The following is a 53,995-nucleotide window of genomic DNA, read 5'->3' as shown; positions in this document are numbered from 1 at the left end:
GGCCGTAGGCCCCGGCAGTGATACCCTCGGCCGATAGCCACGGAAACCGACGAACAAGCGCCTCGGCATCCTCGAGCACGATGTCGGCGCCCTCGGCCATCTGCGCCTCGTGGTTGGCCTGCAGGATCGGCAGCCCGTTTTCGCCGGCAAGGATCAGATAGCCGCCTTCGCGAAAGCCGATATCGGCGTCCGCCCCGAATTCTTCCTTCAACCGCCGGAACAGTTTCAGCGTGAACTGCGACAGCCGGATGTTTTCAGGGATCGAGAACTGCTGGCGGATGGAGGCGCAGGACAGCGTTGTCGCCGCATGGGAAAATTGCGGGTCGCGCTCGACAACCGCGATCGGGCCCGAAAACCCTTCCTCGCGCAGATAATAGGCGACCGAGGAGCCGACGATGGCTCCGCCGATGATGATGATGTCGTAATGCACCTTTTTCGCCCTTCCGGTCTGAACCGCCGAGTCACGCCGCCGGCAGGATGATCTCGAAGCGCGTGCCGCTCGCCGAGTCAACCAGCCGGATCGTGCCATCATGCGCTTTCAGGAGGGCCAGCACGATGCCGAGGCCCATGCCGGTGCCGCCGGAATCGCGGCGCGTGGTGAAGAACGGCTCGAAGATGCGGCCTCGGTTGCTGGGCGAAATGCCGGCGCCGTCATCGTCCACCACAATGGTGGCCTTGCCGTCCGCGCTTGCTGCCGTGACCGAGACCAGCGTCGCGCCGTGTCGCGCCGAATTGTCGATGAGATTGGCCAACACGATCGCGGCGTTTTCGGCCGATATGCGCAGGCCGATATCGGCGCCCGCCTCGAGGCGCACCGCCAGCCTGTGGTCGGCCGGCAGCAGCGCCAGTGCCGGAGCGAGTGATGTGCCTTGGCCGCTGGGCTCGAGATTTTCGGCACGCGCAAGGTCAAGCAGGCGGCGCACCAGCAGATTGAGCCGGCCGGCATCGGTGACGATATTGTCTGAAAAACGCCGCCGCTCGGCCTCGTCCATCGCGCCGCCCGAATCGCGCAGCAGTTCGGCTGCCCCCTGGATCGCCGTCAGCGGCGATTTGAGTTCGTGCGAGACGTGGGTGGCGAAGGTCTGGATGCTGTCGGAGCGCGCATGCAGCTTTTCGGCCATGTCGAGGAAGGCCGCGGAGAGCGCCGCCATTTCGCGCGTGCCGTGGTGATCAAGCGGCCTGATCGCCTCACGGTCGCCGGCGGCGATGCGCTCGGTGCGCTCGATCAGGGCATAGATCGGCCGGCTGACGGTGCGCAGGAAGACCAGCCCGATCAGCAGCGTGCCGCCGAGGATGGCGATTGCCGCCAGCGCCACCTTGCCGCGCTCGCCAAAGAGATGCTTGACGATGTTGTTCGGCGTCCGCGACAGATAGACCACGCCGGCGACCTTGCCGGAGACCGCAACTGGTATGGCGACGAAGACGCGGACTTTGGTGCCGCGGCTGACCGAATAGAGCGGCGGCGATGGCTGGTCGGGAACCCGCAGCCTGAGCGCGCTGGCGTAGCGGCCGGCAAGCGCTGCGCGAACCTCTTCGACCGCGGCGAGCGACAGGCCGGCCTCCTCGCGGCCGGCAATGACCACGCCGCTGGGATCGAGCAGCCGAAAGCCGGCCAGCGTGGTTTTCTGCGTCTCGGCAAGAATGCCCGACAGCCGCGCGCCGATTGCCGCGAAGGCAGGATCGACGCTGGCCGCCGTGGCCGCGGGCCGGGTCGGCAGTATCCTGTCGGACGCAAGATCGAGGCGCGGTTCGATCGGCTGGTAGGCAGAAGCCCGATCCCTTGTACTGGGTGGAGGCATGGGTGTGCCGAGCTTTTCCGGGGCAAGGCCGGCCTCACGGACCTCTAGCGCATAGATCGCGGCAAGGGCGGCACCTTGCGCGATCAGCTCGGCCTCGGTCTGGCGGATCAGCTGGTTCTCGTACAGCCGGAAGAAGAACAGGCCGGCCAGCGGCAGTGCCATCACCATGATCAGGATGGCAATGACGACCGTGGCAAGCCGTGGCCGCCATTTGCTGCCAATCCGTTCTTGGGCGCTCACGCGCCGCATTTGCCGAGCCGGAAGCCGACGCCATGCACGGTCTCGATTGCATCGACGCAGCCGACCGCCGCCAGCTTGGCGCGGATGTTGCGGACATGGCTGTCGACGGTGCGGTCGGCGACGTGGATATTGGCAGCATAGGCATTAGCCATCACCATGTCGCGGCCGAGCACATGCGCGGGACGCGCCAAAAACCCTTTCAGGATCGCGAATTCGATGCCCGTCAGCACCAGCGGCTTGCCGTCGAAGCTGGCTGTATGGCTTGCCGGCACTAAGGCCAGTCTGCCATGCGAGAATTGCCGATCGTCGGCATGTTCGGGCGCAGGCCGGGCGCGGCGCAGGATGACGTTGACGCGGGCGACCAGCTCGCGCGGGCTGAACGGCTTGGTGACATAGTCGTCGCCGCCCATTTCCAGCCCGAGGATGCGGTCGATCTCTTCATCCCGCGCTGACAGGAACAGCACCGGCACGTCGGATGTGTGGCGCAGCCGCCGGCACACTTCCAGCCCGTCCATTTCCGGCATGCCGATGTCGAGCACGACGAGATCGGGCGCGCGGCGTTCGATCGCCTGCAAGGCAGCCGCGCCGTCCGGCACCGCCAGCGTCTTCATGCCGGCCTTTTCGAGCGCGAAGCAGATGATTTCGCGAATGTGCGGATCGTCGTCGGCGACCAGTATGTGGTGCGGCATCAAATCAGCGGCCCGGCATGAAGGGTTCGGACATCGGAGGAACCACGAACGGGATACGTGTGTCGAGAGCACGAAGGCGCCGCCAGTCGCGAAAGCTCCAGGCGCGCCAGTTTTCTAGGCCGGCGCGGTAGCGGGCCTCGTCCTGCCCAAGCAAACGGGCGAGTTCGCGGTACGAGGAAACGCTGGCCGCATTCGTCCTGCCCTGATGCTCGAGGAAACGGTCGAGCGCCGGCCAGGCGCTGGGACCGAGCGTACGCAGATACCAGAAATCGAGTTCGGTGCCTTGGCCGGTCATTTCGAATGAGTGCTCGACATTGTAGTTGGCGATCAGCGCCGCGAAGTTCACGAAGCAGCAGGCATAGAGCGTCATTGAAAGCGTCAGAAGATTGGCGGAAAGCAGCCATTCATTGGATTTTTCGAACGCGATGCGGGCGATGATCAGGGCAAGGCCCGCCGCCACCAGTCCCATCCAGACGAAGGCGGCGATGCGCCAGTAGGTCAGCGCGTAGATGCCGATATAGAGGTCGAGCCGCAGGATCGACGAGATGACCAGCACGATGTTCTGCGCCACCCAGACGTAGACCAGCCGGCGGATGAGCGGATCGCTGGAGGTCGTGCTGCCCGGCCGCAGCGCCGCCAGGACGAAGCCAGCTGCGAGCAGCGCTGTGATGATCAAGGGATAGGCGCCGCGATGCGCATAGGCGGCGTAGGTCAGCCCGTCGGGAAGCGCGATGCCGCCCCACAGATAGGTGGCGTCGAGCGCGGTCTGCATCGCGAAAAGGATGTTGAAGACGACCAGCGCACGAAGAATCGCGGCCTTGCCGAAGATGATGTCCTCGATCGCCTTGGCGGGTTTTGTCGTCGCCCGGCCGACAGGCACAGGCGACAGCACACGCGGAATGGAGCGGAGAAAGCGCGGTAGGCGCGGGCGCAGAAAGGCCCAGACGCCGACCAGCACGAACAGCCAGAAGGCGAGACGCGGCAGCTGGATGAGCTCGAGCAGTGCCATTAGGTCGATCAGCGACAGCCAGTATTCGACGACCGGATTGGCGGCGCCGAACAGCGCGAGAAACACCGCGCCGAGGCTTAGCGGCATGACCCAGACGGCAATCGTCGCAAGGCGCACGCGCCGTCGGCCAAGCTGCCGGGCCGCCTTACGCCAGCGAAAGAAATCCAGGACGAACCGAAAGGGCGTTGCAAGCAGGAATAGCGAGAGTTGGCCGGCAATGCGGGCAACCCCGTGGTTCAACCGCCCGGCCAGCGAAAGCGCGAAGACGGCCAGCGCCGCCAGCCCGATCGAGACGGACAGCGCACTGACATTTTCCGCGAGCGGCAGCAGCGCCACAAGCAGCGCAACTGGCTTGAACCAGGGCCTGCCATCGTTGAAGGAGCCGAGAGGATGGACAGCCATGCTCGTGGTGGCAATCGCAACGCCGAACAGGAAAAGCGTGATGCCGGCCGGTTGGCTATAGAAGAAAAAATCGGCCAGCGCGACGAGCAGGACGCCAACGCCGAAGCGGCTGCAATAGCTCGGCGCCGGCGTGAGGAACGCTGTCATGATCGGGCTTTCTCGGCCGCTTTGATGCGGCCGGAATATCTGGGCGGGGATTTGCGGACGAAAGGGAGGAGGTTTGCCGGGGGCGGATCGACAAGCCACCAGCTGTCGCGGCGAAGCCGGTACGGCAGGGACCAACGGCAATTTGTTTGCTCTTGCATGCCGCCCTTGTCGCATTCTGTCGGGTGGCAAGCGGGGCGGAGACGAGGAGATTTTCCGAAATTGCGTGCAGTTTTTATGCACGCTTGCCTCGGCCGTCTGCAGGCGGCATAGATCGGACATGACTGCCGAACCCTCCCGCCCGCGCCGCTCGGTGCTTTACGTCCCGGCTTCGAACGACAAGGCATTGGCCAAGATCCGGTCGCTGGCCTGCGATGCCGTCGTCATCGATCTCGAGGACGCCGTCGCCCCGGCCGACAAGCTTTCCGCGCGCGAAAAACTGGCGGGGATTTTCGCCGGCCGTTCCAACCGGCGCTGCGAGATGGTTGTGCGCATCAATGCGCTGTCGAGCGAATGGGGCGCCGACGATCTGCTGGCTGCGGCAAAATGCGCTCCCGACGCCATCCTGCTGCCCAAGGTCGACACGCCGCGCGACATTCTCGAGGCCGGTGACGTTCTCGACGACAATTTTGGGCCGGACGAGGTCAAGCTATGGGCGATGATCGAGACACCCAAGGCGCTGCTCAACATAGGCCCGATCGCCGAGCTTGGCCGCGACCCAGCCTCTCGACTGGTTTGTTTCGTTGCCGGAACGAATGATCTGATCAAGGACACCGGAATTCTCACCACGCCCGACCGGCGCTATCTCGTGCCGTGGCTGATGCAGATGGTGCTCGCCGCGCGCGCCGGCGGCCTCGACCTGCTCGACGGCGTCTTCAATGATTTTAGCGATATGGACGGGTTTGCGCGCGAGTGCACGGAAGCGGCCGCCATGGGCTTCGACGGCAAATCGCTGATCCATCCGGCCCAGATCGAGGCCGCAAACCGGGCCTTTGCGCCTTCGCCTGAAGCGATGGCCGAGGCGGGCGCGATCAAGGATGCCTTCGCGCTCGCCGAAAATACCGGCAAGGCGGTGATTGCGCTGAACGGAAAGATGGTCGAGCGGCTGCATCTGGCGCAGGCCGAAAAACTGCTGGCGAAGGCCGCCGCTGTTCGCGCATGATTGCAACTCACGACGGGATTGAAAATGAAACTCTACCGCTTTTTGTCCGGCCCGGACGACGCCAGCTTCTGCCACAAGGTGACGGCGGCGCTCAACAAGGGCTGGCACCTGTTCGGCTCGCCGACCTATGCCTATGACAAGAATGCCAAGACCATGCGCTGCGGCCAGGCGGTGGTGAAGGACATCGAAGGCCAGGAATACGGCCCCGACACCAAGCTCAGCGACTGGTAGCGCTGACATCGCTTCGGGTGCCCGCGAATGCGGGACACTTCTGGACGCTGGCGCGAAGGAACGCTGCGCTCTCCAGTCAAAACGACGTCACTCCGCTGCCTCTTCGATCTTCTCCATATCATCGTCCGACAGGCCGAAATGGTGACCGATCTCATGGATCAGCACATGGGTGACGATGTCGCCCAGCGTCTCCTCGTTCTCGGCCCAGTAGTCGAGGATGGCGCGGCGGTAGAGCGTGATCCGGTTCGGGCCTTGGCCGGTCTGCGGATTCCAGCGCTCGGCGATGCCGCGCCCCTCGAACAGGCCGAGCAGGTCGAAGGGCGTTTCCAGCGAAAGGTCGTCCATGATCTCGTCGGTCGGGAATTCGGCGATCTGAATGACGATCTCGCCGGTCAGCTTGCGAAACTCCTCCGGCAGATGGGCATAGGCCTCCAGCGCCAGGAGCTCGATTTCCTCCATCGTTGGCGAAAGCTGGTCGTGCCAGATGCGTGTTTGGTAGATGCGAGCCATGCTTTGTCCTTTGATCCCGGCATATAGGCTTTCGGGCCGGACTCGGCAAATGGTCGGGCTGGAGCGCCCGGACCATGCCATCAAGGCAGGAATAAATTCCCCATGACTCCGCTTGACTCTTTGGCCGCCCTCTGGAATCTATAGGAACATAACAGGAACAATTGTGAGTGGAAGCTGACCGTCATGGCGACAAGCGCCGTGGCGCGGGAGACTGTTTTTGCCCTGCGCCGCCAGATCGCGAAGATCGAAGGGACCTTGTCCGAGCGCCTGGAAGCGCCGGCCGGTTCGTCGTTTGACGCGGATGTGCCTCGCCAGAGTCTGGCATCCTCTCGGAATCCGACACCCGCTCGGAATCTGACGATTGTCCGTCGCGGCCTCGCCGTGGCGCCGCCCGATGCGTTTTTGCGCACCGGTGCCGAGCGCCTCGATGCTGCGCTGAGCGGCGGCCTGCCGAAGGCGGCGCTGAGCGAGTTTCATGGCGCCGCGACCCGCGATGCCGGAGCAGTCGCCGGTTTTGTCCTGTCGCTCATCAGCCTGATCCTCAGCCAGGGGCCGCGACTGCCGGTGCTGTGGATCGGCACATCCGAGGTTTTCCGCGAGGCCGGCTTTCCCTATGCCGGGGGGCTTCACGCCTTCTTCGGCATCGAGCCGGAGCAATTGCTGTTTTCCGAGGCGCCAAGGCTGCTCGATGCGCTGTGGGTCGCCGAGGAGGCCGCCAGGATGACGGCGCTGGCCGCAGTCATCCTCGAAATCCGTGGCAACCCGCAGCGGCTGGATCTCACCGCGACGCGGCGGCTGCACGCCCGGGCGCAGAGTGCCGGCCGGCCGCTGTTCCTGCTGCGCCAGGCCGGCGAGCCCGAGCCGACGGCAGCGCCCGTCCGCCTCATCCTGTCGGCGGCACCGGCGGCAGCGCGCGAGACGATCGCCGGGCCGCTCGCCGGCTCGATCGGCCGGCCCGCCTTCACCATCACCATCGGCAAGAGCCGCACTGCCTTGCCCGGAAAATTCACACTGGAGTGGAACCCCGATGAACGCATATTCGAAGAAAGACGGGGCGAGGAATGGGCAAAGAATCCTGTCCCTGTGGTTTCCACATCTCGCCGCCGAGAGGATCCTGCGGCAGCGCCTGGGGCGGTCCTGGCGTTCCCGGCCGTCGGATCACCTGCCGCTGGTGATCAGTCACCGCGACCGGAACGCCCAGCGCATCGCCGCCCTCGACGAGCGGGCCGAGGCGCTTAACCTGAAACGCGGCATGGGCATAGCCGATGCACGCGCCATGCATCCCTCGATCGACATCGTGGAGGCCGATCCGGAAGCCGACCGGCGCCTGCTCGAAGGCCTCGCCGACTGGTGCGACCGCTATACCCCGCTGGTGGCGCTCGACGGGGCCGATGGCCTCTATCTCGACGTCACCGGCTGCACCCATCTTTTCGGCGGCGAACGCTCGATGCTGGACGACATCCTGTCGCGTTTTTTCCATCAGGGCTTCGATGTCCGCGCCGGGCTTGCCGCCACGCCGGGCTCGGCCTGGGCGGCGGCGCGGTTTGCCGGCGACCGCATCGTTCCCGATGGTGAGGAGGAAGCGCTTCTCGCGCCCTTGCCGTTGGCGGCACTGCGCATCGATCCAGAGGTCCGCGCCAGCCTCGAAAGCGTCGGCCTGCGCACGGCGGGCGCCGTCATGGCGGCACCGCGCGCGCCGCTGGCCCGCCGCTTCGGCGCATCGCTGCTATTGCGCCTCGACCAGGCGCTCGGCCGCCTCGACGAAGCCGTGTCGCCGCGCCTGCCGGTCGCGCCGCTTTCGGTCGAACGCCACCTCGCCGAGCCGATCATGCTGACCGAGGACATCGAGCGGCTGACAGGCATGCTGGCGGCCACATTGAAGAAGGACCTCGAGCGTCGCGGCGAGGGCGCAAGGCGGCTGGCGCTGCTGCTCTTTCGCGTCGATGGCGGCGTCAGCCGCATCGCCGTCGGCACCTCGCGACCTTTGCGCGAGCCGCTGCTGATCCAGAAATTGTTTCACGAAAGGCTTGCCGCGCTCGAACAGGATATCGACGCCGGCTATGGTTTCGATCTCGTGCGCCTCTCGGTGCTGACCGCCGCCGCCTTCGACATGCAGCAGGCAGACCTTGCCGGCGAGACGAACGACGGGGGCGCCGACATCGCGCTTTTTGCCGACCGCATCCGCGCCCGGCTCGGCGAAGGCGCGGTCTTGAAGCCGGTCGCCGTCGAGAGCCATCTGCCGGAGCGCGCCGTCGCCGCCATTCCCTTCGCCGAAGCGCCGCAGAGAAGCTCGCCGCCGAAGCAGCCGGACAAGGTGAAGGATGCTCCCACGACCGTCTTCCAGCCGGAACGGCCGATCCGGCTTTTCCGTTCGCCCGAGCCGATCGAGGTGCCGGCCACCGAAATGCCGGATGGCCCACCTTTGAACTTCCGCTGGCGGCGCGCGCTCTACCGGGTCGCGCGCGCCGAAGGGCCGGAGCGCATTGCGCCTGAATGGTGGCGAGAGGCGGCGGGACGGGAAGATGCGCCGACCCGGGACTATTTCCGCATCGAGGATGCCGACGGCCGCCGTTACTGGCTTTACCGCCAAGGCCTCTACGGCGCCTCGCAGCCCGCTCCGCGCTGGTTCATGCATGGAGTCTTCGCATGAATGCGCTGACAGCCGTTCCCTATGCCGAATTCGGCATCCAGTCGAACTTCTCGTTCCTGCGCGGCGCCTCGAAACCGGAGGAGCTGGTGGTCGCGGCGAAATTCATGGGGTTTTCAGCGATCGGGCTCGCCGACCGCAATACGGTGGCGGGCGTCGTGCGCGCCTGGCAGCAGGCCAAGGTGGAGGGTGTTTCCTATCATCCCGGCTGCCGCCTGGTATTTTGCGACGGCACGCCGGACATTCTCGCTTACCCGCAGAACCGCAAGGGCTGGGGCCATCTCTGCCGCATGCTGACGCAGGCCAATTTGCGCGACGAAAACGAAAAGGGAGCAACGCTTCTCAAACAAAGCGATCTTCTCGAATGGGGCGATCTCTTGTCGCTGGCCATCCTGCCGGATGTGTCGACGGGCGCGGCCGATAGCCTTGCTGTGCTTAGCCGGCTCACGGATCGCTTCGGCGAAAGCCTGCGGTTTGCTGTTTCGCCGGATTACCGCGGCAGCGACCGCTTCCGTATCGAGCAGGCGGCGGCGATGGCCGAACTGGCCGGCATCCCGCTGATGGCGACCAACGATGTGCTCTACCATACGTCGGAACGGCGCCCGCTGCAGGACGTGCTGACGGCGATCCGCCTCAATGTGCCCGTCGCCGAGGTGGGGCTGGAACTGGCGGCCAATGCCGAGCGTCATTTAAAGCTACCGCTGGAGATGGCACGGCTTTTCCGCAGGCATCCGCAAGCGCTGGCGGAAACGCTGCGTTTTGCCGGCGAGCTGAGCTTCTCGCTCAGTGACCTGCAATACAACTACCCCGACGAGCCGACGGAATCGGGCCTCGGGCCACAGGCCGAGCTGGAAAGGCTGGCCAAGGAGGGGGCCGCCATCCGCTACCCCTCGGGCGTGCCCGCTTTTGTGACGCAGCGCATCGAGGAGGAGCTCGCTCTGATCGATCGCCTGAACTACGCGCGCTATTTCCTGACTGTCTACGACATCGTCAAATTCGCCCGCAGCCAGAACATTCTCTGCCAGGGGCGCGGCTCCGCCGCCAACTCGATCGTCTGCTTCTGCATCGGCATCACCGAAGTTGGCCCGGACAAGATCGACACGCTTTTCGAGCGCTTCATTTCCGAAGAAAGAAACGAGCCGCCCGACATCGATGTCGATTTCGAGCATGAAAAGCGCGAGGAGGTCATCCAGTACATCTATTCCAAATACAGCACCAAGCGCACCGCGCTGGCCGCCGCCGTCGTCAGCTACCGCGGCCGCTCTGCGGTGCGCGAAGTGGCCAAGGCGATGGGCCTGTCGGACGACGTCCGGAGCGCGCTGTCCAGTTCGATCTGGGGCTGGTCGACCTCGGAGCTCGGCGAAAAGGAGACAAAAGCCGGCGGCCTCGATCAGACCGATCCCTCGACAAGGCATGTGATCGAATGCGCCAACGAGATCATGGGCTTTCCCCGCCATTTGTCGCAGCATGTCGGCGGTTTCGTCATCACAAGGGACCGGCTCGACGAGATCGTACCCATCGTCAAGACGGCGATGGACGAGCGCAAGATGGTCGAGTGGGACAAGGACGACCTCGACGCGGTGAAAATCCTTAAAGTGGACGTGCTGGCGCTCGGCATGCTGACCTGCCTGCAGCGCGCCTTCACCCTGCTCCAGGATCATTATCCCGAGGCGCGGGACGCATATGGCCAACCCTATGTGTTGGCCACTCTCCCGGCCGAGGACAAACATGTTTACGACATGATCTGCCGCGCCGACACGATCGGCGTCTTCCAGATCGAATCGCGCGCGCAGATGTCGATGCTGCCGCGGCTGCGGCCGAAAAACTTCTACGATCTCGTCATCGAGGTGGCAATCGTGCGGCCCGGCCCGATCCAGGGTGACATGGTCCACCCTTATCTGCGCCGCCGGCAAGGCAAGGAAAAGCCCGAATACCCGAAGCCGGAACTGGAAAAAATACTCGGCAGGACGCTGGGCGTGCCGCTGTTCCAGGAACAGGCAATGAAGATTGCCATCGTTGCCGGCGGCTTCAGGCCGGGCGAGGCCGATGAATTGCGCCGCGCCATGGCCACCTTCAAGCGCACCGGCACGATCGGCAATTACCGCAAGAGGATGGTCGACGGCATGGTTGCCAAGGGCTACGAAAAAGACTTCGCCGAGCGTTGCTTCAAGCAGATCGAGGGCTTTGGCGAATACGGCTTTCCCGAAAGCCATGCCGCCTCCTTCGCCCTGCTGGTCTATGCCTCCTGCTGGTTCAAGACCTTCTATCCCGACGTGTTCTGCGCCGCGATTCTGAATTCCCAGCCGATGGGTTTTTACCAGCCGGCTCAGCTTGTCCGCGACGCGCATGATCATGGCGTCGAGATCCGAGAGGTCGACGTCAACTTTTCCGGCTGGGATTGCGCCTTGGAGCAATCGCCTTTCGATCCGGCCCGCATTCTCGACCGCCATGTTCAAATGCGCGGTGTCATCCGGACCAGCCATGCCGTCCGGCTTGGCTTTCGCCAGGTCAAAGGCCTGTCGAAGGAGCGCATGGAAGCATTTGTGGTGAGGCGCGGCGACGGCTACACATCCGTGCGCGATGTCTGGCTGCGCTCGGGCCTCAACGTCGACGAGATCGAAAAGCTGGCGCAGGCCGACGCCTTCCGCTCGCTTGGATTGAACCGCCGCGACGCTCTATGGGCGGTCCGCGCGCTCGACGGCAAGAGTGCCGCCGAAAAGCTGCCGCTGTTCGATCAGCCGGCGATCCGCTTGCGCGATCTCGAGCCTGAAACCCGGCTCCCGACAATGCCGCTCGGCGAGCACGTCGTCCACGACTACCGCTCGCTCGGCCTGTCGCTGAAGGCGCACCCGGTCGCCTTCCTGCGTCAAAGGCTGGATCGGTCCGGCGTCACGCCCAATGCGCGGCTCGGCCAGGTGCGGGACGGCCGGCGCGTTTCGGTCGCCGGCCTCGTGCTGGTGCGGCAGCGGCCGGGCAATGGCAAGGCGATTTTCCTGACGCTGGAAGACGAGAATGCGGTCGCCAACATCATTTTCTGGGAAAGGACTTTCGACCGCTTCCGCCCCATCGTCATGGGCGCACGTCTCATCCGCGTCACCGGCAAGCTGCAATCGGAATCGGACGTCATCCATATCGTCGCCGAGAAGGTCGAGGATCTGACGCCGTGGCTGTCGGTGCTGCTGGAAGAGGCAGGACCTGAGCCTTCGAGCCGTACAGACGAGGCTCGGCCGGGCAGCATCGCGCAAACGGAATTATTGGGAAAGGCGGAGAAGGTCATGCCCAAGGGACGCAATTTTCAATAGGCCCCCTGTCTTCGTCAGAGCGTTGCTGCGGTGCGGAATTTGATGACGGCAGGACAGAGGGGGGCGCGAAGGATCGCTGCGGAGCGGCCCTTATTCCGAGCCACCCAGGCGCGGCGGTGGCATGGCATCGTCTATGGCGATGACCCGCGCCTCCGATGGCAGCATGATCGGAATGCCGTCCCGCACCGGATAGGCAAGCTTTGCCACCCGCGAGACAAGCTCGCCGCGCTCCGGATCCCAGGCAAGCGGCCCCTTGGTCAGCGGGCAGGCCAGCAGTTCCAGCAGCTTGGGATCGACAGTCCTGTTCCCGTCACGTCCATCCGCCATTCGATCCGTCCTTCCACAAGGCAACCGCTTCGGGGTTTCGCGCGCGGACTTCCCTTCTCCCCTTGAAGGAGAAGGTGGCCGAGCGAATCTCGGTCGGATGAGGGGTGTTCCAGCTTGGCACCGACGGCACTCCGTCCAGTACCCCTCAACCGTCTCGGCGCTACGCGCCGATCCACCTTCTCCCACAAGGGGAGAAGGCAAGAGCCTACTGCAAACTCGAACCGAAATCCTCATTGTCGCGCGCCAGCGCCATTTCGGTGATGGCGATCAGCGTTTCGGCACGTGTCTTTAGATCGGCCGCTTCGAGCAGCGCCTGTTTCTCGGCCGGCCCGTAGGGCGCCATCATCGACAGCGCGTTGACCAGCATGGCGTTTTCGGCGCGGCTGACGCTTTCCCAGTCGGCCTCCAGATCGTTGGCCTGCAGATAGGCGCGAAACGCTTTGAGCAGCGCCGGCCGGTCGATCTCGGCTTCCGCCTGGTCGTCGTCGAGATCGGTGAGAAAGGGTGCCAACCGGCACTGGCGAAACGGCGTCCTGACGGTGAGTTCCTGGACAATGCGGAACCGGCACACGCCCTGCAGCGAAATCAGATAACGACCGTCGCCGCTCTCGGACAGCGCGATGATGCGCCCGGCACAGCCGACATTGCAGAGTTCCGGCTCGCCGTCGGGACGCAGCGCACCGTCGAGGCTGGGCTGGATCATGCCGATCAGCCGCGCCCCGGCGATCGCCTCATCGACCATCTGCAGATAGCGCGGCTCGAAGATGTTGAGCGGCATGCGGCCTCCCGGCAGCAGCAATGCGCCCTCAAGCGGAAAGATCGGCATGGTCGACGGTAAGTCCGCAGCGAGTCGGTAATGCGCGTTTCCCGCCTGCACCTCAATCCTCCGATCGCTTCGTCAGGAAGCGCACCAAACCCGTCTCCTCCCGGCCGGCACAAGGCGCGACACCGGAAACCCGAAATCGAATGCCATCCGAAAACCTAATCTGGCGCAGCCGCCGCCGACCGCAAGCCCGCCGGACAAAACAGTCTGCGCCGGCTCAGGAAAACAGCAGCGACGACAGTTTGCGCCGTGCCGACAGCGTTGCCTCGTCGGTCATGCCCCATGCCTCGAAGAGCTGCAGCAACTGGGTTCTGGCGCCATCGTCGTTCCACGAGCGGTCGGCCTTGATGATCGCCAGCAGATTGTCGGCCGCCGCCATGCGATCACCCTTGGCGTTCTGGATCATCGCAAGCTCGAACCGCGCCTGGTGATCCCCGGGATTTTCGGCCAGCCGCCGTTCCAGTTCCGCCGGATTGCCGAGCACTGCTGCTTGCGCGGCGAGCGCCATCTTGGCGCGCAGCGCGGCGAGCTGCGGCGCATCCTTCTTTGCCTCCGGCGCCCGCGCCAGCATCGCATCGGCACCTTCGGTATCGCCGGCCTCGAACAGCAGATCGCCCAAGCCGGCGATCGCCTCGATCGTCTCCGGCGCCTGTTCCAGGATAGCGTCGTAGATGTCGGCCGCGGTCTGCACGTCACCGGCCTCGCGCGCCTCGGCGGCCGCGGCCAGCGCCTCGGCCACTTGCGGTGCGCCACCATCCTTGCCGCCGACCTTCTGGATGAATTGCGTGATCTGGCTCTCGGGAATGGCGCCCATGAAGCCGTCGACCGGCTGGCCGTCCTTGAAGGCAATGACCGCCGGTATCGACTGGATGCCGAGCTGGCCGGCGATCGATGGATGGTCGTCGATGTTCATCTTGACCAGCTTGACCTTGCCGCCGGCGGCTTTCACCGCCTTTTCCAGCAGCGGGGTCAATTGCTTGCAGGGGCCGCACCATGGCGCCCAGAAATCGACCAGCACCGGCTGGCGGCGCGATTCCTGGATGACGTCGGCGGCAAATCCAGCGGTCGTGGTGTCCTTGATGACGTCGGCCGGCACCTCCGCAAGTGCGACCTTCTCACGCGCGGCATCGGTGCCGCCATACTGCACGGTGGTGGCATACTGACCGCCATTGCTGCCAAATGGGCGGCCAAAGGGGTTGCTATCGCTCATCTCGTCGCCCTTTCGGTCGCGCCGCCGGCCAAGGGACAGGCGCAACATCCTTCTTCAGAACCCGGTTTCAGTCACCCATGTGGCGATCATGCCGAGACTTTCAAGATAACAGCATCATGTCCGGTTGCCTCGACGAATTTGACCAGGTCCGTGGCGGCGATGGAAGTCGTCGCCTCATTGGTCAGCGGGTGGGCGTTGACCACAGCATGGCTCATCAGCTCCTCGTCGAGAACGACCTTGACCCTTCGCTCCGTGTCGTTGATCAGCCCGAAAACGGTGACCGCGCCCGGGACGACGCCGAGAAGCTCCATCAGCATCTCCGGCCGGCCGAAAGACACGCGGCCCGCGGCGCCGATCAGATGATGGATCTGCTTTAGATCGACCACCGCCTCCTCGCCGACGCTGACTAGGAAGAAATTATCTTTCTTGTCCTTGAGGAACAGGTTCTTGGTGTGGCCGCCGGCGATCTCGCCGCGCAGCACCTGCGAATCGGCGACAGTGAACAGCGGCGGATGCCGCTGTGTCGATACCTCGATCCCGAGTCCGGCAAGAAAGGCGAAAAGGTCGGCTTCGGTCTTCGGCATCGGTCTTTCTTCTGATGGCCCGCTTTCAACGGCTTGTTCGGCCTACGCCGTTTACGGCCAATGATGCGGCCAAGACAAGCCCGTCGCGCAATGCAGGGGTGATTGCCTTGCGACGTGTCGCGGGACGGCTTGTCCGCATTGCCGGCGAAGCAAAAAGCCTGAGAATTCCCTGTTGCAATCGCCGCGCTCTTCAGCCATATAGGCGCGGCTTGCGGCCCGAAAGCCGCGCGAGCGGGTGTAGCTCAGGGGTAGAGCACAACCTTGCCAAGGTTGGGGTCGAGCGTTCGAATCGCTTCACCCGCTCCAGTTTCTCTCAAGGGAAATCAAGCATCGAAAAGCCGCGGTCCGCCGCGGCTTTTTCGCATTTGGGCGGCACAGGACGCACTTGCCAGCAGGCGCTGCGGTCGCGCCAAGTACGCTGCAGATAGAATTCAGGACTTTTGCGTGTCGTCCTCGGACCAAGGTCCGTCTTGCAGAATGCTCTATTTGAACGGAACTTGTTGGACAGCGGGCTCCACTTTGGAAAGTCCTCACGTTTCTCACTGGAACCCATCCTGGCGGGAGGGCCACTCGAAGGAGGAATGATGAAAACGCGCACCTATCTATTCGCAGCGGCGGCCGCTCTCACCCTTGTCGCGTCTCCGGTCCTCGCTGCCCCCGGCGGCAATGGCGGCGGGAACGGCAATGGCGGCAGCCACGGCAACGGCGGAAACTCGGCTGGGGCCGGCTCGCAGGGACACGGAGCCGCCACCTCGGCCGCGGCCAAGGACAAGTCGACGACCGGAGTTGCTCATGCAATGGCGGTCGTTGCCACGACACCGGCCTCACCGCAGGCCACCCTGGCCTTGCAGGCAGCGCTGGATAGGAAGGCCGCGAAAGACGCGGCAAACACTGCCGACGACACCTCTGACGAAACCGAGTAAGCATTCGAAACTGACAACTTGTCGCGTTGAAAGCCGTGGTTCGCCGCGGCTTTTTTTCGTTTCCCCGCCTGGCGTTCGAACTCTCAAGGCCTTTGATGCATGTCGCGCAAAACTGTGCAGCGGTTTTGCGACACCGACATGCATGAAACAAGAACCTGAAGCGCGTCGCATGAGGCCGGTCGAACGCAACGCGCTTTTAGGGTCGGCAGGTCAACAGCGCTTCCAGAAAAAAGCTGCTCCACAGCGGCACTGAAGCTACGCTGAGGCCAAACGCCGCCGCATCGGCGTCGGATTCGATTGCATGCGAGGAGATCCCGTGACCGGCTTTGTCGACCGAGAACGCGCAACAGACCTGATGCAGCGTGCCAATATCGAGGCATTGGTGCTTTGCGAGCCTGAGGCATTCCAATATGCCACCGGCGCCTGGATCGGCCCGGCCGGCCTGTTCCGCCGGGCCGGCGCCGGTTTCGTGGTCATCCCGAGACGAGACGACCTGCCGATCGGCGTAGTGGTTGCCGATTTCCAGGCTGCCCAGCTCCGGGCGGCGGTGGCGGATGCCGTGGTGCGCACGCATCCGATCTGGATCGAATCCGCGTCGCTTGAGCCGGCGACGGCCGGCCGGCCCGTTGCGCAGCGCATCGAGGCCGGCCTGGTTGGCCGCGCCCCCGGTTTTGCACGTCCAGCGACCTTTGAGCTTGCCCGCTCTGTCCGCGAGCTGAAGACGATGCTCGCCGAATTCGGGCTGGAGCGTGCAACGCTCGGCATCGAGCTGGATTTTGTCTCGGCCAGCGATTTGTCCGCGATGCAGGCGATGTTGCCCGGCACGGCCCTGGTCAACGGCTCGCCGATCCTCGACAGGCTGCGGGCAATCAAATCGCAAAGCGAGATCGACCTTCTGCAGCAGGGCATCGTCCTGTCGGAAGCCGGCCTGTCGCGGCTGCAGCAGCATGCAGCGGTCGGCATGCGTCAGTCGGATCTGGTCGCGCTCTACCGGCAAGGCATCGCCGATGCAGCCGCCGGGTTATCGCAACAAATCGCGACGGCCGAATACGTCACGCTGGGCGCTCGCCCAAAAAGCGCCGATGCGGTCGCCGCCGCCGGCGATCCGCTGAAGGCCGACATGGTCTGCAGCGTGAACGGCTATGCTTCGGACATGTCGCGGAATTTCACCTTCGGGCCGCCGTCGCCCGAACAGGCCGAATTGCATGCGATAGCCGAACGCGCCTTCGCCGATGGGCTTGCCGCGCTTATGCCCGGAAAGCCGTTCGCCGCCGTTCATCGCGCCGCCAGCGAAAGCCTGGCGCGCCAGGGCCTGCGTTCCTATCGCCGCGGCCATTTCGGCCACAGCGTCGGCCATTCCGTGTTTTCCGAGCAATGGCCGTTCATCTCGGCCGACAGCGATGTCGTGATCGAAGCCGGCATGGTGCTGGCATTCGAGATCCCGCTCTACATCGACGGTCTCGCCAGCTTCAATCTCGAAGACCAGTTCCTGATCACCGCGAACGGGCCGCTGCCGATGAACCGCTTGCCGAGGCGCCTGGAGACTGTAGGCTGAATCCAGCCGGCCCCTTATCTGGCGCCGGCCACGCCCCTGCGGAAATCCGACGGCGACATGCCGGAAAGCTTGCGGAACGACTTGTTGAAGGCGCTGAGCGAGCCGAAACCCGATTCCATGGCGACGCGCAGTACATTGGCATCCTGATGCATCAGCAGCGCCTGCGCGTAGCTGAGGCGCAGCAAATTCACATATTCGTTGAGCGTCATGCCGGTCGATTTCTTGAAGATGCTCATGGCGTATTTGGGATGGATGTCGGCCGCCGCGGCAATGTCGACGCAATCGATCTCGTAGAGGAAATTCTCGGCGATGAAGTCGCACATGCGCCCGACATTGCGCAGCGATTGCTGATCGAAGGGACTGCCTATCTCCTGTTCGACCGGAGTTTCGGGCACGAGCCGGTAAGGCTCGAAGCGCACCCGCTCCAGCCGCAGCAAAAGCTCGTTGACCGCATGCTCGGCCTTCACCGGGTCGCCGGAGCGGGCATAGCGGTTCCAGCGCTCGAAATTGTGGTCGTCCGACCGGTCGGTGGCGTCAGTCACCAGCGTCGCGCCGGTCATCAGCCTGTTGCGGACCTCGATCGGCAAATGCAGCCGGAAGAAATGCACCAGCGGCAGATGCGCGCCGGCATAGATGGCATCGTCGGAGGCTTCGTCCATCTGGTGCGGCAGGCCACCCCAGAACAGACACATGTCGCCAGCAGAGAGCGAAAGCTCGTGCCCGTCCATGCGGTAATGCACGGCCCCGCGCACGATGAAATTCACCTCGACCTGGGCATGCCAATGCGGCTTGAGCATCACCAGGGGCTGGGTGTGGAACATCTGCAGCAGCAGCGGCAGGCCCTCTACGCTGCTGGCGCCAGGCTGGTAAAACGGCCTTTCCGGCATCTTACTTTCCGCTCATTTCTTATTCCCTTTGTCGCGGACAAGGCTTTCCCGAGGCCTAGTCTAGCCACGCTCGCAAACAGAGAGCAACTGAAATGGGAGGATTTCAATGCGCATAAAATCGACCTGCGCCGCGCTCGCGCTTGCCTTGGGCTCCAGCCCGGCCTTTGCGCAGTCCGGTGAAATCACGATCTGGAGCTGGAATATCGCCGCTTCGTCGCTGAAGGCCACCATAGCGGGCTTCAACAAGCAGTTTCCCGACATCAAGGTCACGGTCGAGGACCTCGGCAACCAGCCGACCTACGACAAGTCGATCGCCGGCTGTGCCGCCGGTGGCGAGGGCCTGCCGGACATCGTGACGATCGAGAACGGCGAAGCGGAAAACTACTGGAGCCAGTTCCCGGATTGCTTCGTCGACCTGCACACGCTCGGCTACACCGCGGAAGACCAGGCAAAATTCCCCGACTTCAAGCGCACCGAGCTCGAGGTGGACGACAAGGCCTATGCGATGCCGTGGGATTCGGGGCCGGTGGCGATGTTCTACCGACGCGACTTCTACGAGAAGGCCGGCGTCGATCCGTCCTCGATCAAGACCTGGGACGATTTCATCGCTGCCGCCAAGAAGATCCAGGCCGCCAATCCCGGCGTCACGATGACCAACGCCGATTTCAACGGCGATTCCGAATTCTTCCGCATGATCTCCAACGAGCAGGGCTGCGCCTACTTCTCCGCCGATGGTCAATCGATCACGGTCAACCAGCCCAAATGCGTCGATGCCATGACCAAGATCAAGGAGATGAAGGACGCCGGCATCATTTCCTCTGCCGACTGGAGCACCAAGATCACCAACAACACCGCCGGCAAGGTCGCCACGCAGATGTATGGCGGCTGGTATGAAGGCACTGTGCGCACCGAATCGCCCGATGGGACAGGCAAATGGGGCGTCTATTTGATGCCGAGCCTGACCGCCGACGGTCCGCGCGCCGCCAATCTCGGCGGCTCCTCGCTCGCCATCACCTCGGTGTCGAAGAACAAGGAAGCCGCCTACGCCTATCTGAAATACGCGCTAGGGACGAATGAGGGCCAGATCACCATGCTGAAAGGCTTCGGCCTGGTGCCGTCGCTAATTTCGGCGCTCAACGACCCTTATGTCTCCGAGGGCCTGCCCTATTGGGGTGGCCAAGCCGTGTGGAAGGACATCCTCGGCACCCTGCCCAAGGTCGTCCCCAGCCGCGGTACGCCGTTCCAGAGCGACGCCGAAATCATCATCCGCGCGGTGCAGACCAAATATCTGGCCGGGGGCTATCCCGACGCCAAGGCAGCGCTCGACGATGCCGCAAGCCAGATCGCCGCGGCGACCGGCCTGCCGGTCAAGTCGTGATCTAAACGAGGCGGCTCCGAGCGTGCGGCTCCCCTTCTCCCCTTGTGGGAGAAGGTGTCGCCGAAGGCGACGGATGAGGGGTGCTCCAGCTTGGCGCTGACGGCACTCCGGCCAGCACCCCTCAACCGTCTCGGCGCTACGCGCCGATCCACCTTCTCCCACAAGGGGAGAAGGCAAGAGACTTGAAAAAGCAGAAAGGAGGAAAACGATGCGCTACCAGAACGCCACGGCGTATCGCTTCCTTGCGCCCTATCTGCTGATCTTCTCAATCTTCTGGCTGTGGCCGATCATCGATTCCTTCCTGATCTCGTTCCAGGCGACGCGCACCGTGCCGTGGCGGTTCGCGCCGACCTTCAACTGGGGCCGGCTGATCGGCGATCCGGCCTTCTTCAATGCCTTGAAGAACACATTGCTGATCCTTGTCATCCAGGTGCCGGTGATGATTTCGCTAGCGATTGTGATGGCGGTGCTTTTGAACTCGCCGCTGCTCAAGGCGCGTGGCCTGTTCCGCTTTGCCTTCTTCGCGCCGGTCGTGGTCGGCGAGGTCGCCTATTCGGCGGTTTTCCGGCTGATGTTCAATCTGGACTACGGCATCATCAACAAATTGCTGAACAGCATCGGCCTGCCCAACGTCGACTGGTTTACCAACGTCACCCCGGCGATGGCGGTCATCATGATGGCGGTGACGTGGCGCTGGGCCGGCTACAACGCCATCATCCTGCTCGCCGGCCTGCAGTCCATCCCCGAGGATGTTTACGAGGCGGCGACCCTGGACCGGGTCAGCAAGGTCAAACAGTTCTTCTACATCACGCTGCCGCTGCTCAAGCCGATCATCGTGTTCTGCGCCGTGCTGTCGATCATCGGCACCATGCAGCTGTTCACCGAGCCCTTCCTAATCACCGAGCGCGGCGGGCCGGGCGGCGGCACCGAAACGCTCGGGCTGCTGCTTTATCGCCAGGGCTTCCGGTCGCTCAATTTCGGCTACGCTTCGGCCATCGCCTACACCATGGCCGGACTGGCGATTGCCATTTCGCTGGTTCAGATATGGCTGACGAGGGAACCGAAATGACCTCGCGCTCCCCAATCAGCCATTCCCGGGTCGGCCGTTCCCAGGCCAGATTGGGCCGCAGCATCGCGCTGCATCTGTTCCTGACGCCGCTGGCGCTGGTCTGGCTGTTTCCGCTGTGGATGATGGTGGTCTTTTCCACGATGCCCGACAACGGCATCTTCAGCCCCGACATCGAGCTTTTGCCGCACGGCAATTTCCTCGACAATGTCAGCAATCTGCAGCGCGGCACCAATTTCATCGGTGCCATCGGCATCTCCGTCTCGGTGGCGGTGACCTACACCTTCCTGTCGGTGATGCTGACCTCGATGGCCGGCTGGGCGCTGGCGCGTTACAACTTCTTCGGCAAGGGCATGGTCGTCGCCATCATCTTCGGCACCATCACGCTGCCCTATGCGGTCGTGCTGATCCCGCAATTCATCATGGTGGCGCGCGACTTCAAGCTCGCCAACACCTGGGTGGCGCTGATCGTGCCGCCGCTGTTCAATTCGCTGGGCGTGCTCTTCATGCGGCAGAGCTTTTCGATGATGCCGCACGAACTGTTCGACGCCGCCAAGGTCGAGGGCGTCAAGGAATGGCGGATATTCCTGTTCGTCGCACTGCCTCTGGCGCGGCCGATGCTGGCAGCGCTCGCCATCATCCTGTTCCTTGCCTCCTGGAACAACTATCTCTGGCCGCTGCTGATCAATTCCAAGCCGGGCGCAATGACCGCGCCCGTGGCGCTCGGCACGCTGATCGGTCTCACCAAGGTGTCCTGGGGCGGCATCATGGCGGGCGCGGTGATGCTGACGGCGCCAATGCTCGTCGTGTTCGTGCTTCTGCAGCGCCATTTCGTCGCCGGCATCGCCGCCGGCGCTATCAAGTAAGGATCAGCATGGCGGCAGTCACACTCAAAAACGTCATCAAGCGCTTCGGCGTCTTCGAGATCGTCCACGGCGCCAATATCGATATCGATGACGGCGAATTCGTCGTCTTCGTCGGCCCTTCCGGCTGCGGCAAGTCCACGCTGCTCCGGATGATCGCCGGGCTCGAGGACATCAGCGACGGCGAGATCGCCATTGGCGGCAAGGTGGTGAACGACGTCGAGGCGGCCGATCGCGGCATCGCCATGGTGTTCCAGTCCTACGCGCTCTATCCGCACATGACGGTTGAGCAGAATCTGAGCTTCGGCCTGAGAATGACCGGCAACCCCAAGGCAGATACCGAGCGGCGGGTGAAGCGGGCTTCCGAAATCCTGCGCATCGCCGAGCTGATGAAGCGGCGGCCGCGGCAATTGTCGGGCGGCCAGCGCCAGCGCGTCGCCATCGGCCGCGCCATCGTGCGCGAGCCGCAAGTGTTCCTGTTCGACGAACCGCTCAGCAATCTCGATGCCGAGCTCCGGGTGCAGATGCGCGTCGAGATATCGCGCCTTCACAAGGAGCTTGGCGTTACCATGGTCTATGTGACGCACGACCAGACCGAGGCGATGACGCTGGCCGACAGGATCGTCGTGCTCAACGCCGGTAATATCGAGCAGATCGGCGCGCCGCTCGATCTCTACGACGACCCCGCCAACCGCTTCGTTGCCGGCTTCGTCGGCTCGCCGAAGATGAATTTTCTGGCGGCGAAAGTGGTCGGAACCGACAACAGCGCGGCGATCGTGGAGCTGGTCAACCATCGCGGCGTGCGACTGCGCAAGCCGCTTTCCGATGCCTTGCCTGCGATAGGCGGCGATGTCGTGGTTGGCGTGCGGCCGGAGCATTTCTTCGACGCCGGCCAGGGCGATTGCGACCTTACCCTCAAGGCCGACGTCGCCGAGCACTTGGGATCGGTGAGCTATGTCTATGCCAATTCCGGGACCGGGGGCGGGCGCGAAGAACTGATCATCGAGCGCGAGGCCTCGCGGCATCGCGCCAACGGCGACGACCTGGTGGTGTCGATCAAGGCCGACCGCTCGCTTCTCTTCGACGCCACCGGCGCACGCATTCGCTAACCCATCTTTCTTTTGTCCGATCGCGATTGCTCGCGGCCACCCCACGGAGATTTGACATGACTTCCAAACCAGAAAAAATTCGCTGGGGCATTCTCGGGCCCGGCAACATCGCCAAGGCCTTTGCCGGCGGCGTCGCCCATTCGCGCACCGGCACCTTGGTCGCCTTAGGGGCGCGCAATCCCGGCAAGGCCGGGCTCACCGAGGCTTTCCCCGGCGCCCGCATCCTCGACGGCTACGAGGCTTTGCTTGGCGATCCGGATGTCGACGCGATCTATATTTCGACGCCGCATCCGAGCCATGCCGAATGGGCGATCAAGGCAGCCGAGGCCGGAAAGCATGTGCTTTGCGAAAAGCCGCTTGGCCTGACCGCCTTCGAGGCCGACGCGATGATCCATGCGGCGCGCAAGGCCGGCACCTTTCTCGGCGAAGCCTTCATGTACCGGCTGCATCCGCAGACGGCCAAGCTGGTCGAGCTGATCAGTGCCGGCGCGATCGGCGAGATCAAGATGATCAAATCCAGCTTCGGCTTCGCCATGCCGGGCTTCATGCCGGAGCACCGGCTTTACGCCAAGGATCTCGCCGGCGGCGGCATTCTCGATGTCGGCGGTTATCCCGTCTCGATGGCGCGGCTGATTGCCGGCGCCGCCGCGGGAAAGCCCTTCGCCGAGCCGGACAAAGTGGTGGGCACTGCGCATCTCGGCCAATCCGGCGTCGACGAATGGGCGTCGGCGCTGTTGCATTTTCCGGGCGGCATCGTCGCGGAAGTGTCCTGCAGCATCTCGCTCGCGCAGGACAACGTCTTGCGCATTCTCGGCAGCAAGGGCCGCATCGAGGTGGCGGACTTCTGGTATGCCGGCGGCCAGCAAGGCGGCACCGGCGAAATCCGCATCATCCGTCCGGGTAACACCGAGGTGGTCGAGGTCAAGGAGGACGGCTGGCTTTACGCGTTCGAGGTCGACGCCGCCGGCGAGGCCATTCTCGGCGGGAAGCAGGAGTTCGCCTGGCCCGGCATGGGCTGGGCCGACAGTCTCGGCAATCTGCGCGTGCTCGACAAATGGCGTGCCGCGATCGGGCTCGAATACGACATCGAGAAACCGGCAAAGCGCGTCAACACGATCTCCGGACGGAAGCTGCGCTCCGGCGGGACCGCCATCCCCAAGCGCAGCATTCCGGGCCTGCCGCGGCGGGCCTCGTGCCTGGCGCTCGGCTTCGAGGATTTCCGCACCTTTTCGTCGGGCGCCATCCTGCTCGATGCCTATTTCGAGGCCGGCGGCAATCTGTTCGACACGGCCTTCGTCTACGGTTCCGGCTATACCGAGACCCTGCTTGGCCAATGGCTGAAAAACCGCGGCGTGCGCGAGCAATCCGTGGTCATCGGCAAGGGCGCGCACTCGCCGCTCTGCTATCCCGACGTCATCGGCAAGCAGCTCACCCAGTCGCTCGAGCGGCTGCAGACCGACCATATCGACGTTTATTTCATGCACCGCGACAATCCGGACGTGCCGGTCGACGAATTCGTCGATGCGATGGACCGCGAGGTCAAGGCCGGCCGCATCCGCGGTCCGTTCGGCGGCTCGAACTGGACGATGGAACGCATGGACGAGGCGATTGCCTATGCCGAGCGCACCGGCAAGCAGAAGCCCGGCGCGCTTTCCAACAATTTCTCCTTGGCCGAGATGCTGGAGCCGATCTGGGCAGGCTGTGTCACCTCCTCCAGCGACGCGTGGAAGGCCTGGCTCACCGCCCGGCAGATGCCGAATTTCGCCTGGTCGAGCCAGGGCCGCGGCTTCTTCACCGACCGCGCCGGCCGCGACCGGCGCGACAATGAGGAGTTGGTCCGGGTCTGGTACTCGGACAAGAATTTCGGCCGTCGCGACCGTGCCATCGAGCTCGCCAAGCGGCTGGGCAAAAGCCCGATCCACGTCGCGCTCGCCTACGTCCTGGCGCAGCCCTTCCCGTCCGTCCCGCTGATCGGGCCCCGCTCGCTCGACGAATTGGAAGACAGCCTCCAGGCGCTCGACATCTCACTTTCGCCGGACGATCTTGCATGGCTGGATAGCGGTTCGGATCAGGCCCGCGCGCGGGCCTGACAGCAGGGAGAAAGGTTGCTAGAAGATGCGCTATGCGTGACTCGTGGGTTGGAAACGAGCTGATCAGAGTGCTTCTCGAGAACGACTCAGTGCACTTGGAGTTTGCTGGCGTTACCGTCCAACTCTGGACTTTATTCAAGGTGGCCTACGACGGAGGGCCTGACGTCTGGATAAAACCGGATAACCGTAGCGGCGATTTAAGCTTAATCTGGGCTTTGGTCGGAACGCGACTTGTAGAAGTAGCCTTGGAGGACACGGTTCGGGTCAGATTTGACAACGGCACGGAAATCATGGTCCCACCTGGCAACCGCCGAGGAGCCGTTATAACGGGAGTAGATGGCTACGATCCCTTCTGAATTTTGTACTGGCCCTACCGAATTTTGCGCGGCTTCTGGCACTCTTGGTCGACGAGGAGGATAGATGCTCGACATCTCACCGTCGAAACAGGCGGCCACCTGGCTCGGTTCGTTTGCGCGAGCGCTCGAAGCAGGCGACGTCGAGGCCGCAACCAATCTGTTCGTCGAGGACTGCTACTGGCGCGATCTTTTGACCTTCACCTGGAACATCAGGACGATGGAAGGCCGCGCCGCGATCCGCGAGATGCTGGCGGCGACGCTGGCAACCACAAGGCCTGCTCAATGGCAGCTCAGCGGCGAAGCGACTTCGGACGAAGGCACCATCGAGGCCTGGTTTTCTTTCGAGACGTCATCGGCGTGGGGCCAAGGCATCATGCGCCTCAGGGACGGCAAGTGCCGGACGCTGTTTACGGCGATGACCGATCTCAAGGGGTTTGAAGAGCGCAAGGGCCCGGCGCGGCCTCTGGGCGTCCGCCACAAGGCCGACCCGGAACGCGAGACCTGGCTGGAGGCGAGGCGCCGCGAGGCGCGTGACCTCGGCGCTAGCCGGCAGCCCTATTGCCTGGTCATCGGCGGCGGCCAGGGCGGCATCATGCTGGGGGCGCGGCTCGGGCAGCTCGGCGTGCCGGCCATCGTCATCGAGAAGAACGCCCAGGCCGGCGATTCCTGGCGCAAGCGCTATCGCTCGCTCGTGCTGCACGACCCGGTCTGGTACGACCATCTGCCCTACATCCCGTTTCCCGAGAACTGGCCGGTGTTCACGCCCAAGGACAAGATGGGCGACTGGCTGGAGATGTATACGCGCGTCATGGAGCTCAATTACTGGACCTCCACGACATGCGTCAGTGCCTCCTATGACGAGACCGAAAAGGTCTGGACGGTCGAGCTCGACCGCGCCGGCGAGCGCATCACGCTGAAGCCGAAGCACATCGTCTTCGCGACCGGTGCTTATGGCCCGCCCAGGCGCATCGACCTGCCGGGCGCCGAGGTCTTCAACGGCGAGATCCTGCATTCCAGCCAGTATTCCAGCGGCGAGAAATTCCGCGGCAAAAGGGTCGCCGTCATCGGCGCGGCAAGTTCCGGCCATGACGTCGGCGTCGATCTCTGGGAGAGCGGCGCCGAGGTGACCATGGTCCAGCGGTCGCCGACGACGGTGGTCAAGTCGGACACGCTGATGGAGATCGGCTTCGAGATCTTCTCGGAAAAGGCGCTGGCCCGCGGCATCACCACTGAAAAGGCCGACATGATCGTCGCCTCGACGCCGTTCGCGCTGCTGCCGCAAGGCCAGCGGGCGCTTTACGACGTCATCAAGGCGCGCGATGCTGCCTTCTACGACCGCTTGCGCAGCGCCGGCTTCGCCATCGATTTCGGCGACGACGAGACTGGGCTCCTGATGAAGGCCTACCGCACCGGCTCGGGCTTCTACATCGACGTCGGCGCCTGCGATCTGATCATCGACGGCGAGATCGGCATCCGTAGCGGCGTCGGGATCAAGTCGCTGACGCCGACAGGCATCCTCTTCGACGACGGCACGGAACTGGCGGCCGACGCAATCATCGCCTGCACCGGCTATCTCTCGATGAACGAGACAGTGGCGGCGATCGTTTCGCGCGAAGTCGCCGACAAGGTCGGGCCGTGCTGGGGGATTGGCTCGGGCGTGAAAGGCGACCCGGGTCCGTGGCAAGGCGAGTTGCGCAACATGTGGAAGCCGACAGCGCAGGAAGCGCTGTGGTTCCACGGCGGCAATCTTGCGCTGTCGCGCTTCTATTCAAAATTCGTGGCGCTGCAGATCAAGGCGCGCATGGAAGGCATTCCGACGCCAGTCTATGGAGCGCCGGTGCGATAGGGCCGCCTTTCCCTTCTCCCCTTCTTGTGGGAGAAGGTGGATCGGCGCGTAGCGCCGAGACGGATGAGGGGTGTTGGACGGATCGCCGTGGTGCCAAGCTGGAGCACCCCTCATCCGTCGCCTTCGGCGACACCTTCTCCCACAAGGGAGAAGGGGAGCCACATCGCCGTCAATCGTGGCTATGTCCGAAATGCCGGCTCGCCACCTCGACATGCGTGTCGTGCGCATGCGCTTCGAAGCGTTCGGTCTCGCCGAGATCGTCCACCGCCTCGTTCGGCCACCAGGTGCCGCCGACCACGATGCCGGCCGAGACCAGCCTTTGCTCGGCGACCAGCGAGGCGCCGACCGAATCGACAAAGGTGAAGTGGCCTGGACGCAGACGCAGCACCGCGACGTCACCGACCACGCCAATCGCCAGCCTGCCGAGATCTGGCCTGGCGATCGCTTCCGCTGGCCGCTGCGTTGCGGCGCGCAGCACCTCGACCAGTGGCATACCGAGCGCCAGCAGTTTCGACATGCAGACCAGGATGTCGAAGGCCGGCCCGTCGACGCAGTAGAGATGCACGTCGCTGCTGATCACGTCCGGCGCCAGACCCTCGCTGAGCATCGCTTTGGCCACCTCGAAATCGAACGAGCCCATGCCGTGGCCGAGGTCGAAGATGACGCCGCGCTCGCGCGCCAGCCGCATATCCGGCCGCACCGCCCCCGAGGCGAAGACCGGCGCGTTGGGAAACGGCCGGAAGCAGTGGGTGAGGATGTCGCCCTTGCGCAGCCGCGGCAGCACTTCCGAGCGGCCGGGCGGCGGCTCGTCTATATGCGCCATCAGCGGCAGGCCGGCCTTGTCGGCGGCTTCGAGCGCGAGATCGACCGGCGCGATGCCGCTGGTGCCACCGGCATGGCGACCCGAGCGGACCTTGACACCGACAACCACGTCCGCGTGCTCGCGCGCCGCCGCCACCGTTTCGCGCGGTTCGCAGAGCCGGAGGTCGCTGCACTCGCCGACCGCCACGGTCTGCGAGAAGCCGAATATGCCGGCAAAGGAAATGTTGACGTAGGCCAGGATGCGGACTTTCGAGCGCTCTATGACGTGGCGGCGAAAGCCGAGGAAATTGCCGGCGCCGGCGCTTCCGGCATCGATGAAGGTGGTGGTGCCGCTCTTCGCCGCAAGCCGGTCGGCATCGACGCCGAGCGACGTGCCGCCCCAATAGACATGGCTGTGCAGGTCGATCAGGCCGGGCGCGACGATGGAGCCCGTGGCGTCGATGACGCGGGCTGCACGTTCGAAGGGGATTTCGGTGTCGATCGCGGCGATACGGCCGTCGGCAATCGCCAGATCGCGTTGTGCGTCGAGGCCGGACGCCGGATCGATGAGGCGGCCGCCTTTTATCAGGAGATCGAATTGCATTGCGCCTGTCTCCGCTTTTCCGTCAGGCCGGCCTGTAGGCGACGGCTTCGACCTCGATCTTGATGTCGATCATAAGCCGTGACTCCACAGTCGTGCGTGCCGGCGGATCTTTCGGGAAATGCCGGGCATAGACCGTGTTGAAGATGCCGAAGTCGCGCGCGTCCTCGAGCCAGACCGTGGTCTTGATCACATCGTCCAGCGTGCAGCCGGCCAGCGCCAGTGCCGCCTTGATGTTCGACAGCACCTGTTCGGTCTGCTCGGCGATGCCGCCCTTGACCACCAGCCCGTCGCCGCCGACCGGCACCTGGCCGGAGACATAGACGAAATCGCCGGCCCTGACCGCCGGCGACAACGGCACATGGGATTTTCCGAAACACTGCTTGGGCAAGGAGGCCTCCTCTGGAAATCTTGCGTGACCGCCCTTATGCCTGCCACCGCGGTTCTCATCCAACATTTTGGAAGCTGTATCGCTTTGCTGCGGGAGCGCCAGCTTGGTCACCACGCTCGGTGACCCTTCGCGCCCCCCTCTGTCCTGCCCTCTTTCCCACTACTTGGCATCTCCCCCACAAGGAGGGAGATTGGCCGTCATCACTGATTTCGCCAACCACCGACCTTGCAAAAGGTGCGCTGCCAGCGAAGCTGCCGATCTCCCCCCAAAAGGGGGAGATGCCCGGCAGGGCAGAGGGGGGCGCTGTCCCGCCAGCGTCTTGACCCGCGACACCAGCCCGCTCAGCGATCGATCCGCGTCGACAGGATGATCGACGACGACGTCCGCTCGACCCCGTCCATGGCGCCGATCTGGTCGAGAAGCGTGTCGAGATCCCTGATCGACGGCGCCTCGACGATGACGATCATGTCGAAATTGCCGCTGACCGAATGCAGCGTCCGCACCGGCGGCAGCGCCTGCAGGCTGCGCACCACCTTGTCGGCAAGCTTGGGCGTGACGGTGAGCAGGACATGCGCCCGCACCAGTCCCTGTTCGTAATCCGGCGAAAGCCTGACGCCGTAGCCGGTGATGGTGCCGCGCTGCTCCAGCCGCTCGATCCGGCTCTGCACCGTCGTCCGTGAGACGCCCAGCCGCCGCGCCAGTTCGGCGGTCGAGGCGCGTGCATTGATGCGCAGCAGGGAAAGCAGCGCCTGGTCGGCATCACTAAGCATTTCGACGAACCTTGCCGGCGCATTGATCAAACAGAGACTGCGTTTTGCATAATCCCACGCTTCCTTTCGACAGGCAAGCTGCGATTCTAGCCGTCTATTTAATATTGGTGCGAGGGACCGGTCATGAAGGAAATCATCGTCGTCGGCGCCGGCAAGATCGGCTCGACCATAGCCGAGATGCTGGCATCCACGGGCGACTTCCATGTCACCCTGGTCGACCGCTCGGCTGCGCAGCTCGGCGCGGCCGAACTGCCGGCCGGCGTAGAGACGCTGGAACTCGATATCGAGGCCGTCGGCACCCTCGAAGCCGCCCTGGCCGGCAAGTTCGCGGTGCTCAGCGCTGCGCCCTTCCATCTGACCACGCGCATCGCCGAAGCGGCGGCCAGCGCCGGCGTGCACTATCTCGATCTGACCGAGGACGTCGTCAGCACCAGGCGCGTCAAGGAATTGGCGCGCTCCGGCAACAGCGCCTTCATCCCGCAATGCGGGCTGGCGCCGGGCTTCATCTCGATCGTCGCCAACGATCTCGCCAGCCGCTTCGACACGCTGGAAAGCGTGCGCATGCGGGTTGGCGCGCTGCCGCAATACCCGTCGAATGCGCTGAACTACAATCTGACCTGGAGCACCGACGGCGTCATCAACGAATATTGCGAGCCTTGTGAGGCGATCGTCGAAGGCGAGCTGGTCGAAGTGCCGCCGCTGGAGGAGCGTGAAGAATTCTCGCTCGACGGCGTCACCTACGAGGCATTCAACACCTCGGGCGGGCTGGGCACGCTGGCCGAAACGCTGAAAGGCAAGGTGCGGACGCTGAACTACCGCACCATCCGCTACCCCGGCCACGCCGCGATCATGAAGGCGCTGCTCAACGACCTCGGCCTGCGCCACCGCCGCGACGTGCTGAAGGACATTTTCGAAAGCGCCCTGCCGGCGACGCTGCAGGACGTCGTCATCGTCTTCGTCACCGTCAGCGGCCGCAAGAACGGCCGCCTGCTGCAGGAGACCTACGCCAACAAGATCTACGCCAGGCGTGTCGGCGATACGGTACGCAGCGCCATCCAGATCACCACTGCCTCCGCCATCTGCGCCGTGCTCGACATGCTGGCCGATGGCACCTTGCCGGCAAAGGGCTTCATCAAGCAGGAGGACATCGCGCTCGACGCCTTCCTGGCCAACCGCTTCGGCCGCGCCTACGCGCAGCACGAGATGGTTAGCCGACTGGCGGGGTGAGTGCGGTTGCCCGACGGCGAAGCTGCCGATCTCCCCCCTTGAGGGGCGAGATGTCGCCGAAGGCGACAGAGGGGGTCGCCTCGCGTAGAGCGCTAACCTCCATCTGTCGCAAGGGAGGTCGCATCCAGTCGAACCGACCCCCTCTGGCCTGCCGGCCATCTCCCCCTCAAGGGGGGAGATCACCTGCCCTCAAACATGCACCGCCCGCCCGAGCGCCTTCAGCGCCGCTTCCTGAAAACCCTCCCCTTGCGTCGGGTGGGCGTGGATGGTGCCGGCAATGTCCTCTAGACGCGCGCCCATCTCCAGTGCCAGGCCGAAGGCCGTCGACAGTTCCGACACGCCTTGGCCGACCGCCTGGATGCCGAGCACCAGATGGTTGTCGGCGCGGGCAACGACCCGGACAAAGCCCTCCTCACCCATCTTCGTCATCGCCCGGCCATTGGCGGCGAAGGGGAACAATCCGACCTTGATTTCGCCGCCGAGCCCCTTTGCCTCCTCCGGCGACAGGCCTGCGGTGATCAGCTCCGGATCGGTGAAGCAGATAGCGGGAATGCAGCGTTTGTCCCAGCTGCGCTTGTGGCCGGCGACGATCTCGGCGACCATTTCGCCTTGCGCCATCGCCCGGTGCGCCAGCATCGGCTCGCCGGTGACGTCGCCTACAGCAAAGATGCCGCGCATCGAGGTGCGGCACTGGTCGTCGATGCGGATGAATTTTCCCGCCATGTCGAGGTCGATCTGCTCGAGCCCCCAGTCTTCGACCACCGGCTTGCGCCCGACGGTGACCAGAATCCTGTGGGCAACGATCTTGGCATTCTTGCCGTCCTTCGTCTCGACCAGCAGCGCATCGCCCTTGGTCGACAACCCCCTGGCCTTGGCGCCCACAAGCACCTCGATCCCGAGCTCGGCGAGCCGCTTCACCACCGGCCGGGTCAGTTCGGCATCATATTGCGCCAGTACGCGCGGCAAAGCCTCGACCACGGTCACCTTGGCGCCCATCTTGGCGAAGGCGATGCCGAGCTCCAGCCCGATATAGCCGCCACCAACGACGGCAAGCCTTTCCGGCACTTCGCTCAGCGCCAGCGCTTCGGTGGACGATATCACCAGCCCACCGAAGGGCAGCGACGGCAATTCGATCGACGCCGAGCCCGTGGCGATCACCACCGTCTCGGCGCGGACCACCTGCATCCCGGTTTCGGTCTGGACCTCGACGGTCTTGCCGTCACGGAATTTCGCCCAGCCGTGCACGGTCTTGACCCCGGCCTTCTTCAACAGGCCGGCAACGCCGCTGTTAAGCCGGCTAACGATGCCGTCCTTCCAGGCGATGGTCGTTTCGAGATCAATCGATGGTGTTGCGATTGAAATGCCGAGCGGGCTCTTGCCGCCGGCCATGTGCGACGCCTTTTCGAACTCTTCGGCCGCATGGATCAGCGCCTTGGACGGGATGCAGCCGACATTGAGACAGGTGCCGCCCGGTTTGCCGAACTCGACGATAACCGTGTCGATGCCAAGCTGGCCGGCGCGGATGGCGCAGACATAGCCGCCGGGACCGGCGCCGATGACGAGCAGCTTGCAGGAGATTTCCTTCATGTCGTGCCCCATGCAGCGGCTCGGAAAAGGGCGCTCTGTGGCGATCCTTCGCGCCCCCCTCTGTCCTGCCGGACATCTCCCCCACAAGGGGGGAGATTGGATCTCGCCTCCGCCTTCGCCAATCGCCGCCGTCGCAGGAGCGGTCGGAGCGCGGAAACTGCCAATCTCCCCCCTTGTGGGGGAGATGCCTGGCAAGGCAGAGGGGGGCGCTGTCCCTCCAGCCTCCCGATCGTTCCGCACCGCCCCAACATTCTATTCATCTCCTCAATCCACAAAAATCAGCGCTGGCGTTTCCAGCAGCGCCTTTATCCGCTGGATGAACACCGCAGCGTCCCAGCCGTCGATGACGCGGTGGTCGAAGCTGGAGGACAGGTTCATCATCTTGCGCGGGATGAACTGGGTGCCGTCCCACACCGGCCGCATCATCATCTTGTTGACGCCGAGGATCGCCACTTCCGGATGATTGATCACCGGCGTCGTCGCCACACCGCCCATCGCCCCGAGCGAAGTGATGGTGATGGTCGATCCAGAGAGCTCGTCGCGCGTCGCCGTGCCGGATTTTGCCGCCTCAGCCAGCCTGACAACCTCGGCTGCGCAATCCCAGATGTCGCGCGCCTCGGCGTGCTTGACCACCGGCACCACCAGCCCCGACGGGGTCTGCGCGGCGATGCCGATATGGACCCCGCCATGCTGGTGGATGATGCCGGCCTCGTCGTCGAACAGCGCGTTGAGGTTTGGCTGGTCGGCAATCGCCTTGACCATCGCCCGCATCAGGAACGGCAGCAGCGTCAGCTTCGGCCTGTCCGCGCCCGGCCGCTTCTCCTTGTTGAGCGCGGCGCGCAAATCCTCGAGCGCGGTGACGTCGATCTCTTCGACATAGGTGATGTGCGGGATGCGCGATTTGGCCAGCGTCATCTTCTCGGCGATCTTTCGCCTGAGCCCGACTATCTTGATGTCCTCGACCGCCTCGTTGCGGACAAGCCCGGCAATCTTGGCGGGCCCGGGTCCGCGCGCCAGGAAAGCCTCGATATCCTCATGCTGGATGCGACCGGCCGGGCCGCTCCCCACAACTTGCCGCAGGTCGATGCCGGCCTCTTTCGCCCTGAGGCGGACGGCCGGCGAGGCCAGCGGCTTCTCGCCCTCCGGACGCCGCGCGCCGGAGATCGGCGCAGTACCCCCACCGGAGGGGAATACCGTTGCCGGCTCACTTTCGCGCGCAGAAGCGCTTTCTGACGGAGGTGGGACTGGTTTGGCGTCGGCCTTGGGAGCCGAAGCTCGTCCCCCTCCCCCTTGTGGGGGTCCGAAGGACGGGCGAGACCCGTGGCTCGCCCCGGCAAGGTCAGGGGTGGGGGTACGCTTGGCGCCCGCCTCAACGTCCCGTGGCGGCTTGACGTTACCCTCGCCGGCCACCTTCAGGCGCACGATGGGCGAGCCGATCGCCACCGTGTCGCCGATCTCGGCGCCGAGCCAAAGGATCTCGCCATCGACGGGCGAGGGAATCTCGACCGTCGCCTTGTCGGTCATGACCGCGGCCAGCACGGCGTCCTCGCGCACGAGATCGCCGACCTTGACGTGCCACTCGACCAGCTCGGCCTCGGCGACGCCTTCACCGACATCCGGCAGCTTGATGATATGCTCGCCCACGCTAGGTCTCCATGGTTTCAAGCAAGGCACGGCCGACCCGGGCGGGACCGGGGAAATAGTCCCACTCCTGCGCATGTGGATAGGGCGTGTCCCAGCCGGTGACCCGCGCCACCGGCGCCTCCAGATGGTAGAAGCAGTTTTCCTGAACCAGCGCCGACAGTTCGGCGCCGAACCCCGATGTCAGCGTCGCCTCGTGCACGACCACGCAGCGCCCGGTCTTGTTGACCGAGGCGACGATCGTCTCGAGGTCGAGCGGCAGCAGCGTTCTCAGATCGATGATCTCGGCATCGATGCCGGTCTCCTCGGCCGCCGCCTGGGCGACATAGACCATCGTGCCATAGGCAAGTACGGTGACCGCACCGCCCTGTCTGCGGATCATCGCCTTGCCGAGCGGCACCGTGTAATGGCCGTCGGCGACTTCGCCGAGCTCATGTTTCGACCATGGTGTTACCGGCCGCTCGTGATGACCGTCGAAGGGCCCGTTATAAAGTCGCTTCGGTTCCAGGAAGATCACCGGGTCGGGATCCTCGATCGCCGCGATCAGCAGGCCCTTGGCGTCATGCGGATTGGACGGCACGACGACCTTCAGCCCGGAGACATGGGTGAACAGCGCCTCCGGACTCTGGCTGTGGGTCTGGCCACCAAAAATGCCGCCGCCGGTGGGCATCCTGACCACGATCGGGCAGGTGAAATCACCGTTCGATCGGTAGCGCAGCCGCGCCGCTTCCGAGACGATCTGGTCATAGGCCGGATAAACATAGTCGGCAAACTGCACCTCGACGCAAGGCTTCAGCCCGTAGGCGGCCATGCCGATGGCCGCGCCGACAATGCCGGCCTCGCTGATTGGCGCGTCGAAGCAGCGGCTCTTGCCGTATTTCGCCTGCAGGCCTTGCGTACAGCGGAAGACGCCGCCGAAGAAGCCGACATCCTCGCCGAACACGATGACGCGCTCGTCGCGCGCCATCGACACGTCCATGGCGTCGCGGATTGCCTCGATCATGGTCCGTCGCGGCATGGTCAGACTCCCGCCTGCTGGCGCTGGCGCCTGAGGTGCGGCGGCATCTCGGCATAGACGCCCTCGAACATATCGCGCGCCGAGGGCTTACCGCCGGCATGCAGCGTGCCGTTGCGCTCGGCCTCCCGCTGCGCTGAAATCACCGTGTCGAGGATTTCCGCCTCGGCCTGGGCGTGGCGTTCGTCCGACCAGACGCCGCGCTGGATGAGGTGGTTCTTCAGCCTGACGATCGGGTCGCCGAGCGGCCACGCGTCGGACTCGGCCTTCGGCCGGTAGGCCGACGGGTCATCGGAGCTGGAATGGGCGCCGACGCGGTAAGTGACATATTCGACCAGCGTCGGCCCGAGATTGTTGCGCGCCCGCTCCGCCGCCCATTTGGCCACCGCATGGACGGCGAGATAGTCGTTGCCGTCGACGCGCAGCGACGGGATGCCGAAGCCCAGTCCGCGGGCAGCAAAAGTGCCGGAGCCGCCCCGGGCGATCCCCTGGAAGGTCGAAATCGCCCACTGGTTGTTGACGACGTTGAGCACGACCGGCGCCTTGTAGGTCGAGGCGAACACCAGCGCCGAATGGAAGTCGGACTCGGCGGTCGAGCCGTCGCCGATCCAGGCGGCGGCGATCTTCTGGTCATTGCTGATCGCCGAAGCCATCGCCCAGCCGACCGCCTGGATGTACTGCGTCGCCAGATTGCCGGAGATCGAGAAAAAGCCGTGCTCCTTCGACGAGTACATGATCGGCAGCTGCCGGCCCTTCAGCGGATCGGCCTCGTTCGAATAGATCTGGTTCATCATCGTGACCATCGGATAGCCGTCGGCGATGAGCAGGCCGGCCTGCCGATAGGTCGGAAAATTCATGTCGCCCGGCGCCAGCGCCTTGCGGAAGGCGCAGCTCACCGCCTCTTCGCCGAGATGCTGCATGTAGAAGGAGGTCTTGCCCTGGCGCTGCGCCATCTGCATGCGCGCATCGAAGCTGCGCAGCGTCACCATATGGCGCAACCCTTCCAGCAGTTCCTCGTCGGAAAGCAGGCCGGCCCACGGCCCGACCGCCTCGCCGGCGCGGTTGAGCACACGAATGATCGAGAACGCCAGATCGCGGATGGTGCGCGGATCGACGTCGATCTCGGGGCGCGGCACCGAGCCGGCCTTGGGGATGGTCACGTCTGAAAAATCCGGCGTGCCGCCCGGCCGCACCTCCGGCTCCGGAACATGGAAGCGCAACATTCCGGCATCGGCCATGATCTCGGTCCTCCACTGTTGCCCGGCGCGATATTTGCACACCGCCGGACCAGTGCCAATTCGTCGGGCAGGGCTTCGCTGCCGCCGACGTTGACTACCCCGGCAGACAAGATGCAGATATGTCGGCGAAATTTCTTGTCGATCTTCCGGATCGGCGCGCAATTTGGCGAATGATTGCGCCGGGTTTCCCGCCAGATAAGACAATGCGTCGGATTGGGGCCTCGCGCGGCGCCGCGTTCCTTCTCCCCTTGTGGGAGAAGGTGTCGCCGAAGGCGACGGATGAGGGGTGTTCCAGCTTGGCAAGGACGGCACTCCGTCCAACACCCCTCTTCCGTCTTGGCGCTGCGCGCCAATCCACCTTCTCCCACAAGGGGAGAAGGAAAGGAGGAGCGACTCCGTTCACCCCGCGCCCGCGTCATGCTAATCAGCGCCCATGGCACAGAAGAAAGCATACGAGGTCGATTCATGGCTCGCGAAGCCGGATCCGCGCGTCTCGATCGTGCTGCTTTACGGTCCCGATCGCGGGCTGGTCGCCGAGCGGGCAAAGGCCTTTGCCGCCAGGACCGGCCTGCCGCTCGACGATCCGTTCTCGGTGGTCAGGCTGGACGGATCGGAGGTCGATCGCGACGAGGGCCGCCTGCTCGACGAGGCGCACACCGTGCCGATGTTTTCGGAGCGGCGCCTGCTATGGGTGCGCAATGCCGGCGCTCAGAAGGCGCTTGCCGACGACGTCAGGGCGCTGACCGCCGAGCCGCCGCGCGATGCCATTATCCTGATCGAGGCCGGTGACCTGAAGAAGGGCGTCGGCCTGCGCGGCGTGGTGGAGGCGGCGGACAATGCCATGGCTCTGCCTTGCTACGCCGATGAGGCCAGGGACATTGACACGGTCATCGACGACGAACTGCGCAAGGCTGGCATGTCGATGACGCTGGAGGCGCGGCAGGCGCTGCGCCGCAACCTCGGCGGCGACCGGCTGGCCTCGCGCGGCGAGATCGAAAAGCTGGTGCTTTATGCGGATGGCCAGGCCGAAATCGGCCTCGACGACGTCAAGGCGACATCCGGCGATGTCTCCGGCCTCTCCTTCGATGCGGCCGTCGACGCCCTGCTCGAAGGCAGGATCGCCGACTTCGACAGCGCCTTCACCCGCCATTGCCAGTCTGGCGGCCAGCCCTTCCTGGTGCTTTCATCGGCGATGCGGCAGTTGCAGACGATCCAGGCGATGCGCGGCCTGATGGACGCCGGCGGCCGCAATGCCGCTTCGGTCGTAGCCGCGGCGCGCCCGCCGGTGTTTTTCTCCAGGCGCAAGCTGGTCGAGAAAGCCCTCGAACGCTGGAGCAGCGAGGCGCTCGGCCGCGCCCTGACCCGCTTGCAGACGGCGGTGCTGCAAACGCGCCGGCGGCCCGATCTGTCGATCGCGCTGGCACGGCAGGCGCTGCTCGGCATTGCCGTGGAAAGCGCAAGGCTGGCGCAGAGGTAAGCGCGCTTCGAGCAGATGGTGGCTTCAACTCAGTCGGAGACGACCAATCATTGAGGCTGGCGCCGCCCCTCATTGCGCTACCGGGCATTTCTCCCCGTAAACGAGGAGAAAGAAGCCGGCCGCGACGCCGGCACCCTTCTTGCAACGGTGGAAATCGGCAAAACCGTCAGAGACAGCGCCCTTCTCCCCGTCACTATACGGGAGAAGATGCCGGCAGGCAGATGAGGGCGGCGCCAACACCCGAAACAGGAGCGAATTCTTGTCAGAACGGCAGCCGATTCACGAGTAGTTTGCCGGCTAAGGTACCAGGCCCCACTTACTCCCGCTTCAGCCTTCGGCAAAGCTCATCGAGCTGCTCCAGCGTCCGGTAGGCGACGCTGATCACGCCGCCGCGCTGGTTGTGCTCGATCGTGACGATCATGCCGATCGTGCTGGTCATCTGCCGCTCCAGCGCCAGTGTGTCGGTATCCTTTTGCGGCGGTGCGGCGGGCGGGCGTTTTGCCGCCGGCGCGCCGACCGGCATCTGCGCCAGCGCCTCGGCCTGGCGCACCGAAAGCCCCTCATCGATGATCCGCTTGGCGAGCCCGGCCGGGTCGTCGGCCGTCACCAAGGTACGGGCGTGGCCGGCCGACAGCGCCCCATCGACCAGCATGTCGCGAATGACGTCGGGCAGCTTGAGCAGCCTCAGCGTGTTGGCGACATGGCTGCGGCTCTTGCCGATCACCTGGCCGAGATCGGCCTGGGTATAGCCGTGGTCGTCGATCAGCTGCTGGTAGCCCAGCGCTTCCTCGACCGGGTTGAGGTCGGTGCGCTGGACGTTTTCGATGATCGCCAGTTCGAGCGCCGTGCGATCGTTGACATCGCGCACAATGATCGGGATTTCGGTCAGCCCGGCGCGTTGCGCCGCACGCCAACGACGCTCGCCGGCGATAATCTCGTAGCGGCCCGTTTGGGTTTTCGACGGCCGCGCCACCACCGGCTGCACCACGCCGTGTTCGCGGATCGACTGGGCGAGGTCGGTCAGGTCGGCGTCGCCAAAATGCCGCCGCGGGTTTTTCGGGTTAGGGCTGAGGAACTCGATCGGCACCTTGCCGTCGGCCGCCAGCCCCGGCTTTTCCGGTGCCGCCGGGCGATCGATTTCGCCGATCAGGGCCGCCAATCCCCGGCCCAGTCTCTTTCTCGAAGGGTCTTCGTTCATCGTCCGTCCAGATCGTTTCGGTATCGAATCGCTTGTTGGTGACTGTCAGGCGGCACGCAATTTGCGCTCGCGGCGGATCACTTCCGAAGCAAGCTGCAGATAGGCCTGGCTGCCCGAGCATTTGAGGTCGTAGAGAATCGCCGGTTTGCCATAGGACGGCGCCTCGGAAACGCGGACATTGCGCGGGATGACGGTTTCATAGACCTTATCGCCCATATGCGCCCGTACATCCTGCACCACCTGGTTGGCGAGATTGTTGCGCCCGTCGAACATCGTCAGCACTATGCCCTGGATCGTCAGATCGGGGTTGATTGAACGGCGCACCTGCTCGACCGTCTCCAACAGCTGGCTCAGGCCCTCCAGCGCGAAGAATTCACACTGCAGCGGTACCAGCACCGAATCGGCCGCAGCCATCGAATTCAGCGTCAGCAGATTGAGCGAAGGCGGGCAGTCGATCAGCACATAGCCGAAATTGGCCGAACGCTCGGCCGAAGCCCGCAGCGCGTTGCGCAGCCGCAGCACCCGATCCGGCGCCGAGGCGATTTCCATCTCGATGCCGAGCAGGTCGAGTGTCGACGGCACGATCGACAGGCCGGGCACCGCCGTCGGGATCGCCGCCGCTTCCAGGTCGAGTTCGCCGGTCAGCACATCATAGGACGAGACGGTGCGGTCGCGCCGGTCGATGCCAAGCCCGGTGCTGGCGTTGCCCTGCGGGTCGAGATCGACGATCAGCACCTGTTCGCCTATAGCGGCCAGCGCGGTGGCCAGATTGATGGCCGTCGTCGTCTTGCCGACGCCGCCCTTCTGGTTGGCGACGGTGATGATTCGGGGGCCGTTCTTCATCATGGGTCTATGCCAGAAATTCATTCGGGGTCGCCGGTCACTAGCCAGGGTGCTGTCGCAAGTCGGATATTTCGAGAACGACGCCCTGCGCGTCGGTTACACTGGCATGTTCTACCAGATCGAAAGACCATCGTTGAGCGCTTTCTGCCACTTCGGCGCGGTAATCCCGGCCTTTGTGAAACAGGCCGCGCGCGCCCTTCGTCAGCCACGGCGCCGCTAGGTCGAGCAGGGCCGGCAGCGAGGCGAGCGCCCTGGCCGTGACGATTTGCGGTGCAGGAACAAGAGGATAGCTGTCGTCTATGCGTCGCGCGATGACCTTGGCAGGCAGGCTGAACTGTCCGACGACCGCTTGCAGGAACGATGCTTTTTTCCGATTGCTTTCAACCAGGTCGATGCTGGCCCCTTCACGCTCGACCAGTAGAAAGGCCAGCACAAGGCCGGGAAAGCCGCCGCCGGAGCCGAGATCGACCCAACGCTTCGCGTCTGGTTTGATTCGCGCCAGCTGCGCGCTGTCGAGGATGTGGCGGCGCCAGACATCGTCCTGCGTCGATTGCGCAGCCAGATTGATCCGGCGATTCCATTTCTGGAAGACGGCCTCGAACTCGACCAGACGATCGAATGTTTCACGTGAAACCGGGCCTGCTGCCTGTTGCAGGTTCGCCCACGACGCAGCGCTCACGCGACCTGCTTTCGCGCGGCCGCCTCGGCGTTGCGGACATGCGCGACGATAATCGCCAGCGCCGCCGGCGTCATGCCTTCCATACGCTGCGCGTCGGCGATGGAGCGCGGCTGGCGTGCCAACATCTTCTGCTTCAGCTCATTGGACAGGCCGGGAACAGAAGCAAAGTCGAGCGACTCGGGAATAAGCCGGCTCTCCTCAAGCCTGATCTGCGAGACGTCCGCCTGCTGGCGGTCGAGATAGACGGAATATTTGGCTTCCGTTTCAAGACGTTCGGCCGTTTTGGCGTCGATAGCGCCAAAAGCAGGTTCGATGCGCCCCAGCCAGGCGATATCGACACCGGGATAGGCCAGCAACTCATAGACCGAGCGGCGCACGCCGTCCCGGTTGATCTCGAGCCCATGGCGCGCCGCCTCATTGGGGGTCATCGTGGTGCCGAGGGCGAGCTGCCGCGCCTTCTCAAGGTCTTGCACGACAGTGTTGAACCGTTGCGTTCGGTCCGGCGAGGCGATCCCTAGTCTCATCGCCAGCGGCGTCAGCCGCTCATCGGCATTGTCCGCCCGCAGCGACAGCCGGAACTCGGCCCGCGAGGTGAACATGCGGTAGGGTTCGGCGATGCCGCGGCTGGTCAAATCGTCGACCATCACCCCGATATAGGCTTCCGTCCGGCTGAGCACGATTTCAGCGCTCGCCGACGCCTTGCGCGCGGCGTTGACGCCAGCGAGCAGCCCTTGCGCGCCAGCCTCCTCGTAGCCCGTGGTTCCGTTGATTTGGCCGGCGAGGAAAAGCCCGGCGATCCGCTTGGTTTCCAGCGTCGGCTTGAGTTCGCGTGGGTCGATATGGTCATATTCGATGGCATAGCCGGGCTGCAGCATCGTTGCCCGCTCCAGCCCCGGAATGGTTTTCAGAATGTCGAGCTGTACGTCCTCGGGCAGGGAGGTCGAGATGCCGTTCGGGTACACTGTGTCGTCGTCGAGCCCTTCTGGCTCCAGAAAAATCTGGTGGCCTTCGCGGTCACCGAACTTGACGATCTTGTCTTCGATGGACGGGCAATAACGCGGCCCGACGCCTTCGATTGACCCCGAATACATAGCCGAGCGGCCAAGATTGGCGCGAATCAGCTCATGCGTGGCATTGGTCGTGCGCGTAATCCCGCAATGGATCTGCGGGTTTTCGATGCGGTCGGTCATCAGCGAGAACGGCACGGGATCTTCGTCCGCCGCCTGGCTCTCAAGCGACGCCCAATCGATCGTCCTGCCGTCCAGCCGCGGCGGCGTGCCGGTCTTCAGCCGCCCGAGCCTGAAGCCGGCGCGGCTCATCGTCGCCGACAGGCCGATGCTCGCTTGCTCGTTCATGCGGCCGGCGACGATTTTCTTCTCGCCAATATGAATCAGCCCGCGCAGAAAGGTGCCGGTCGTCAGCACCACGGCGCCACAGGCGAGCCTGCTTCCATCCGCCAGCAGCACCGCCGTGATGCGCCCATCGTCGATTTCCCCGTCATTGATGTCGAAGTCCAGCACCTCGCCTTCAATGACATCGAGGCCAGCCTGCTGCCGGATTGCCGCCTGCATGGCGAGCCGATAGAGCTTCCTGTCGGCTTGCGTCCGCGGACCGCGGACCGCTGGCCCCTTACGACGGTTGAGCAGACGGAACTGGATGCCGGCCGCATCGGCGACGCGCCCCATCAGCCCGTCCATGGCATCGATCTCGCGAACCAGATGGCCTTTGCCGAGGCCGCCAATCGCCGGGTTGCAGGACATCACACCGATCGTGTCGAAGCGCAGCGTCACCAGCGCGGTTCTGGCGCCGGCACGCGCGGCAGCACTGGCCGCCTCGCACCCAGCATGGCCGCCACCCACCACAACCACATCATAGCGATTGGTCATCTGTATCTTCCGGTTCGAATCTGCCGACACATGTGCCCGCCGGGACGAGCTGTCAAGAACAGAGAGGCTTCAGGCGCATAACTGCGCTGACCATTGCAGATAGAGAACGCCCGGCGCTGCCCTGTCTGCCTTCTCCCTTTGTGGGAGAAGGTGGATTGGCGCGCAGCGCCAAGACGGTTGAGGGGTGCTGGACGGATCACCGTCGGTGCCAAGCTGGAACACCGCTCATCCAACCGAGCTTCGCTCGGCCACCTTCTCCCACAGGGGGAGAAGGCGAGGGCCGCACCTAACCCCCTCAACCTACAGCACCTGCGACATTTGCACAGCGAATCGTTTCACGTGAAACAATGCCCCCACTGACCGCCCAGCGTTTCACGTGAATCACTGGGGCGTATTCTTCCCAATGTTTCACGTGAGTCACTTGCCGATACAGAATTGCGAAAAGATCACGTCGAGCATATCCTCGACATCGACCGCGCCGACGATCCGTCCGAGCCGATCCGCCGCCAGGCGCAGTTCCTCGGCGCGCAATTCCTGTCCGCGATCACTACTTGCCGCTGCCGCAAGCAGGAAGCGTTTCGTCTCATTGAGCAGCTCGACGTGCCGCAGCCGCGACGGCAGGATATCGCCGGCCTGGCCGATCTGCGCTGCGGCGTGCCGCCCGATCTCGTCCAGCAATTCGGCCACTCCCGTGCCGTCCTGCGTCGAGATAGCGATATCGTAGTGCGCCGCAGGCGAGGGTGATTTGCCCCTCAGAAGATCAACCTTCGTTCCGACCCTCAGCGCCGGAATGGCGCCCGGCAGCACACCGATCGCCATTGGCTCAGCCATCTCCTCAAGCAGCAACAGCAGGTCCGCACTGTGCGCCTTGGCCCTGGCCTTCTCGATGCCGATCGCCTCGATCTTGCCGGGCGCCTCGCGCAGACCGGCGGTGTCGGTTACCCGGACCCGCATCCCTTCGAGGTCCAGCACCACCTCCAGCAAGTCGCGGGTCGTGCCCGGCTCATCGGTGACGATCGCCGCCTCGCGCCGCGCCAGAGCGTTGAACAGGCTGGATTTGCCGGCATTCGGCGCACCGAGGATGACGACTTCGAACCCGTCGCGAATGATTTCGGCAGCGCGGAAGCCGGCGACATGGCGCTCGATCTCGGCGATCATGGCCCGCACGTCGGACCAGACTGTGTCGGCGACCGAACCCGGCACGTCGTCCTCGTCGGCAAAATCGATCTCGGCCTCGATCATCGCGCGGGCGTGGATCAGCCGTCGGCGCCAGCCCAGATAGAGTTCGCTCTGCACGCCTTCGGCATTGTGCACGGCAAAGCGCCGCTGCGCCTCGGTTTCGGCATTGATGAGATCGGCCAGCGCCTCGGTTTCGACCAGATCGAGCTTGCCGTTGACAAAGGCGCGGCGGGTGAATTCACCCGGCTCGGCATGCCTGACGCCGTCGAAGGAGGTGATCGTTTCCAGCATCTTCGCCACGACGGCGCGTCCGCCATGCACATGGAACTCGGCAACGTCCTCGCCGGTAAAACTGTCGGGACCGGCAAAGAAGACGACCAGGCCGCTGTCCAGCACCGATCCGTCCGGCGCCCGTAACTTGCAATAGCTAGCAACGCGGTTCGGCACGGCCGATCCGGCAATCGTTTCGACTACGAATCGACTCTGCGGCCCCGAAATTCGGATCAACGCAATGCCGGCCGGCAGGCGCCCGCTCGACAGTGCCACGATGGAGTCTTTTGAAATCATTTGCCCGCTCTGCCGAAGCGCCCTAGCTATGCCTGTTCAATCCACCATCGAGTTGCGCCGTGACATTGCCTGCACAAAACCTGCTTGCCGAAGAGGCCAGTCCCTATCTGCAGCAGCACAGCGGCAATCCGGTGCACTGGCGGCCATGGTCGCCTGCCGCTCTGGCCGAAGCACAGGCGCTACAGCGTCCGATCCTGCTGTCAGTCGGCTACGCTGCCTGCCACTGGTGCCACGTCATGGCGCATGAGAGCTTCGAGAACGACGGCGTCGCCGCCGTCATGAACCGTCTCTTCGTCAATATCAAGGTCGACCGCGAGGAGCGCCCCGACATCGACCAGATCTACATGGCGGCGCTGTCCTCGATGGGCGAGCAGGGCGGATGGCCGCTGACCATGTTCCTGACGCCGGACGGCAAGCCGTTCTGGGGCGGCACATACTTCCCTCGCGAAGCCCGCTACGGGCGCCCGGGCTTCGTCCAGGTGCTGGAGGCGGTCGACAAGGCTTGGCGGGAGAAGAAAGAAAGCGTTAACCAAAGCGCCGACGGTTTGACTACGCATGTCGAGGCGCGGCTGGCGGGCAGCCATGCCAAGGCCGTACTCGACAGCGACACGCTAGCGAAGCTCGCCAACGGCATTGACGGCATGATCGACCGCGAGCTGGGCGGCCTGCGCGGCGCACCCAAATTCCCCAACGCGCCGTTCATGCAGAGCCTCTGGCTGTCCTGGCTGCGCGACAGCACCGCAGCCCATCGTGACGCCGTTCTCCTCAGCCTCGAAAAGATGCTGGCCGGCGGCATCTACGACCATGTCGGCGGTGGCCTCAGTCGCTACTCGACCGACGCCGAATGGCTGGTGCCGCATTTCGAAAAGATGCTCTACGACAATGCCCAACTCGTCCGGCTGTGCAATTGGGCCTATGCGTCAACTGGCAAGGAATTGTTCCGGTTGCGAATCGAAGAGACGATTGCCTGGCTGTTGCGCGAAATGCGGGTCGAGGGCGGTGCCTTCGCTGCCAGTCTCGATGCCGACAGCGAAGGGGAAGAAGGGCTGTTCTATACCTGGAGCAAGGATGAGGTCGAGCTTGCCCTTGATGACGAATCAGCATTGTTTTTTAACTACTTCACACTTGCCGACCCGCACGGCTGGGAGGGCAAGCCGATCATCCGCCAGACAGAAGCCCAGCAGACGCAAAGTGTGATCGACCGCCAACAGCTCGTCCCGCTGAAAGAAAAATTGCTCGCGGCGAGGGCACAGCGCATCCGGCCAGGGCGTGACGGCAAGGCACTGACCGACTGGAATGGTCTGATGATCGCAGCGCTTGCAGAGGCCGGGCGATCGCTTGGCCGATCCGACTGGATCGTAGCGGCGGCAGCGGCCTTTGCCGCCATTGCGGCTGCCGGGCGCGATAACCGTCTGTCGCATTCCATGCTCGGCGCAAAGAGGCTGTTCCCGGCTCTTTCGAGCGACTATGCCGCCATGACCAATGCGGCGGTCTCGCTGTTCGAGGCGACCGGCAATCCCGACTATATCGATCGCGCCGGGAACTTCATTGAGCAACTCGATCTCTGGCACCGGGACAGCGACAAGACCGGCTACTATCTGACCGCATCGAACAGCACGGATGTGCCGATCCGCATCCGCGGCGATGTCGACGAGGCCATTCCTTCCGCCACTGGGCAGATCATCGAAGCCATGGTCCGATTGTCGTCGCTGACCCGCGATCTCGAACTCTGGGAAAAAGCCTGGACAGTCGCCGAGCATGCGGCCGGGCGGGCGGAGCACCAGCCCTATGGCCAGGCAGGAATCGTCAATGCCTGTGCCCTGGCGCTCGAACCGCTGAAACTGGTGATCGTGGATAAACCCGAGAATCCAAGGCTTGTTCCGGTTGCGAATCGAAATCCGGACCCACGTCGGGTGGACATCGTCGTGCCTGTTGGCTCGGCGACAAATCTGCCGGCCTTGCCGGGCGGCGTCCTGCCGCCAACGGCCGAGCCCGGCGCCTGGCTGTGCACGGGGCAGGTCTGCCTGCCGGTGGTAACGGAAGCTGAAGAGCTGGAAGGGTTATTGCGCCGAAGATAGGATTCGTAATCCTATGGCGAAGCAAGGAGCGAAGCGACGCAGCGCAGACCATAGGATCCATGCCGTGACTTTCGCGCGCTGCAACGGCGCAAATTCTGCTCCGCTGCTTTCTCCGGTAGAGCTCACGGCATGGATCCTCGGGCCAAGCCCGAGGATGACGAAGGCAACGGCCAGCCCCCAACCCTACGTATTCATCGAATCGAAGAAGTCCGCATTCGTCTTGGTCTGCTTGAGCTTGTCGATCAGGAACTCGATGGCATCGGTAGTTCCCATCGGCGCCAGGATGCGGCGCAGCACGAAGATCTTCTGCAGATCCTGCTTGGAAACCAGCAGGTCTTCCTTGCGGGTGCCGGACTTCAATATGTCCATGGCCGGATAGATGCGCTTGTCGGCCACCTTGCGGTCGAGCTGGATTTCGCAGTTGCCGGTGCCCTTGAACTCTTCGAAGATGACTTCGTCCATGCGGCTGCCGGTGTCGATCAGCGCGGTGGCGATGATGGTCAGCGAGCCGCCTTCCTCGATGTTGCGGGCGGCGCCGAAGAAGCGCTTCGGCCGCTGCAGCGCGTTCGCGTCGACACCGCCGGTCAGCACCTTGCCGGATGACGGCACGACGGTGTTGTAGGCGCGACCGAGACGCGTGATCGAATCCAGCAGGATCACCACGTCGCGACCGTGCTCGACCAGGCGCTTGGCCTTTTCGATCACCATCTCGGCAACCTGGACATGGCGTACCGCCGGCTCGTCGAAGGTCGACGAGATCACCTCGCCCTTCACCGAGCGCTGCATGTCGGTAACCTCCTCCGGCCGCTCGTCGATCAGAAGCACGATCAGATAGCATTCCGGATGGTTGGCGGTGATCGAGTGGGCGATGTTCTGCATGAGAACCGTCTTGCCGGTGCGCGGCTGCGCATTGATCAACGCACGCTGCCCCTTGCCGATCGGCGCGACCAGGTCGATCACGCGCGGCGAGATGTCCTTGGTGGTCGGATTGTCGATCTCCATCTTCAGCCGCTTGGTCGGATAGAGCGGCGTCAGGTTGTCAAAGTGGATCTTGTGGCGGATTTTTTCCGGATCGTCGAAATTGATTGTGTTGACCTTGAGCAGCGCGAAATAGCGCTCGCCCTCTTTCGGGCTGCGGATAGGGCCTTCAACCGTATCGCCGGTCTTCAGCGAAAACCGCCGGATCTGCGAGGGTGAAATATAGATGTCGTCGGGACCTGGCAGATAATTTGCGTTGGCCGAGCGCAGAAAGCCAAAGCCGTCCTGCAGCACTTCGACGACGCCGTCGCCGATGATCTCGATATCCTGTGCCGCCAGCTTCTTCAGGATCGCGAACATCAGCTCCTGCTTGCGCATGACGCTGGCGTTCTCGACCTCGAGCGATTCCGCATAGGCGATCAACTCTGGTGGTTTCTTGTTCTTGAACTCGGTGAGTTTCATTTCTTGCATGGACGGACTCTGAATGAGCTTTGGGAAAAATATCGGCGGGATGCGACAAATGCCGGGCGCGGCCGAAAGCGATGACGGGCGGCGCATGACGGGAAGGAAGACCCGTCTTTTATCGTCGGTCGGGTGAAAGAGCAAGCCGCCTTTTGCGGGCACCGAATACGTCAGAATGGTTTCACGATAACCAGGACGACGATGACGACCATCAGCAATGTGGGGATCTCATTGACGATCCGCCAGTGCCTTGCCGGTTTTTCATTGCGGTCTTCGGCAAATTTCCGGACGGCGCCGGCGAAATAGCCATGCACGGCCGACAGACCCACCACCGCAGCGATCTTGGCATGCAGCCAGCCGCCTTGAAAACCAAAGCCTTTCCAGGCGAGCCACAGGCCGAACGCCCAGGTAATCACCATCGCCGGATTGATGATGCCGCGCAGCAGGCGGCGCTCCATTACCTTGAAGGTCTCCGACTGGACGGAGCCTTTTTCGGCATCGGCATGATAGACCAGCAAGCGCGGCAGATAGAGCATGCCCGCCATCCAGGAGATGACGGCAATCACATGGATCGCCTTTGCCCAGGGATAGAAATCATCGGGCCCGAAGAGAAACAGCAGCCCGGCCAGCACGAGGAAAATGGCGATCGCGATTGCCGCGCGGCGCGTCGCCCCGCTACCGCTGTTCGTGCTGTTCGCATTGTCTGCGCCCATCATCGTCACGACGCGCTCCGCACCAGTTTGACCATCTGCTCGACATGCGCGAGCGGCGTCTCCGGCGTGATGCCGTGGCCGAGGTTGAAGATCAGCGGCCGGTCCCCTAACACCTTCAGGATCGCCCCCACGCCGTCGGCAAGCGCCTTGCCGCCGGCCACCAGCCGCAGCGGATCGAGATTGCCTTGCACGGCGCCGTCACGCTGCAATTCCTTCGCAGTCGACAATGGCACGGTCCAGTCGAGGCCCAGCCCGGTCACGCCGGTCGTCTGGCGATAGCTCCGGTAGTGATCTCCGGCGCCTTTGGGAAAGCCGATGATCGGAACGTCGGGATGGACAGCCTTCACCTGCCGGACAATCTCGGCCACCGGCCGGACGCAGAACAACTCGAAAGACGCTTCGTCGAGCACGCCGGACCACGAATCAAAGATCTGCACCACGTCGGCGCCGGCTTCGATCTGCCGGATCAGATAGGCAGCCGAATGATCGGCGAGCACTTTCAGGAGCCGAAGAAAGGCCGCCGGCTCGCGATAGGCGAACAGCCTGGCCGGCGCCTGGTCGGGCGTACCGTGGCCGGCAATCATGTAGGTCGCCACCGTCCAGGGCGCACCGCAGAAGCCGATCAGCGTCGTTTCATCAGGCAGTCTGGCGCGCAATCGCCGCACCGTCTCGTAGACCGGCTCGAGATTCACGTGAAACGTTTCGCCGTCGAGAGCCTCGATCTCCGCAGCCGAGATCGGCGTCAACAGCGGGCCGCGTCCTTCCTCGAAGCGCACGTCGCGGCCGAGCGCATGCGGCACGACAAGGATATCGGAAAACAGGATCGATGCGTCGAAGCCGAAGCGTTCGATCGGCTGCAGCGTCACTTCGACGGCGAGATCCGGGTCGTAGCAAAGATCGAGGAACGATCCGGCCCGTCTCCTCGTCTCCCGGTATTCCGGCAGATAGCGGCCGGCTTGGCGCATAATCCAGAGCGGCGGCGGAAACGCTGCCTTGCCTCTCAACACGTCCAGCACGATCCGGTCTTGAGGCATTGAGCGCTCGCCTTTCCAGGCTTCCCTATAATTAAATATTCTATTTTTAGGAATCTTATGATTCTAAGAGTCTGTTGGTTGTGGTGGTTGTCTCCTGTCCCGCTTTGCCCTGGAAAAGACCAGCCAGCATATTGTCGCGCGCTTCTCCAACGGGATTGCAGGACTTTGTGGAAAGCCGGGAATTTCCGACTGGAGTCAATGCGTTGCCGCCAGGCCAAGGAACTTGCCCCTGTGGATGAAGCGAAGGCAAAAAGCTCCGTCCCCGGACTTGTCCCCAACCGCCCGAAGAAGCCGACAGCACATCGAATTGTGGACAAACCGGCATCTGATACAGTCGCTTGGCGGTGGCCGAGTTTTCCGCCCGGCTTATCCACATCGGCCCACAGCCTGGAATGTATCCTGTGAACAAACCGCAGAGCTTCTTTCACCTTCACCTGATTTCCGACGCCACCGGCGAAACGCTGCTGGCCGCCGGCCGCGCCGCTTCCGCGCAATACAAGGATGCGCGCGCCATCGAACACATCTACCCGCTCATCCGCACCGAAAAACAGGTGACGAAAGTGTTCGAGGACATCGAGGAGGAGCCGGGCATCATCCTCTACACCGTCGTCGACCAGAAGCTTGCCCGTGGCATCGATGAACGCTGCGCGGCGATGGGCCTGCCTTGCGTCTCGGTACTGGAGCCGGTGCTGACGGTGTTCCAGTCCTATCTCGGCACGCCGGCCGGCCGCCGCGTCGGCGCCCAGCATGTGCTGGACGCCGAATATTTTCGCCGCATCGACGCGCTCAATTTCACCATGGAGCATGATGACGGCCAGCTGCCGGCCAATATGGACGATGCCGACATCGTGCTTGTCGGCATCTCACGCACCTCGAAGACGCCGACCAGCATCTATCTCGCCAATCGCGGCATCAAGACCGCCAACATCCCGATCGTGCTCGGCGTGCCGGTGCCGGAAAGCCTGGTCTACGCCAGGAGGCCACTGATCGTCGGCCTGATCGCCACTGCCGAGCGCATCTCCCAGGTCCGGCAGAACCGCGTTCTCGGCAACAGCGCCTACGAGCCGACCGATTACGTCGACCGCGCCGCGATCGCCGAAGAGCTCGCCTACGCCCGCCAGATCTGCACACGGCATGGCTGGCCGATGATCGATGTCAGCCGCCGTTCGATCGAGGAGACGGCGGCGGCTATCGTTGCCCTGCGCGGCAAGACGCGCTAGGGCGTGTGATATTCAGGTGATGCCGGCCTACAAACGGCGGCTTCCTGCGCTTCCGGTGCTCACGTACGAAAAGTACGCTCCGCTCCGGTTCTCGGAAGCCACTATTTTCGGCTTGGCCTGACCTGAATCTCGACACACCCTAGTGAGCGCCAGGAACGGGGGCGAAAAAAATGGCCGAAAAAATCATCCTGGCCTCGGGCAGCCCGTTCCGCAAGGCGCTGCTTGTCAATGCCGGCGTTGTGGTCGAAGCGGTTCCGGCTTCTGTCGACGAACGTGCGCTGGAGGCGCCGCTGCAAAATAGTGGCGTGTCGCCGGAGGACGTCGCCCTGGTGCTTGCCGAGGCCAAGGCCACCGAAGTCAGTGAGCGCAAGCCCGGCGCCCTGGTGCTCGGCTGCGACCAGACGCTGTCCCTCGGCGACGAGCTGTTCCACAAGCCGGCCGACATGGAAGGCGCACGCCGTCATCTGCTGGCGTTGTCGGGCAAGACGCATCATCTCAACAGCGCCGTCGTGCTGGCCCGTGACGGCCAGGTTCTGTGGCGGCATGTCGGCATCGCCAGCCTGACCATGCGCAAGCTCGATCCGGCCTTCATCGGCCGCCATCTGGCGCGCGTCGGCGCCAAGGCGTTGTCCAGCGTTGGTGCCTACCAGATCGAAGGCGAGGGCATCCAGCTGTTCGAAAAGATCGAGGGCGACTACTTCACCATTGTTGGCCTGCCGCTTTTGCCGGTGCTGGCCAAGCTGCGTGAGCTCGGGGCGATCGATGGCTGAGGCCTCGAAAAAAGCCTTCGTCACCGGCCACCCGATCGGCCATTCCAGGTCACCGAAGATCCACGGCTACTGGCTGGCGAAATACGGCATCGACGGCGTCTACGAGGCCATTGACGTTGCGCCAGAAGCGTTTGCCGAATTCCTGCAAACGCTGCAGGCACAAGGCTATAGCGGCGGCAACGTCACCATCCCGCACAAGGAGGCCGCCTTCGCATTGGCGGCGCGCCGCGACGACGCGGCCGAACAAATCGGTGCGGTCAACACACTGTGGTTTGAGGATGGCGAATTGTGGGGCGGCAATACCGATGCCCATGGCTTTGCCGCCAATCTGGACGAGTATGCACCGGGTTGGGCGGCCGACGGCCCGGCCGTTGTGCTCGGTGCCGGCGGTGCCGCTCGCGCGGTCATCCATGCGCTAAAGCAGCGCGGCGTCAACGATATCCGCATCGTGAACCGGACGCTTGCGAGGGCGCAGGAGCTGCGCGACCGCTTCGGTGCCGGCGTCTCCGCCCATGGCATGGCGGCGGCCGGTGAATTGCTCGAAGATGCCGGCCTGCTGGTCAACACGTCAGCGCTCGGCATGCATGGCAATGAAGGCCTGTCCGCCGATCCGGGCAGACTGCCCGACCGCGCCATCGTCACCGACATCGTCTATGTTCCGCTGGAAACGCCGTTGCTCGCCGCAGCCAGCGCGCGCGGCCTCAAGACCGTCGATGGGCTCGGCATGCTGCTGCACCAGGCGGTGCCCGGCTTCGAGCGCTGGTTCGGCACCAGGCCGCAGGTCACCGCCGAACTGCGGCAAATGATCATTGCCGATATCGGCGCGAAGCCATGATCGTGCTCGGCCTCACCGGATCGATCGGCATGGGCAAGTCGACCACGGCAAAGATGTTTGCCGAGGCCGGCGTGCCGGTCCATGATTCCGACGAGGCGGTGCATCGCCTCTATGCCGGCAAGGCCGCCCCAATGGTCGAGGTGGTCTTTCCCGGGACCACCCGATCCGGTGCGGTCGATCGCACAAAGTTGGCCGAACGGGTGCTCGGCGATGCCGCCGCGCTGAAACGGCTGGAAGCGATCATCCATCCGCTGGTCCGTGCCGACGCCGATGCCTTTCTGGCGCAAAATCGTGCCGCCGGCGCGCCACTTGCCGTGCTCGATATACCGCTGCTGTTCGAGACCGGCGGCCGCGATCGCGTCGACAAGGTTGTGGTCGTCACCGCGCCGGCCGAGATCCAGCGCGCCCGCGTGCTGGCGCGCCCGGGCATGAGCGAGGAAAAGTTTGCGTCGATCCTGGCCAGGCAGGTTCCCGACGCCGAAAAGCGCCGGCGCGCCGACTTCGTCGTCGACACCGGCCAGGGCTTTGACGCCGCCCGCGCGGCTGTCAATGCGATCGTCGCCGAACTAGTCGGGGATAAAGCAGCCAGGCCGGGTTAAGAGGCTTGCAGCCCACATTACTTGTTGCCATTTTGTTCCGGGTGTGATTCGGCTAGAATGACGCGGAACCAATGGACTGATTCGATGCGTGAGATCATCTTCGATACGGAAACCACCGGCCTCGACACGCGCGAGGACCGCGTCATCGAGCTTGGCGGCATCGAGCTGGTCAACCGCTTTCCGACCGGCCGCACCTTCCACAAATACATCAACCCACAAGGCCGCCCGATTCATCACGAGGCGCAGGCCGTGCACGGCATTAGCGCCGCCGATCTTCAAGGCAAGCCGACTTTCATGGAGATCGCCGAGGAGTTCCTGGCCTTCATCGACGGCGCCAAGCTGGTCGCCCATAATGCCGGCTTCGACATCGGCTTCCTCAATCTCGAATTCGGCCGGCTTGGCCATCCGGCCATCGATCCCGGACGGATCGTCGACACGCTGGCGCTGGCGCGCCGCAAGCATCCAATGGGTCCCAATTCGCTCGACGCGCTCTGCCGCCGCTATGGCATCGACAATGGCCGTCGCACCAAGCACGGCGCGTTGCTCGATTCGGAATTGCTGGCCGAGGTCTATATCGAGCTTATCGGCGGCAAGCAGGCCAGCCTCATCCTCGACAGCATCATGACGCCGGCGGGCGGACGACAGAATGTCGACGACATCGACATTTCGATCGGCGTCAGGCCCATCGCCTTGCCCTCGCGCCTGACCGATGCCGAGCGCGCTGCACACGCGGGCATGGTTGGCAGCCTCGGCGAAAAGGCGCTTTGGCTGCGCATCGGCCGGGAAGCGAGTTCCGCGGCATAGTGATTTTGAGCGGAGTGATCCGTCGCCCCCTCTGACCTGCCCTTTTAGCCACCACTTGGCATCTCCCCCTCAGTGGGAAAGATTGGCAGTCCCAGCGCCTCGCTCATTCCTGCGACGATGAAGGATTGGCGAAGGCTGACGTGAAGTTCCGATCTCCCCCCTTGTGGGCCTGTTGCGTAATTCGCTGATTGTGATTCTCTGAGGTGGACGGTCTGAGGGAATCGCGATGGCAGTGAAGCAGACGGGCCAG

At 64.0% G+C, this 53,995-nt stretch carries 46 protein-coding genes and 1 tRNA gene; 22 read left to right on the top strand and 25 right to left on the bottom strand.

Going from position 1 to position 53,995, the window contains the following annotated elements; all coding sequences use genetic code 11:
* From NKG95_RS30760 to NKG95_RS30745, 4 genes are all read right to left on the bottom strand, one after another.
* The coding region (locus tag NKG95_RS30760) for an FAD-dependent oxidoreductase (protein WP_353043332.1) at positions 1-430 on the bottom strand (430 nt) is incomplete at its 3' end.
* 31 nt (positions 431-461) lie between these two features.
* Entirely contained in the window at positions 462-2,048 is a 1,587-nt protein-coding gene (locus NKG95_RS30755; protein WP_352859662.1) for an ATP-binding protein, read from the bottom strand.
* A complete protein-coding gene (locus tag NKG95_RS30750) occupies positions 2,036-2,728 on the bottom strand; it encodes a response regulator transcription factor (RefSeq protein WP_352481091.1) in 693 nt (230 codons plus the stop codon). The genes NKG95_RS30755 and NKG95_RS30750 overlap by 13 nt, the downstream gene beginning before the upstream one ends.
* Positions 2,729-2,732: 4 nt before the next feature.
* Positions 2,733-4,286, bottom strand: coding sequence for a DUF4153 domain-containing protein (locus NKG95_RS30745; RefSeq protein ID WP_353043331.1), 1,554 nt, complete (start codon positions 4,284-4,286; stop codon positions 2,733-2,735).
* A gap of 277 nt (positions 4,287-4,563) precedes the next feature.
* On the opposite strand from NKG95_RS30745, the gene NKG95_RS30740 reads away from it, so the two are divergent.
* Together NKG95_RS30740 and NKG95_RS30735 are read left to right on the top strand one after the other, a co-directional pair.
* On the top strand, positions 4,564-5,445 hold the full coding sequence (locus NKG95_RS30740) for an HpcH/HpaI aldolase/citrate lyase family protein (protein ID WP_353043330.1): 882 nt from the start codon (positions 4,564-4,566) through the stop codon (positions 5,443-5,445).
* A 24-nt stretch (positions 5,446-5,469) separates the two neighbouring features.
* Entirely contained in the window at positions 5,470-5,676 is a 207-nt protein-coding gene (locus tag NKG95_RS30735; protein ID WP_023721934.1) for a DUF1737 domain-containing protein, read from the top strand.
* Between the two features lie 87 nt (positions 5,677-5,763).
* On the opposite strand, the gene NKG95_RS30730 is transcribed toward NKG95_RS30735, so the two are convergent.
* A complete protein-coding gene (locus tag NKG95_RS30730; protein ID WP_353043329.1) occupies positions 5,764-6,186 on the bottom strand; it encodes a metallopeptidase family protein in 423 nt (140 codons plus the stop codon).
* A gap of 183 nt (positions 6,187-6,369) precedes the next feature.
* On the opposite strand from NKG95_RS30730, the gene NKG95_RS30725 reads away from it, so the two are divergent.
* The 3 genes from NKG95_RS30725 to NKG95_RS30715 are packed head-to-tail and all read left to right on the top strand — an operon-like array spanning position 6,370 to position 12,135.
* Positions 6,370-7,425 (top strand): ImuA family protein, encoded by a 1,056-nt coding sequence (locus tag NKG95_RS30725; protein WP_352641078.1) that lies wholly within the window; start codon positions 6,370-6,372, stop codon positions 7,423-7,425.
* Positions 7,358-8,836 (top strand): DUF6504 family protein, encoded by a 1,479-nt coding sequence (locus NKG95_RS30720; RefSeq protein ID WP_352845410.1) that lies wholly within the window; start codon positions 7,358-7,360, stop codon positions 8,834-8,836. Before NKG95_RS30725 ends, NKG95_RS30720 begins: the two co-directional genes overlap by 68 nt.
* Positions 8,833-12,135 (top strand): error-prone DNA polymerase, encoded by a 3,303-nt coding sequence (locus tag NKG95_RS30715; RefSeq protein ID WP_353043328.1) that lies wholly within the window; start codon positions 8,833-8,835, stop codon positions 12,133-12,135. Before NKG95_RS30720 ends, NKG95_RS30715 begins: the two co-directional genes overlap by 4 nt.
* 90 nt (positions 12,136-12,225) lie before the next feature.
* Here the strand turns inward: NKG95_RS30715 and NKG95_RS30710 are convergent, their stop codons facing one another.
* From NKG95_RS30710 to NKG95_RS30695, 4 genes are all read right to left on the bottom strand, one after another.
* Complete coding sequence (locus NKG95_RS30710; protein ID WP_023720580.1) at positions 12,226-12,462, bottom strand: Trm112 family protein; 237 nt, start codon at positions 12,460-12,462, stop codon at positions 12,226-12,228.
* Between the two features lie 205 nt (positions 12,463-12,667).
* Positions 12,668-13,339, bottom strand: coding sequence for an LON peptidase substrate-binding domain-containing protein (locus NKG95_RS30705; RefSeq protein WP_023720579.1), 672 nt, complete (start codon positions 13,337-13,339; stop codon positions 12,668-12,670).
* A gap of 163 nt (positions 13,340-13,502) precedes the next feature.
* A complete protein-coding gene (trxA, locus tag NKG95_RS30700) occupies positions 13,503-14,495 on the bottom strand; it encodes a thioredoxin (RefSeq protein ID WP_352481097.1) in 993 nt (330 codons plus the stop codon).
* An 86-nt stretch (positions 14,496-14,581) separates the two neighbouring features.
* Positions 14,582-15,079, bottom strand: a complete 498-nt coding sequence (locus NKG95_RS30695; protein WP_352516121.1) for a prolyl-tRNA synthetase associated domain-containing protein — start codon at positions 15,077-15,079, stop codon at positions 14,582-14,584.
* A gap of 231 nt (positions 15,080-15,310) precedes the next feature.
* Between NKG95_RS30695 and NKG95_RS30690 the strand changes: the two genes are divergently transcribed.
* The 3 genes from NKG95_RS30690 (at position 15,311) to NKG95_RS30680 (ending at position 17,557) form a co-directional block, all read left to right on the top strand.
* Positions 15,311-15,385 (top strand) — tRNA-Gly (locus tag NKG95_RS30690).
* A 278-nt stretch (positions 15,386-15,663) separates the two neighbouring features.
* The gene (locus NKG95_RS30685) at positions 15,664-16,002 is read left to right on the top strand and encodes a hypothetical protein (RefSeq protein WP_023720576.1); all 339 of its coding nucleotides are present in this window, start codon (positions 15,664-15,666) and stop codon (positions 16,000-16,002) included.
* Positions 16,003-16,318: 316 nt separating this feature from the next.
* Entirely contained in the window at positions 16,319-17,557 is a 1,239-nt protein-coding gene (locus tag NKG95_RS30680; protein WP_352496002.1) for a M24 family metallopeptidase, read from the top strand.
* A 14-nt stretch (positions 17,558-17,571) separates the two neighbouring features.
* On the opposite strand, the gene NKG95_RS30675 is transcribed toward NKG95_RS30680, so the two are convergent.
* On the bottom strand, positions 17,572-18,444 hold the full coding sequence (locus NKG95_RS30675) for a helix-turn-helix domain-containing protein (RefSeq protein WP_352481100.1): 873 nt from the start codon (positions 18,442-18,444) through the stop codon (positions 17,572-17,574).
* A 106-nt stretch (positions 18,445-18,550) separates the two neighbouring features.
* On the opposite strand from NKG95_RS30675, the gene NKG95_RS30670 reads away from it, so the two are divergent.
* The 6 genes from NKG95_RS30670 to NKG95_RS30645 all read left to right on the top strand — a co-directional run bounded on the left by NKG95_RS30670 (position 18,551) and on the right by NKG95_RS30645 (position 27,152).
* A complete protein-coding gene (locus NKG95_RS30670; protein WP_353043327.1) occupies positions 18,551-19,822 on the top strand; it encodes an ABC transporter substrate-binding protein in 1,272 nt (423 codons plus the stop codon).
* Between the two features lie 208 nt (positions 19,823-20,030).
* A complete protein-coding gene (locus NKG95_RS30665) occupies positions 20,031-20,891 on the top strand; it encodes a carbohydrate ABC transporter permease (protein ID WP_352481102.1) in 861 nt (286 codons plus the stop codon).
* On the top strand, positions 20,888-21,754 hold the full coding sequence (locus NKG95_RS30660; RefSeq protein WP_352481103.1) for a carbohydrate ABC transporter permease: 867 nt from the start codon (positions 20,888-20,890) through the stop codon (positions 21,752-21,754). Before NKG95_RS30665 ends, NKG95_RS30660 begins: the two co-directional genes overlap by 4 nt.
* An 8-nt stretch (positions 21,755-21,762) precedes the next feature.
* Positions 21,763-22,860 carry an ABC transporter ATP-binding protein gene (locus NKG95_RS30655; protein WP_023720570.1) on the top strand — a complete coding sequence of 366 codons (1,098 nt, stop codon included), beginning with the start codon at positions 21,763-21,765 and terminating at the stop codon, positions 22,858-22,860.
* 56 nt (positions 22,861-22,916) lie between these two features.
* Positions 22,917-24,950: an aldo/keto reductase gene (locus NKG95_RS30650; protein WP_352641086.1), complete on the top strand. Its 2,034-nt coding sequence runs from the start codon at positions 22,917-22,919 to the stop codon at positions 24,948-24,950.
* 420 nt (positions 24,951-25,370) lie between these two features.
* Positions 25,371-27,152 carry an NAD(P)-binding domain-containing protein gene (locus NKG95_RS30645; RefSeq protein WP_353043326.1) on the top strand — a complete coding sequence of 594 codons (1,782 nt, stop codon included), beginning with the start codon at positions 25,371-25,373 and terminating at the stop codon, positions 27,150-27,152.
* A gap of 169 nt (positions 27,153-27,321) precedes the next feature.
* Here the strand turns inward: NKG95_RS30645 and NKG95_RS30640 are convergent, their stop codons facing one another.
* The 3 genes from NKG95_RS30640 to NKG95_RS30630 form a co-directional block, all read right to left on the bottom strand.
* Positions 27,322-28,557, bottom strand: coding sequence for an amidohydrolase/deacetylase family metallohydrolase (locus NKG95_RS30640; protein ID WP_352845422.1), 1,236 nt, complete (start codon positions 28,555-28,557; stop codon positions 27,322-27,324).
* A gap of 22 nt (positions 28,558-28,579) precedes the next feature.
* Positions 28,580-28,945, bottom strand: coding sequence for a RidA family protein (locus NKG95_RS30635; RefSeq protein WP_352815950.1), 366 nt, complete (start codon positions 28,943-28,945; stop codon positions 28,580-28,582).
* A gap of 341 nt (positions 28,946-29,286) precedes the next feature.
* On the bottom strand, positions 29,287-29,715 hold the full coding sequence (locus NKG95_RS30630) for an Lrp/AsnC family transcriptional regulator (protein WP_352587968.1): 429 nt from the start codon (positions 29,713-29,715) through the stop codon (positions 29,287-29,289).
* A gap of 123 nt (positions 29,716-29,838) precedes the next feature.
* On the opposite strand from NKG95_RS30630, the gene NKG95_RS30625 reads away from it, so the two are divergent.
* Positions 29,839-30,942, top strand: coding sequence for a saccharopine dehydrogenase family protein (locus NKG95_RS30625; RefSeq protein ID WP_353043325.1), 1,104 nt, complete (start codon positions 29,839-29,841; stop codon positions 30,940-30,942).
* A 189-nt stretch (positions 30,943-31,131) separates the two neighbouring features.
* Here NKG95_RS30625 and lpdA read toward each other — a convergent pair whose 3' ends face one another.
* The 4 genes from lpdA to NKG95_RS30605 form a co-directional block, all read right to left on the bottom strand.
* On the bottom strand, positions 31,132-32,529 hold the full coding sequence (lpdA, locus tag NKG95_RS30620) for a dihydrolipoyl dehydrogenase (protein ID WP_353043324.1): 1,398 nt from the start codon (positions 32,527-32,529) through the stop codon (positions 31,132-31,134).
* Positions 32,530-32,793: 264 nt separating this feature from the next.
* Positions 32,794-34,173: a dihydrolipoamide acetyltransferase family protein gene (locus NKG95_RS30615; protein WP_353010888.1), complete on the bottom strand. Its 1,380-nt coding sequence runs from the start codon at positions 34,171-34,173 to the stop codon at positions 32,794-32,796.
* 1 nt (position 34,174) lies between these two features.
* Entirely contained in the window at positions 34,175-35,188 is a 1,014-nt protein-coding gene (locus tag NKG95_RS30610; RefSeq protein ID WP_353043323.1) for an alpha-ketoacid dehydrogenase subunit beta, read from the bottom strand.
* Positions 35,189-35,190: 2 nt separating this feature from the next.
* Positions 35,191-36,423 (bottom strand): 3-methyl-2-oxobutanoate dehydrogenase (2-methylpropanoyl-transferring) subunit alpha, encoded by a 1,233-nt coding sequence (locus tag NKG95_RS30605; RefSeq protein WP_353010892.1) that lies wholly within the window; start codon positions 36,421-36,423, stop codon positions 35,191-35,193.
* 433 nt (positions 36,424-36,856) lie between these two features.
* Here NKG95_RS30605 and holA point away from each other — a divergent pair, with 433 nt between their 5' ends.
* A complete protein-coding gene (holA, locus tag NKG95_RS30600; RefSeq protein ID WP_353043322.1) occupies positions 36,857-37,900 on the top strand; it encodes a DNA polymerase III subunit delta in 1,044 nt (347 codons plus the stop codon).
* A 316-nt stretch (positions 37,901-38,216) separates the two neighbouring features.
* Here the strand turns inward: holA and NKG95_RS30595 are convergent, their stop codons facing one another.
* The 5 genes from NKG95_RS30595 to mnmE form a co-directional block, all read right to left on the bottom strand.
* Positions 38,217-39,098, bottom strand: a complete 882-nt coding sequence (locus NKG95_RS30595) for a ParB/RepB/Spo0J family partition protein (protein ID WP_353024709.1) — start codon at positions 39,096-39,098, stop codon at positions 38,217-38,219.
* A gap of 45 nt (positions 39,099-39,143) precedes the next feature.
* Entirely contained in the window at positions 39,144-39,944 is an 801-nt protein-coding gene (locus NKG95_RS30590) for a ParA family protein (RefSeq protein WP_084642633.1), read from the bottom strand.
* A 37-nt stretch (positions 39,945-39,981) separates the two neighbouring features.
* On the bottom strand, positions 39,982-40,620 hold the full coding sequence (gene rsmG, locus NKG95_RS30585) for a 16S rRNA (guanine(527)-N(7))-methyltransferase RsmG (protein ID WP_353043321.1): 639 nt from the start codon (positions 40,618-40,620) through the stop codon (positions 39,982-39,984).
* On the bottom strand, positions 40,617-42,506 hold the full coding sequence (gene mnmG / locus NKG95_RS30580; protein WP_353043320.1) for a tRNA uridine-5-carboxymethylaminomethyl(34) synthesis enzyme MnmG: 1,890 nt from the start codon (positions 42,504-42,506) through the stop codon (positions 40,617-40,619). Before mnmG ends, rsmG begins: the two co-directional genes overlap by 4 nt.
* 417 nt (positions 42,507-42,923) lie before the next feature.
* Positions 42,924-44,252, bottom strand: coding sequence for a tRNA uridine-5-carboxymethylaminomethyl(34) synthesis GTPase MnmE (gene mnmE, locus NKG95_RS30575; RefSeq protein WP_353043319.1), 1,329 nt, complete (start codon positions 44,250-44,252; stop codon positions 42,924-42,926).
* Positions 44,253-44,311: 59 nt separating this feature from the next.
* On the opposite strand from mnmE, the gene NKG95_RS30570 reads away from it, so the two are divergent.
* Positions 44,312-46,330, top strand: coding sequence for a thioredoxin domain-containing protein (locus NKG95_RS30570; protein ID WP_352481327.1), 2,019 nt, complete (start codon positions 44,312-44,314; stop codon positions 46,328-46,330).
* Between the two features lie 183 nt (positions 46,331-46,513).
* On the opposite strand, the gene rho is transcribed toward NKG95_RS30570, so the two are convergent.
* The 3 genes from rho to hemE all read right to left on the bottom strand — a co-directional run bounded on the left by rho (position 46,514) and on the right by hemE (position 49,517).
* On the bottom strand, positions 46,514-47,779 hold the full coding sequence (gene rho, locus NKG95_RS30565; RefSeq protein WP_023718755.1) for a transcription termination factor Rho: 1,266 nt from the start codon (positions 47,777-47,779) through the stop codon (positions 46,514-46,516).
* A 161-nt stretch (positions 47,780-47,940) separates the two neighbouring features.
* Positions 47,941-48,486 (bottom strand): protoporphyrinogen oxidase HemJ, encoded by a 546-nt coding sequence (gene hemJ, locus NKG95_RS30560; RefSeq protein ID WP_031193949.1) that lies wholly within the window; start codon positions 48,484-48,486, stop codon positions 47,941-47,943.
* 2 nt (positions 48,487-48,488) lie between these two features.
* Complete coding sequence (gene hemE / locus NKG95_RS30555; protein ID WP_352481328.1) at positions 48,489-49,517, bottom strand: uroporphyrinogen decarboxylase; 1,029 nt, start codon at positions 49,515-49,517, stop codon at positions 48,489-48,491.
* A 401-nt stretch (positions 49,518-49,918) separates the two neighbouring features.
* Between hemE and NKG95_RS30550 the strand changes: the two genes are divergently transcribed.
* From NKG95_RS30550 to dnaQ, 5 genes are all read left to right on the top strand, one after another.
* Positions 49,919-50,737, top strand: coding sequence for a pyruvate, water dikinase regulatory protein (locus NKG95_RS30550; RefSeq protein ID WP_023718758.1), 819 nt, complete (start codon positions 49,919-49,921; stop codon positions 50,735-50,737).
* A gap of 170 nt (positions 50,738-50,907) precedes the next feature.
* The gene (locus NKG95_RS30545) at positions 50,908-51,507 is read left to right on the top strand and encodes a Maf-like protein (protein ID WP_352481329.1); all 600 of its coding nucleotides are present in this window, start codon (positions 50,908-50,910) and stop codon (positions 51,505-51,507) included.
* Positions 51,500-52,342: a shikimate dehydrogenase gene (locus tag NKG95_RS30540; protein WP_023718760.1), complete on the top strand. Its 843-nt coding sequence runs from the start codon at positions 51,500-51,502 to the stop codon at positions 52,340-52,342. Before NKG95_RS30545 ends, NKG95_RS30540 begins: the two co-directional genes overlap by 8 nt.
* Positions 52,339-52,941, top strand: a complete 603-nt coding sequence (gene coaE, locus NKG95_RS30535; RefSeq protein ID WP_023718761.1) for a dephospho-CoA kinase — start codon at positions 52,339-52,341, stop codon at positions 52,939-52,941. Before NKG95_RS30540 ends, coaE begins: the two co-directional genes overlap by 4 nt.
* Positions 52,942-53,025: 84 nt before the next feature.
* A complete protein-coding gene (gene dnaQ, locus NKG95_RS30530) occupies positions 53,026-53,745 on the top strand; it encodes a DNA polymerase III subunit epsilon (RefSeq protein WP_023718762.1) in 720 nt (239 codons plus the stop codon).
* Positions 53,746-53,995: the final 250 nt, after the last annotated feature.

This window comes from Mesorhizobium sp. M1423 (genome assembly GCF_040317575.1).
GTDB lineage: Bacteria > Pseudomonadota > Alphaproteobacteria > Rhizobiales > Rhizobiaceae > Mesorhizobium.
The sequence above is the reverse complement of the archived record's forward strand: the minus strand, read 5'-3'. Positions and strand labels throughout refer to the sequence as shown.

Bases quoted from the DNA above. Each gene is read 5' to 3' on its own strand.
- NKG95_RS30725 (WP_352641078.1), top strand. From the start codon at position 6,370: ATGGCGACAAGCGCCGTGGCGCGGGAGACTGTTTTTGCCCTGCGCCGC.
- NKG95_RS30625 (WP_353043325.1), top strand. From the start codon at position 29,839: ATGAAGGAAATCATCGTCGTCGGCGCCGGCAAGATCGGCTCGACCATA.
- NKG95_RS30675 (WP_352481100.1), bottom strand. From the start codon at position 18,444: ATGCCGGAAAGGCCGTTTTACCAGCCTGGCGCCAGCAGCGTAGAGGGC.
- NKG95_RS30685 (WP_023720576.1), top strand. From the start codon at position 15,664: ATGAAAACGCGCACCTATCTATTCGCAGCGGCGGCCGCTCTCACCCTT.
- NKG95_RS30655 (WP_023720570.1), top strand. From the start codon at position 21,763: ATGGCGGCAGTCACACTCAAAAACGTCATCAAGCGCTTCGGCGTCTTC.
- NKG95_RS30650 (WP_352641086.1), top strand. From the start codon at position 22,917: ATGACTTCCAAACCAGAAAAAATTCGCTGGGGCATTCTCGGGCCCGGC.
- NKG95_RS30735 (WP_023721934.1), top strand. From the start codon at position 5,470: ATGAAACTCTACCGCTTTTTGTCCGGCCCGGACGACGCCAGCTTCTGC.
- NKG95_RS30665 (WP_352481102.1), top strand. From the start codon at position 20,031: ATGCGCTACCAGAACGCCACGGCGTATCGCTTCCTTGCGCCCTATCTG.
- NKG95_RS30740 (WP_353043330.1), top strand. From the start codon at position 4,564: ATGACTGCCGAACCCTCCCGCCCGCGCCGCTCGGTGCTTTACGTCCCG.
- NKG95_RS30605 (WP_353010892.1), bottom strand. From the start codon at position 36,423: ATGGCCGATGCCGGAATGTTGCGCTTCCATGTTCCGGAGCCGGAGGTG.
- NKG95_RS30660 (WP_352481103.1), top strand. From the start codon at position 20,888: ATGACCTCGCGCTCCCCAATCAGCCATTCCCGGGTCGGCCGTTCCCAG.
- mnmG (WP_353043320.1), bottom strand. From the start codon at position 42,506: ATGACCAATCGCTATGATGTGGTTGTGGTGGGTGGCGGCCATGCTGGG.
- rho (WP_023718755.1), bottom strand. From the start codon at position 47,779: ATGCAAGAAATGAAACTCACCGAGTTCAAGAACAAGAAACCACCAGAG.
- NKG95_RS30595 (WP_353024709.1), bottom strand. From the start codon at position 39,098: ATGAACGAAGACCCTTCGAGAAAGAGACTGGGCCGGGGATTGGCGGCC.
- NKG95_RS30540 (WP_023718760.1), top strand. From the start codon at position 51,500: ATGGCTGAGGCCTCGAAAAAAGCCTTCGTCACCGGCCACCCGATCGGC.
- NKG95_RS30715 (WP_353043328.1), top strand. From the start codon at position 8,833: ATGAATGCGCTGACAGCCGTTCCCTATGCCGAATTCGGCATCCAGTCG.
- NKG95_RS30630 (WP_352587968.1), bottom strand. From the start codon at position 29,715: ATGCTTAGTGATGCCGACCAGGCGCTGCTTTCCCTGCTGCGCATCAAT.
- hemE (WP_352481328.1), bottom strand. From the start codon at position 49,517: ATGCCTCAAGACCGGATCGTGCTGGACGTGTTGAGAGGCAAGGCAGCG.
- NKG95_RS30710 (WP_023720580.1), bottom strand. From the start codon at position 12,462: ATGGCGGATGGACGTGACGGGAACAGGACTGTCGATCCCAAGCTGCTG.
- NKG95_RS30610 (WP_353043323.1), bottom strand. From the start codon at position 35,188: ATGCCGCGACGGACCATGATCGAGGCAATCCGCGACGCCATGGACGTG.
- dnaQ (WP_023718762.1), top strand. From the start codon at position 53,026: ATGCGTGAGATCATCTTCGATACGGAAACCACCGGCCTCGACACGCGC.
- NKG95_RS30545 (WP_352481329.1), top strand. From the start codon at position 50,908: ATGGCCGAAAAAATCATCCTGGCCTCGGGCAGCCCGTTCCGCAAGGCG.
- trxA (WP_352481097.1), bottom strand. From the start codon at position 14,495: ATGAGCGATAGCAACCCCTTTGGCCGCCCATTTGGCAGCAATGGCGGT.
- NKG95_RS30695 (WP_352516121.1), bottom strand. From the start codon at position 15,079: ATGCCGAAGACCGAAGCCGACCTTTTCGCCTTTCTTGCCGGACTCGGG.
- hemJ (WP_031193949.1), bottom strand. From the start codon at position 48,486: ATGATGGGCGCAGACAATGCGAACAGCACGAACAGCGGTAGCGGGGCG.
- NKG95_RS30640 (WP_352845422.1), bottom strand. From the start codon at position 28,557: ATGCAATTCGATCTCCTGATAAAAGGCGGCCGCCTCATCGATCCGGCG.
- holA (WP_353043322.1), top strand. From the start codon at position 36,857: ATGGCACAGAAGAAAGCATACGAGGTCGATTCATGGCTCGCGAAGCCG.
- lpdA (WP_353043324.1), bottom strand. From the start codon at position 32,529: ATGAAGGAAATCTCCTGCAAGCTGCTCGTCATCGGCGCCGGTCCCGGC.
- NKG95_RS30750 (WP_352481091.1), bottom strand. From the start codon at position 2,728: ATGCCGCACCACATACTGGTCGCCGACGACGATCCGCACATTCGCGAA.
- NKG95_RS30590 (WP_084642633.1), bottom strand. From the start codon at position 39,944: ATGATGAAGAACGGCCCCCGAATCATCACCGTCGCCAACCAGAAGGGC.
- mnmE (WP_353043319.1), bottom strand. From the start codon at position 44,252: ATGATTTCAAAAGACTCCATCGTGGCACTGTCGAGCGGGCGCCTGCCG.
- NKG95_RS30670 (WP_353043327.1), top strand. From the start codon at position 18,551: ATGCGCATAAAATCGACCTGCGCCGCGCTCGCGCTTGCCTTGGGCTCC.
- NKG95_RS30730 (WP_353043329.1), bottom strand. From the start codon at position 6,186: ATGGCTCGCATCTACCAAACACGCATCTGGCACGACCAGCTTTCGCCA.
- NKG95_RS30755 (WP_352859662.1), bottom strand. From the start codon at position 2,048: ATGCGGCGCGTGAGCGCCCAAGAACGGATTGGCAGCAAATGGCGGCCA.
- NKG95_RS30745 (WP_353043331.1), bottom strand. From the start codon at position 4,286: ATGACAGCGTTCCTCACGCCGGCGCCGAGCTATTGCAGCCGCTTCGGC.
- NKG95_RS30645 (WP_353043326.1), top strand. From the start codon at position 25,371: ATGCTCGACATCTCACCGTCGAAACAGGCGGCCACCTGGCTCGGTTCG.
- coaE (WP_023718761.1), top strand. From the start codon at position 52,339: ATGATCGTGCTCGGCCTCACCGGATCGATCGGCATGGGCAAGTCGACC.